The organism is Streptomyces sp. TRM64462, assembly GCF_013362995.1.
In the GTDB taxonomy this organism is placed as follows: Bacteria; Actinomycetota; Actinomycetes; order Streptomycetales; family Streptomycetaceae; genus Streptomyces.
This window is the reverse complement of the sequence record NZ_JABWDV010000419.1, coordinates 1-57,133: the sequence shown is the minus strand read 5'-3', so window position 1 is coordinate 57,133 and position 57,133 is coordinate 1. Positions and strand designations below refer to the sequence as shown.

Annotated in this window: 46 protein-coding genes (1 of these 46 cut by a window edge); 19 read left to right on the top strand and 27 right to left on the bottom strand. The window is 70.0% G+C overall.

The genetic code is table 11. The annotated features are described in order from the left end of the window. The 4 genes from HTZ82_RS26125 to HTZ82_RS32510 all read right to left on the bottom strand — a co-directional run. On the bottom strand, positions 1–1,262 hold the 5' portion of the coding sequence (locus tag HTZ82_RS26125) for a UvrD-helicase domain-containing protein (RefSeq protein ID WP_309235647.1). Its footprint begins 289 nt before the window's first position; only the first 1,262 of its 1,551 coding nucleotides appear in the window; its start codon is at positions 1,260–1,262; the stop codon falls past the left edge of the window. Beyond that, positions 1,259–1,654, bottom strand: a complete 396-nt coding sequence (locus HTZ82_RS26120) for a hypothetical protein (RefSeq protein WP_175411403.1) — start codon at positions 1,652–1,654, stop codon at positions 1,259–1,261. Before HTZ82_RS26120 ends, HTZ82_RS26125 begins: the two co-directional genes overlap by 4 nt. Positions 1,655–1,657: 3 nt before the next feature. After that, the gene (locus tag HTZ82_RS26115) at positions 1,658–2,443 is read right to left on the bottom strand and encodes a DUF6083 domain-containing protein (RefSeq protein WP_309235645.1); all 786 of its coding nucleotides are present in this window, start codon (positions 2,441–2,443) and stop codon (positions 1,658–1,660) included. 247 nt (positions 2,444–2,690) lie between these two features. After that, positions 2,691–2,954, bottom strand: a complete 264-nt coding sequence (locus HTZ82_RS32510; protein ID WP_032769652.1) for a helix-turn-helix transcriptional regulator — start codon at positions 2,952–2,954, stop codon at positions 2,691–2,693. Between the two features lie 440 nt (positions 2,955–3,394). Here HTZ82_RS32510 and HTZ82_RS26105 point away from each other — a divergent pair, with 440 nt between their 5' ends. Continuing rightward, entirely contained in the window at positions 3,395–4,159 is a 765-nt protein-coding gene (locus HTZ82_RS26105) for a hypothetical protein (RefSeq protein WP_244210099.1), read from the top strand. Between the two features lie 165 nt (positions 4,160–4,324). Then, positions 4,325–4,966 carry a hypothetical protein gene (locus tag HTZ82_RS26100; RefSeq protein WP_032769649.1) on the top strand — a complete coding sequence of 214 codons (642 nt, stop codon included), beginning with the start codon at positions 4,325–4,327 and terminating at the stop codon, positions 4,964–4,966. Between the two features lie 19 nt (positions 4,967–4,985). Here HTZ82_RS26100 and HTZ82_RS26095 read toward each other — a convergent pair whose 3' ends face one another. From HTZ82_RS26095 to HTZ82_RS26085, 3 genes are read right to left on the bottom strand one after another with little or no spacing between them, the layout of a single operon-like run. Beyond that, positions 4,986–5,705 carry a helix-turn-helix domain containing protein gene (locus HTZ82_RS26095; protein WP_070201534.1) on the bottom strand — a complete coding sequence of 240 codons (720 nt, stop codon included), beginning with the start codon at positions 5,703–5,705 and terminating at the stop codon, positions 4,986–4,988. Next, entirely contained in the window at positions 5,705–7,807 is a 2,103-nt protein-coding gene (locus HTZ82_RS26090) for a hypothetical protein (RefSeq protein WP_175411401.1), read from the bottom strand. The genes HTZ82_RS26095 and HTZ82_RS26090 overlap by 1 nt, the downstream gene beginning before the upstream one ends. Before the next feature lie 25 nt (positions 7,808–7,832). After that, positions 7,833–8,321: a DNA-binding protein gene (locus HTZ82_RS26085; protein ID WP_239749108.1), complete on the bottom strand. Its 489-nt coding sequence runs from the start codon at positions 8,319–8,321 to the stop codon at positions 7,833–7,835. Between the two features lie 547 nt (positions 8,322–8,868). On the opposite strand from HTZ82_RS26085, the gene HTZ82_RS26080 reads away from it, so the two are divergent. The 3 genes from HTZ82_RS26080 to HTZ82_RS26070 all read left to right on the top strand — a co-directional run bounded on the left by HTZ82_RS26080 (position 8,869) and on the right by HTZ82_RS26070 (position 12,955). After that, on the top strand, positions 8,869–10,716 hold the full coding sequence (locus HTZ82_RS26080) for a hypothetical protein (protein WP_175411400.1): 1,848 nt from the start codon (positions 8,869–8,871) through the stop codon (positions 10,714–10,716). 305 nt (positions 10,717–11,021) lie between these two features. Continuing rightward, entirely contained in the window at positions 11,022–12,536 is a 1,515-nt protein-coding gene (locus HTZ82_RS26075; protein WP_079167320.1) for a restriction endonuclease, read from the top strand. A gap of 68 nt (positions 12,537–12,604) precedes the next feature. Beyond that, entirely contained in the window at positions 12,605–12,955 is a 351-nt protein-coding gene (locus tag HTZ82_RS26070) for a hypothetical protein (protein ID WP_032769644.1), read from the top strand. 37 nt (positions 12,956–12,992) lie between these two features. Here HTZ82_RS26070 and HTZ82_RS26065 read toward each other — a convergent pair whose 3' ends face one another. The 7 genes from HTZ82_RS26065 to HTZ82_RS26035 all read right to left on the bottom strand — a co-directional run bounded on the left by HTZ82_RS26065 (position 12,993) and on the right by HTZ82_RS26035 (position 19,521). After that, complete coding sequence (locus HTZ82_RS26065; protein ID WP_070201530.1) at positions 12,993–13,838, bottom strand: hypothetical protein; 846 nt, start codon at positions 13,836–13,838, stop codon at positions 12,993–12,995. A 132-nt stretch (positions 13,839–13,970) separates the two neighbouring features. Then, positions 13,971–14,390: a DNA-binding transcriptional regulator gene (locus HTZ82_RS26060; RefSeq protein ID WP_175411399.1), complete on the bottom strand. Its 420-nt coding sequence runs from the start codon at positions 14,388–14,390 to the stop codon at positions 13,971–13,973. Beyond that, the gene (locus HTZ82_RS26055) at positions 14,387–15,550 is read right to left on the bottom strand and encodes a hypothetical protein (RefSeq protein WP_050487126.1); all 1,164 of its coding nucleotides are present in this window, start codon (positions 15,548–15,550) and stop codon (positions 14,387–14,389) included. Before HTZ82_RS26055 ends, HTZ82_RS26060 begins: the two co-directional genes overlap by 4 nt. Beyond that, the gene (locus HTZ82_RS26050) at positions 15,547–16,305 is read right to left on the bottom strand and encodes an ATP-binding protein (RefSeq protein WP_050487125.1); all 759 of its coding nucleotides are present in this window, start codon (positions 16,303–16,305) and stop codon (positions 15,547–15,549) included. The genes HTZ82_RS26055 and HTZ82_RS26050 overlap by 4 nt, the downstream gene beginning before the upstream one ends. Then, on the bottom strand, positions 16,302–17,414 hold the full coding sequence (locus HTZ82_RS26045; RefSeq protein ID WP_309235644.1) for an AAA family ATPase: 1,113 nt from the start codon (positions 17,412–17,414) through the stop codon (positions 16,302–16,304). Before HTZ82_RS26045 ends, HTZ82_RS26050 begins: the two co-directional genes overlap by 4 nt. Further along, the gene (locus HTZ82_RS26040) at positions 17,411–18,994 is read right to left on the bottom strand and encodes a transposase family protein (protein WP_254712053.1); all 1,584 of its coding nucleotides are present in this window, start codon (positions 18,992–18,994) and stop codon (positions 17,411–17,413) included. Before HTZ82_RS26040 ends, HTZ82_RS26045 begins: the two co-directional genes overlap by 4 nt. Before the next feature lie 65 nt (positions 18,995–19,059). Then, the gene (locus tag HTZ82_RS26035) at positions 19,060–19,521 is read right to left on the bottom strand and encodes a transcriptional regulator (RefSeq protein WP_217624484.1); all 462 of its coding nucleotides are present in this window, start codon (positions 19,519–19,521) and stop codon (positions 19,060–19,062) included. A 907-nt stretch (positions 19,522–20,428) separates the two neighbouring features. On the opposite strand from HTZ82_RS26035, the gene HTZ82_RS26030 reads away from it, so the two are divergent. Next, positions 20,429–21,448, top strand: a complete 1,020-nt coding sequence (locus HTZ82_RS26030; RefSeq protein WP_175411397.1) for a hypothetical protein — start codon at positions 20,429–20,431, stop codon at positions 21,446–21,448. Positions 21,449–21,675: 227 nt separating this feature from the next. On the opposite strand, the gene HTZ82_RS26025 is transcribed toward HTZ82_RS26030, so the two are convergent. Beyond that, positions 21,676–25,920: a hypothetical protein gene (locus HTZ82_RS26025; RefSeq protein ID WP_175411396.1), complete on the bottom strand. Its 4,245-nt coding sequence runs from the start codon at positions 25,918–25,920 to the stop codon at positions 21,676–21,678. 137 nt (positions 25,921–26,057) lie between these two features. Between HTZ82_RS26025 and HTZ82_RS26020 the strand changes: the two genes are divergently transcribed. After that, complete coding sequence (locus tag HTZ82_RS26020) at positions 26,058–26,630, top strand: hypothetical protein (RefSeq protein WP_175411395.1); 573 nt, start codon at positions 26,058–26,060, stop codon at positions 26,628–26,630. A gap of 39 nt (positions 26,631–26,669) precedes the next feature. On the opposite strand, the gene HTZ82_RS26015 is transcribed toward HTZ82_RS26020, so the two are convergent. Next, complete coding sequence (locus tag HTZ82_RS26015) at positions 26,670–27,770, bottom strand: hypothetical protein (protein WP_175411394.1); 1,101 nt, start codon at positions 27,768–27,770, stop codon at positions 26,670–26,672. 778 nt (positions 27,771–28,548) lie between these two features. Then, positions 28,549–29,901 (bottom strand): hypothetical protein, encoded by a 1,353-nt coding sequence (locus HTZ82_RS26010; RefSeq protein WP_175411393.1) that lies wholly within the window; start codon positions 29,899–29,901, stop codon positions 28,549–28,551. Positions 29,902–30,589: 688 nt separating this feature from the next. Here HTZ82_RS26010 and HTZ82_RS26005 point away from each other — a divergent pair. From HTZ82_RS26005 to HTZ82_RS25985, 5 genes are all read left to right on the top strand, one after another. Beyond that, complete coding sequence (locus HTZ82_RS26005; protein ID WP_070201521.1) at positions 30,590–32,560, top strand: P-loop NTPase fold protein; 1,971 nt, start codon at positions 30,590–30,592, stop codon at positions 32,558–32,560. Position 32,561: 1 nt separating this feature from the next. Then, positions 32,562–33,275: a hypothetical protein gene (locus tag HTZ82_RS26000; RefSeq protein WP_175411392.1), complete on the top strand. Its 714-nt coding sequence runs from the start codon at positions 32,562–32,564 to the stop codon at positions 33,273–33,275. Further along, on the top strand, positions 33,272–34,609 hold the full coding sequence (qatC, locus tag HTZ82_RS25995) for a Qat anti-phage system QueC-like protein QatC (protein WP_175411391.1): 1,338 nt from the start codon (positions 33,272–33,274) through the stop codon (positions 34,607–34,609). Before HTZ82_RS26000 ends, qatC begins: the two co-directional genes overlap by 4 nt. Further along, positions 34,606–35,355 (top strand): TatD family hydrolase, encoded by a 750-nt coding sequence (locus tag HTZ82_RS25990; protein ID WP_175411390.1) that lies wholly within the window; start codon positions 34,606–34,608, stop codon positions 35,353–35,355. Before qatC ends, HTZ82_RS25990 begins: the two co-directional genes overlap by 4 nt. 196 nt (positions 35,356–35,551) lie before the next feature. After that, positions 35,552–36,529, top strand: coding sequence for a hypothetical protein (locus tag HTZ82_RS25985; RefSeq protein WP_254712052.1), 978 nt, complete (start codon positions 35,552–35,554; stop codon positions 36,527–36,529). A 412-nt stretch (positions 36,530–36,941) separates the two neighbouring features. On the opposite strand, the gene eis is transcribed toward HTZ82_RS25985, so the two are convergent. The 8 genes from eis to HTZ82_RS25945 all read right to left on the bottom strand — a co-directional run bounded on the left by eis (position 36,942) and on the right by HTZ82_RS25945 (position 43,498). Then, entirely contained in the window at positions 36,942–38,039 is a 1,098-nt protein-coding gene (gene eis / locus HTZ82_RS25980; RefSeq protein ID WP_175411843.1) for an enhanced intracellular survival protein Eis, read from the bottom strand. 15 nt (positions 38,040–38,054) lie between these two features. Next, entirely contained in the window at positions 38,055–38,585 is a 531-nt protein-coding gene (locus HTZ82_RS25975) for a MaoC family dehydratase (protein ID WP_175411842.1), read from the bottom strand. After that, positions 38,582–39,454 (bottom strand): CoA ester lyase, encoded by an 873-nt coding sequence (locus HTZ82_RS25970; protein ID WP_175411841.1) that lies wholly within the window; start codon positions 39,452–39,454, stop codon positions 38,582–38,584. The genes HTZ82_RS25975 and HTZ82_RS25970 overlap by 4 nt, the downstream gene beginning before the upstream one ends. Before the next feature lie 8 nt (positions 39,455–39,462). Further along, positions 39,463–39,693, bottom strand: coding sequence for an acyl carrier protein (locus tag HTZ82_RS25965; protein ID WP_175411840.1), 231 nt, complete (start codon positions 39,691–39,693; stop codon positions 39,463–39,465). Positions 39,694–39,721: 28 nt separating this feature from the next. Further along, positions 39,722–40,714 (bottom strand): beta-ketoacyl-ACP synthase III, encoded by a 993-nt coding sequence (locus tag HTZ82_RS25960; RefSeq protein WP_175411839.1) that lies wholly within the window; start codon positions 40,712–40,714, stop codon positions 39,722–39,724. Next, positions 40,714–41,736 (bottom strand): 4-hydroxy-2-oxovalerate aldolase, encoded by a 1,023-nt coding sequence (dmpG, locus tag HTZ82_RS25955; protein WP_175411838.1) that lies wholly within the window; start codon positions 41,734–41,736, stop codon positions 40,714–40,716. Before dmpG ends, HTZ82_RS25960 begins: the two co-directional genes overlap by 1 nt. A gap of 14 nt (positions 41,737–41,750) precedes the next feature. After that, on the bottom strand, positions 41,751–42,617 hold the full coding sequence (locus HTZ82_RS25950) for an acetylating acetaldehyde dehydrogenase (RefSeq protein WP_175411837.1): 867 nt from the start codon (positions 42,615–42,617) through the stop codon (positions 41,751–41,753). 83 nt (positions 42,618–42,700) lie between these two features. After that, positions 42,701–43,498, bottom strand: coding sequence for a 2-keto-4-pentenoate hydratase (locus HTZ82_RS25945; protein ID WP_175411836.1), 798 nt, complete (start codon positions 43,496–43,498; stop codon positions 42,701–42,703). A gap of 184 nt (positions 43,499–43,682) precedes the next feature. Here HTZ82_RS25945 and HTZ82_RS25940 point away from each other — a divergent pair, with 184 nt between their 5' ends. Continuing rightward, the gene (locus HTZ82_RS25940) at positions 43,683–45,056 is read left to right on the top strand and encodes a hypothetical protein (protein WP_175411835.1); all 1,374 of its coding nucleotides are present in this window, start codon (positions 43,683–43,685) and stop codon (positions 45,054–45,056) included. Between the two features lie 9 nt (positions 45,057–45,065). Here HTZ82_RS25940 and HTZ82_RS25935 read toward each other — a convergent pair whose 3' ends face one another. After that, entirely contained in the window at positions 45,066–45,815 is a 750-nt protein-coding gene (locus tag HTZ82_RS25935; RefSeq protein ID WP_175411845.1) for an NUDIX hydrolase, read from the bottom strand. Positions 45,816–46,522: 707 nt separating this feature from the next. Between HTZ82_RS25935 and HTZ82_RS25930 the strand changes: the two genes are divergently transcribed. From HTZ82_RS25930 to HTZ82_RS25915, 4 genes are all read left to right on the top strand, one after another. Beyond that, positions 46,523–47,944 carry a hypothetical protein gene (locus HTZ82_RS25930; RefSeq protein WP_217624583.1) on the top strand — a complete coding sequence of 474 codons (1,422 nt, stop codon included), beginning with the start codon at positions 46,523–46,525 and terminating at the stop codon, positions 47,942–47,944. A 299-nt stretch (positions 47,945–48,243) separates the two neighbouring features. Next, positions 48,244–49,572, top strand: a complete 1,329-nt coding sequence (locus HTZ82_RS25925) for an LCP family protein (RefSeq protein ID WP_175411834.1) — start codon at positions 48,244–48,246, stop codon at positions 49,570–49,572. Positions 49,573–50,020: 448 nt separating this feature from the next. Then, entirely contained in the window at positions 50,021–51,526 is a 1,506-nt protein-coding gene (locus HTZ82_RS25920; RefSeq protein ID WP_175411833.1) for a hypothetical protein, read from the top strand. A gap of 416 nt (positions 51,527–51,942) precedes the next feature. Then, positions 51,943–55,023 carry an amidohydrolase family protein gene (locus HTZ82_RS25915; protein WP_254712106.1) on the top strand — a complete coding sequence of 1,027 codons (3,081 nt, stop codon included), beginning with the start codon at positions 51,943–51,945 and terminating at the stop codon, positions 55,021–55,023. Positions 55,024–55,134: 111 nt separating this feature from the next. Here the strand turns inward: HTZ82_RS25915 and HTZ82_RS25910 are convergent, their stop codons facing one another. Then, positions 55,135–55,437 carry a hypothetical protein gene (locus HTZ82_RS25910; protein WP_175411831.1) on the bottom strand — a complete coding sequence of 101 codons (303 nt, stop codon included), beginning with the start codon at positions 55,435–55,437 and terminating at the stop codon, positions 55,135–55,137. 277 nt (positions 55,438–55,714) lie between these two features. On the opposite strand from HTZ82_RS25910, the gene HTZ82_RS25905 reads away from it, so the two are divergent. Next, on the top strand, positions 55,715–56,692 hold the full coding sequence (locus tag HTZ82_RS25905; protein ID WP_175411830.1) for a hypothetical protein: 978 nt from the start codon (positions 55,715–55,717) through the stop codon (positions 56,690–56,692). Between the two features lie 99 nt (positions 56,693–56,791). Next, on the top strand, positions 56,792–57,097 hold the full coding sequence (locus tag HTZ82_RS25900) for a hypothetical protein (RefSeq protein WP_175411829.1): 306 nt from the start codon (positions 56,792–56,794) through the stop codon (positions 57,095–57,097). Positions 57,098–57,133: the final 36 nt, after the last annotated feature.

Here is a 57,133-nt window from a genome sequence, read left to right as displayed (position 1 = left end):
TCGCGTCCCTTCGCCTTGTGGGCGGTGGAGACGGTGACCTGGGCGTGCGGCTCGGGGGCGAGGCGGGCGACGGCGGTGAGGATGGCGTCGGTGCCGTGGGTGTCGACGAGGTTGACCAGGGGCTGCAGGTCGCGGCCGGCCGGGTCGTGGGCGGCGTAGTCCTGCAGATCGCCCCATGAGGGGAAGAGGATGAGCTCGGGGTGGTGGGTGCGGCGGCCTTCCTTCAGGTCGCGGGCCGCGAGGGCCAGGGCCTGCAGGCTGTCTCCTCCCCCGGCCAGGGCGACCCGGTAGCCGGCCGCCATGAGGGTCATGACCTGGGCCATGGCGCCGACGTTGGTGCGGCACAGCACGGCGTCCGGCTGGGTGACGGGGCCGAGTTCCGTGGGTACGGCGGGGGTGCCGGTGAGGCGGATCGGGGCGTCGGCCAGGTGCAGCCAGCGGTTTGCTTCCGCGGCGAGGTCGGGTCCGAAGCGGAAGGACTGGGATAGGGTCAGCTGGGTGCCGTCGAAGCCGGTCATGACGTCTTTGGCGCCGCGCCAGTGGTAGATGGCCTGGGCAGAGTCGCCGACCATGACGAGCTGGGCGTGCTCGCGCTGGTTGAGGAAGGTCTGTTCGACGACAGGGTTGGTGTCCTGGGCCTCGTCCAGCAGCAGGATGTCGACCTGAATGCGCGGCCGGGTCAGGGCCCAGATCTTGAGGTAGTGGTCGTGGTCGAAGCGGACGGCGCCGTCGTCGGGATGCTGCAGGTCGACCCAGGCTTTGCGGGCGAACGGCAGGATGTGGGCGGCGAGTTGGGCATGCAGGTCGCAGCCGTCCAGACCGCGCAGGCGAGGGACATGGTGGCGGGTGATGGCCTCGTCCGCGGTGTGGCAGAAGCGCGCGACGGTACGCAGGGCGGCGTTGGACAGGGCGCGTTGGGAGATCTCGCGGTCGCCGATGCGGACGGCTTTGGTCAGGCCGAGGGCTTGTCCGGTCTGCCAGGCCGGGCGGCGGGGTGCGTTCAGGCGGCGGGTGTAGCGGTGGCCGACGGCGGCGTAGGCGAGGGCGTGGGCGGTCTTGCACTGGACGGTGTCGGGGAAGCGGGTGCGTGCGTCCTGGGCGATGGCCCGGTTGTAGGCCAGGTAGCGGCCTCGGCGGGTGGTGGCGCGGGCGAGGATGGCGAGGGTGGTGGTCTTGCCGGTGCCGGCGCCGGCCTGCAGGGCGAGGTGGTGGCCAGCGTGGAAGGCGTCGGCTGCTGCGGTCTGTTCGTCGGTGGGGTTCACAGGGTGGGCCTCTCGGGGAGTCGGGTGAGTGCGTGCCCGACGGCGGCCAGCAGGTAGGCGGGGGTGGTGTGGGCCAGCAGGTGGCGTACCGCGTGGTCGAGGCGCTCGGTCTCCCGGTCGGCGTGCTCGGCCAGGGCCCGGTGCACGGCCAGTTCCAGGAAGCGCTCGGGGGTCTGCTGGGCGCGGCGGGCGCCGGCGGTCAGGGCGGCGTGCACGGTGGGCGGGAAGGCGATGTTGAGCAGCACGCTGTGGTCGGCGTCCGGGTAGTGGGTGGTGATCACGTCGATGGGCAGCCGGGTGCCGAGGCGGCGGCGCAGCCGGCGGGCGGCGCGCTGCAGGACGGGCGGGGGCAGGGGGCGGGTCAGCGTGATTTCCAGGGCGTGGTGCGGCACCGGTCATCCCCTTCGGTGCGGGCGGGGCGAGGAATGGGGCAGGCGGGTGTGGATGTGTGCCGCGTGCAGGAGGGGGTCGAAGGGTTCCCAGCAGGCCAGGGCGAGGTCGGCGGCGCCGGGTGCGGTGGCGTGTGCCGGGCAGCGCTGGGTGCGCCAGCGCAGCTGTTCGCCATAAGCGAGGTGGCCCAGGTCGTAGACGGCCATCAGGGCATCGGGCAGGGCGAGTTGGCCGGGCCGGGCGGTGGTGGGCAGCAGTTTCCACATCCCAGTTGGGCCGGCGGAGGCGAGGACGGGGTGGGGGCAGCGGTGCCGGTGGCGGGTCTGGGCGACGCAGCGCAGCTCCTCGAGCCGGTGCTGGGCGAGGTAGCGGCACAGCAGCAGTTGGACGACGGGGCGGTCGGGTCCGCCGGGTTGGGGGGCGTCGGGCTGCGGGCTGACTGGTGGGGCGGGGGTGAGAGCCCCGGTGTCGATCAGACGGCGGGCGCGGACGGCGAGTTGACGGCGGATCGCCTCGAGGCGGGTGCCGGCCTGGCAGGTCGGGGTGCGGTGGGGGCAGAGCACGGCATGCGGGATGCGGCACCAGGCGCTGTTGTCGCCGTGCGGGTAGGCGATGCCGCCGCTGAGGTGCCAGCGGCAGGATTTGGGGACGTCAGTGACGGTCAATTCGGCGGGGTGCAGGGCGATGGGCCGTTGGTCGGGACGCGGGTAGAGGTCGATGCGGCTCCCGCAGTGGCGGCAGCGGCCGGTTTGTCCGGCGCGCAGCAGGCGGCTGGGGCTGGTGGTGGTCACTCGGAGCGTTCGGGGGCGGCGGAGAGCGCGAGGGCTGCCGTCCCAGTGGCGGCCGTCGGGGGCGGGCGTGGGGCACATGGCCCGGACCGTGCCAGGCGACACGCGAGGATAGGCAACACCGCGGGGCTCATGTCCCTCGACCAGCCTAGCGGCACCGAACAGACGATCTTGCGAGCGTCCTCACGTTCGACGCTTGCTCTCCGTTCGGGTGATTCGCGGTAGGACCCGAGGCGGGCGCGCCGGGGCGTCAGGGGCCGTGCATGCCGGGTGGGGTGTGGTCGTCGCAGAGGGTGCCCAGGAGGTGCTCGATGGGCACGTCGAAGGTGTGGGCGAGGGTGTGCCAGGTGGTGACGCTGCCGCTGGTGCGGCCGTGTTCCAGGTCGATGAGGGTGCGCCGGGCCAGGCCGCTGCGGTCGGCGAGTTCGTCGTAGGTCCAGCCGCGCTCGCCCCGCAGGCGCACCAGCGTCATGCGCAGCGCGTTGAGGTCGGGATCGGGCGGCAAGATCGTCACTCCACCATCCGACGGTGCAGACCCCTGCCCTGTCAGTGCAGACCTCTGCACTATTTGTCTGGGTGGTGAGTGCGGCATTCAAGGTGCAGAACTCTGCACTACCGTGCGTCTTCCCGGCCCTGTGATGCGCCGGGGCACCCACCACCTCAGGCACGGACGGACGGGAGGACGACCAGCCCATGAGGCTCGCTGGCGCGCACGCAGCAGTGCGGCGCATCTGGACAGTCGAACTGCGTCCGCGAGCGGGCGGCCCCGCTCTCGTCTGCCCCGCCTGCGCCGCTCACACGTCTGCGCTCACGGGGGCCTCCGCACGTTCTGCCGTCCTGGCTCATCTGGCCTGCCATGCCCGCGCCGACGCGCTGCCCACCTATCTGCGCAGTTGCCAGTGCCGGGCCCGGGGCTGCCGGTGGCATCCGCGTCATCGCGGCTGCGCGGGACCGGTGCTGCTGGCCCTCACCCGCGACCGCAGCGGCCGCGCCTGGCGGCTGGCCGACACCTGCGCGGCCTGTGCCGCGGCGACCAGCAACACGGCCGTGGTACCGGACACCCTTTCCGGCTCCCTGCGGCAGCAGGCCTCCCCTGGCCCGCCCCCGCCCGCGCGCCGGTCCCACGCCGGGGTCCAGGAGCGGGAGCGGGTGCGGGAAATGCTGACGTACCTCGGCACCGCGCTGCCCCGCTTCACCTCCCCCGCCGCCCGGCTGCTGGCCCTGCAGTGCGCGCTGCGTGCCGACACCCGCGCCCATGTCCGGCTGCCGGCGGGCCTGTTGCGGGGCATGCGCCTGCGCCAGAACCGCGAAGTATGGCTGGAGCTGGCCCACGCCGGCTGGCTGGAGCTGCCGGACGTGCGTACGCTGCCGTGGCAGGTGCGGCTGCTCGATGCCACAGTGCTGGACCAGGCGCCCGGCCGCCGTACCCGCTGCCGTGCTGCCGACTGGGCGCTGCGGCCGGTGCCGTTGGTCCTGCCGGCCACGGCGCCCGCACTGCGGCTGACCGCTCTCGTGCTGGCCGCGCACACCGGTGCCCGGCCCGAACACAGCACCGACATGGACATCCTCACCCGCCTGTGCGGGCACTCCCCGCAGCAGACCGGAGAACTGCTCGACCGGCTGGTGACCACGCGCACCCTGAGGGCATGGCATCACAACCGGGAGACCGACGCGGTGTCCTGGCAACTGCCCCAGCCGCAGGCACGCACGCCAACATAGCGTGGCGGAACAACTGGCGCTGTTCGTCCGTACCATCTGTACGCCAAGGCATCGTGCGGCACGTGTGGCGTCCCTGCTGAGCGCCAACACCCGCCCGAGAAGGGGTGTCACTTCATCTGGTGCAGCCCCGCAGCACGCTGGTTCACCGAGGAAAGGTCAGTACCCATGCCCGAGACAACCACTCCCGCCACTGAACTGACATCGCAGTACGCCGCTCAGGTGACCGGTGACCTCGAACGCAACGTCAAGGAGCAGGAACGCATCACGGCGGACATCGCCTCCCTGCAACAGCAGTTGGCTGCCCTGCAGCACGACCACACCGTGCTGGTGAACATGCGACAGGCCCTTGGCATCACCGAAGCCCCGGCCGAGCCTGCGGCCACTTCCGAGAGTGCCACGGTGCCCTCACCCAGGAAGAAGGCCAGTGCCGCGCGCAGCGGGAAGCAGAGGGCGGCCAAGTCCGCCGCCGCGCCGCAAAAGGCAGCCGCCAAGAAGTCCGCGGCCAAGGCGGAGGGTGCCACGACGGCGGCCCAGCCCACCCTGGTCGAGCTCATCCGCCGCCACCTCGCCGAGTCGAAGGAACCGCGCTCCGCCGCGGAGATCTCCACAGCCCTGGGCCAGGCCCATCCGGAGCGCCAGATCACGACCAAGGTCGTGCGGGTCACGCTCGAGGGACTCGTGGCCAAGAGCCAGGCCGAGCGCAGCAAGCAGGGCAGGTCCGTCTTCTACACCGCCCCCGCACCGGAGCCGGCGGGTGGGCCGGAGGCCGAGGCACAGTTCGACGAGGCTGCCAGCCAGCAAGACTGAGGGCGCTGTCCGACGCCTGTCAGCGGGGGCGCCAGGTGCGGATTTCGAGGTGGATGATCTGAGCGTCGGGACGGATGCGGCCGGTCTCCACCAGCCACTGGTGCACAGCCGCGGTGACGTCGCCGCCCGCGGCGTCCACGCGGCGGGCGAAGTCGGCGGCGTCGAAGCCGCCGGCCTGGGCGGAGCCGTAGGAGCGTTCCTCACTGTGGTCAGTGCGCTGGATGACGTCGCGGCGGATGCCGGGTGAGTCGGTACGGCTGCCAGAAGGGTGCAGGTAGCCGGTCTTGGCGAGGCGCACGGTGAAGGCCAGGCGCAGGCCCCGGCGGGCGGCTTCGGCGATCAAGGGGCGCAGGCGGGCGGAGCCGGAGGCGATGGCCTGGGCGCCGACGCGGCCGGTGCCGGAGCCGGTGGGGGTGATCAGGACGGCCTTGGTGCGCACCCGAGCCCGGGCGCCGGAGGCGGTGGTACGCCGCTGGGTGAGGCGGGCGGCGATGGCGGCGAGTTCGGACAGGTCGGTGATGCCGCCGGTCTCGACGGCGGCCAGGACCTGCCGGAGGGCGGGGACGAAGGCCGCTCCCTTGTTCTTGGTGTAGAACTGCGAGACCAGGGAGGGGTCGCGGTCGATGATGCGGGCGATGTCGCGTTTGGTGTAGCCGACCGCTCGGAGCCGGTCGGCGAGATGTGCTGCTTCGTTCAACTCGGGCTGGGGTTGAGGCTGGCGGCGGGGGCGGCGCGGCATCAGGCCTCCCGCTCAGCAGTGAGGGCCGCGCGTCCGGCCTCCCGCAGCGTAAGGAGTTCTTCTTCGCTTGTGGGGGCGGTGACGGGGCCGGTGAGGCGGCCACGCAGGAGATAGTCGCCGGGCTGATGGTGATACGGCCAATCGTGGGGCTGAGTGAGGTAGAGGGCGTCGGTGCGGAAGGCGACGACCGTACCGGGCAGGGTGTGCAGGGCACCGGCGTACGTGTCGTCGTCACGGTGACGCTGGGTGAGCAGGGCGGCGCGTGCTGCGGACCAGATGGCGGCGGCCCATTCGGGGTGGGCGTTGGGGTCGCGGGCGAATCCGGTGGGCTTTTGCCAGGTGATCAGTTCGTCGTCGAAGCCGATGATTTCGGCGTCCGGGGGCACGTCGCGCTCCAGGGTGCGGGGGGTGGTGCCGGTGACCATGCGAGGGCGCTGGGCGAAGGAGCCGATGCCGTACAGGAGGATGGAACGCACGGCGCGGGAGGCCAGGTGGGCGGCGCGGGCCTGCTGGGGATCGCCCTGGAAGTGAGCCTGGGCGGAGAGATTGGTCCAGGTCTCTTTCAGCTTCTTGGCCCAGTCGTCCAGCGGTTTGCCGTCCTCCCACAGGATGCCATCGAGGATCTCGACCTTCCACGGCTGGATCGGGTTGGTCAGGGCGGTGTGGATCTCGGGGCCGCCGGCCCAGGTGGTGAAGGTGGTCCCGGGCGTGGCCGGATAGTGCCATGCGCGGTCTCCGGGGGCCGGTGCCGACAGGAGGCCGACATGGTTCCAGGTGTCGGGGACGGTGACGCGGACCTGCCAGTGCCCGCACCCGTACAGGGCCCGCATCTGTTCCTTCTCGCTCCAGGCGGCGAAGGTGGTGGCGGTGATGCGGCGGGGCGTGCCGACGGGGGATTTCCACGTGTGCTTGGCGTAGGCGAAGGTGCGGTCGTACTCGACGAGTTGTGGCAGCTGCTCGGGAACGCGGGGCGGGGTGAGCAGCTCGTTGCGGCCCTGTCCAGCTGTGGCGTGGAGCAGGCCGCGCAGTTCTTCCGACAGGACGGGGAAGCCGTCGGCGTGCTGGCCGCGGGTGGGGATGGTGCGCGTCCACAGGTCGCGGCCGGTCTGGGAGGGGGAGCCCATGATCACCGCGTCGTCCCAGTGGCGGCGCAGCGCCTGCCACAGCAGCACGAAAGCATCACGAACGGTGTGAGGGTCGTCGCCGTCGGTGTCGAACCACTCCCCCACGGAGCGGATCTCCACGTGGTGGTCGCCACTTGCGGACTGGTAGCGGCCGACGGGGTTGCGGGCGTGGACGAAGTGTCCGGCCATGCGGTCGCGGCCGCGGCCGGTGTCGGTGCGCCAGCCGGCGATGGGGGCGTTCAGCCAGGCGGCGACCGCGTCGCGGAGGTAGGGGTAGCGGTCGGCATCCCGGTGCCAGGGGTCGCCTGCGGTGATGTAGATGCGTTCCACGTCCTCGGGGACGGTGTGGAAGACGGCGGTGAGGATGTCGGCGGCCGACCGGCCGGCGAGGTCGAGATGGTGGGTCTGGCTGCGGTGGACCAGGACCCCTGTGGTGGCGTCCAGGAAGACCGTGGAGCGCGCCTGCTGGGTGAAGTTCGGCCTGGTGGAGACCAGACCGGTGGTGTGAGTGAACCAGGCGTCACCGCTGGAACCGGCCGGGATCGACGGCAGCTCCCGCCGCGCCTCCGAGGGTGATGCGGGCGGCTCCGAGGACACGGTGTGCGTCTCGGGGGCAGCAGTGCCTGCGGAAGCGGGGGTTGTTGTGGGACCGGGAGCGGCCTGTGTCTGCGTCGGCAGGGACGCCACGGCCGCGGAAGGAGCCTTCACAGGGGACGGCTTCGGTGCCGGCGACTGCGGGGCCTGCTGCACGGCGAGACTGTCGGGGGCCAGGCTGGGGGCGAGGGCGACGACATCGGCCACACCCAGGCCGGCCGCCGGGGCGATCCGCTCCGCCTTCGCCTTCTCGTAGGAGGCCAGCTGGACGATCTGCTTGTCCCGGTCCGCTTCCAGCTTCGCGAGCGCGGCCCGCGTCTTCTTGATCTGGTCCCGCACGCCGCGTAGATCGGCCAGCGCTGCGTTGTAGCTCTGTGCGTCCATCGAGGCTTCCTTGTCCGAAGCGGCTTCAGCCAGTAGTAGCGGTGTTCGTGGTGACGTAGGCAATGGCCCCGCCCGAGTGGGAGGCAAGCCGCGTGCCCAGCAGCAACTCGGCAAGCCTGCGGTCGCCGTCGAGATCGGAGGTGATCACTGTCGTCGGAGCGGCAAGATCGGTCACGTAGCCCGCGAGGCGGGCTTCGGGAAAGGCGTGTTTGCCGGCGAAGTTCTTCTCCCACCGTTGAAGGCCGGTCAGCACGGCCACGACGTAGCCCGACAGGGTGACCGGCAGCACTCCCCCGGCCGCGACACTCGCCGCGTCGCACCGCCACCAGCCGCGCAGCGCCTTCACGAGGTGGTCGGGGCTGAGCGTGGCGGCGAAGCCGATCCAGTCCCGGTCGTCGTCGTGCGCGGGCTGGGCGGCGTCAACGCGCAGGACAGCGATCTCTGGGGCGTCGAGCTGGTGCACGGGAGCGTGGCGGCGCGCGCTGAGAGCTTGCACGACGCTGAGGGGGGTCATGACCCGGACTCCACGCTGGGAATGCCCGGGGAGCAGGTCGGCATGGATGAGGCGCCGGAATGTCGTGACGGCGAAGCCGAGTTCCTCTGCTGCTTGTCCGGTTGTTAGCAAGATGCCCATCCTCCGCCCCCATCACATGCGAACTCTGTTATCTGATTGCGCATGCACTTTAACGATCGATCCGAAAGGGCGTCAAAGATGGCGGGTCGTGCTGGGTCGACTGCTCTGAGGCAGGGGGACGTCACGCCTGTGCGGGCAGCTTCGTCGCATCGTGATCGCGGAGCCGGGGGTCTGCGGGTGACAGCAGCTGGGGGCTGCCCGGCCGGGGGCTGGCAGCAACTGCACCCTGGCCTGCGGGGCGGCGCCCGCTACCGGCTGCATCGTTGGGGATTTGCCCTACTGGCGGTCCAGGGTCTGCTCTGACGTAGTGCGGCGGGCTGCCGGGCACTGGCTGGTCGCTGGTGGAAAGCAGCAGTGTGCGTGCGTCACCCAGTCGGCAGGCGTTCGTTTCCTCTACCGACGTATTCGTGTGGACAAAGGAGCGCCGGTGGGCCCGTCGTTGGTGATCGAACGGTTTGAGTTCCAGCGCGGCGGGGTCTGGTATGCCCGCTACTTCAAGGGGCTGGTGACCTTCCTGGTCGGGCATTCGAAAGCGGGGAAGTCGACCGCTGTGGAGGCTCTGCTGTATCCGCTGGGGCTGACGACGGCGACGGTCATGCCGGAGGTGCGCAGCTGTCAGTATCTTCGCCTGGTGTTCCGCGTCGCCGGGGTGCGCTGGCAGGCAACGCGCAGCGGATCGGATCCGCGGGCGCGGGTGTCATTGAAAAATCTCGACGATCCCCGCGCGATCGAGCATTCGCTTGCGGTCACGTCGTCGAAAGCCACGGAGATGACGGCGGGCGCGTTCGTGCAGGACCTGCTCGGCTTGTCGGCCGCGGTCCGCGGCACGTCACGTGCTGGGCTGGATGAGTTCTACACCACTGTGATGGCGTTGCGGCAGAACACCATCGCCTCGGAGTTCCTCGGCGGGGGCAAGGACGCATCGCGCGTGCTTGCGCTGGAAGTGGTGCTCGGGCTGTGGAACGAGGAGCTCGCGGGTCTGGAGAAGAACGCGTCCGAGACTGAAAGCCGATTTCGGGCTGCCCAATCTGCGCTGAGGCAGTTCAAGAAGCTCCGTGACACCGGCGCTCTGGCCGATCCGGACAGTGTGCGCGCCGAGTGTGAGCAAAAGCAGCATGAGCACCAGGCTGCCGCCGGTCGCTGGCAGAAGGCAGCCGGTGCGCTGACCGCGGCGGTGGGGGAACACGGGCGCTTGGTTGCCCTGCACAAGGCGGCGGACCAGCAGCGCAGGAAGGCTGCGCGGCAGGCAGAGGTGGTCCAGGGCAAGCTGAGCCGGGTCATGGCGGATCAGGCCCGGACGGAGGGCGAGCTCGCCGCGCTGCTCAACCCGGCGGCGCAGGACTGCTCCCACTGCGGGCAGGTGTTGCCCGAGCGGGCGCCCGGCCTGTGCCCGCAGTGCGGCCTGGTCCACCCCGGCGGCCAGGACCGGCGTGAACGGCAGATCGCCACCGCGCGGGCGCGATCGGAGCGGCTGGCTCGGAAGGTTAAGGCGCTGCAAGGGGATATGACGACCGTGGCGCAGGCAGCGCAGGAGGCGGAAACGGCCGCAGCAGATGCGCTTGCCGCGCGTGATGACTACGACCGGGACCATGTCGCTTCGGCCCGCACGCTTGCTCAATCGGCGGAGAAGGAGGCCCATGGTCTGAGCCGGGACGTGGCTCAGCTCAAGCGGCGTCTTCAGGACGCCGACTACATCAGCGCCCAGGAGACGGCCGTCGCGGCGGCGAAGGAAGCGATGGAGCAGGCGCAGGCCGCCCGCGACGCCGTGAAGAGCGCCCAGGAGGTACGCCGAAAGGAGGTTACCGGTCGCTGGTCGCAGTTCTTCCTGGAGCGGCTGCGTCAGATCAACCCGGCTGTCGAGGCCGCCTCCATCGATCCGTTGGACTTCACCACACGGGTCAAGGAGCACGGCGATGTCGACAAGACGTTCGCCGACAGCTCGGTTGGAGGCAGCCCGAGGGCTGCCACGAACGTCGCGCTGCTACTGGCCCTGCGTGACCTCGGCCGCGTGGATCCCCTGGCCCGGGTCCCTCCGCTGCTGATCATCGACTCGCCTCTGGCTGGCCTGGGCGCGACAGGTCTCGACCAGGACACTAGTCTGCGTCTGATCGACACGCTGATCTCCATCGCCGATGACCCCTCGGCCGACGGTTACGCCTGTCAGGCCATCGCCGCAACCAACGACCCGCTCCCCCGTCCCTACCCTGGTGTGCGGGAGATCCACATCAACGACGAGCACCGGTTCTTCGATCACGCCCCCGTCCACGCTGGCTGAGCGAAGCAGGCCAGGAGTACCGAGGGGCCGGCCGGTCCCCTCGGTCCCGGCGGCCGCTGCGCCAGCTCGAGCGGCAGCATCTGGCCGCCGAGTTGCTGGCGTTGCCCGGCGGGCACCGGTGTTGCAAGCTATGGATAAGCGACGACGCCTGAACACCCCCCGCCACGCTGCCGCGGGCGGTCCAAGCGGTGCGTGTGAAAAGCCGTCGTCCTCCGAGCGAGTCAGGCCATGGGCGGACGCTGGAGATTGCCCTGCCCGCGAACGGGGCAGCTCTTTTACTTTCACCTGTGGTCGGGGGGCGGCGAATGGCGCGTAGAAAGTCGTTGGCGGCGCAGTTGTTGCAGGCGTACCGGGACAGCCAGAAGGCCAAGGCCGCAGCGGCCAGGCGCGCTGAGGCGGAGCAGGCGCGTCAGGCGCGGGCCGCGGAGCGCGAGGCCGCCGAGCGGGTAAAGCAGGAAGCACGTCGAGAACGCGAGCAGGCGCAGGCGTGGATGCGCGCACAGAAGGAGAAGCAGGCACAGCGGACTGCCGAGTCGCGTAAGGCCGAGCAGATCGTGCGGGATCTTGAGAAGCGTCAGGCTGCGCGGGCGAAGGAACTCGAGCAGAAGCGTCGCGCGGAGGCCCGCGAGAAGGCTGCGGCGGAGCGGCGTGCGAAGCAGGAGGGCGTTGAGAATTTACGCCGGGAGGCTGCAGGGCGGACGGCCCAGGTCGAAGAACGGCTCGAGGAGCTGACTGCTGTCCTGATTGACCGCCCCGGTGGGCTGCCCGGGCTGCGGCTGGAGGCGGAGCAGGCGCTCGGTGAAGGAGACTTCGAAGGGTTCGCGGTCGCAGTGGAGAGGACGCTGGGCTCCATCAGGTATCCGGAAGGCCTTGGTGGCGCTCGGCGGGCGGCGTTCGCTCCTGAGTCCCGGGAGCTGATTTTGGAGATCGAGCTCCCCGTCCAGGCGGTGGTTCCCTCGGTCACGCAGTATCGGTTCAAAGCCTCTGCTCCCCCGGCTGTGGTCCCGCAGCCACGCAAGGAGAGTGAGTGCAAGGCGTTGTACAGGGATTTGGTGGCCAGACTCGCGCTGCGGGCGATCGACGAGGCCTTCGCTGTGACGCCGCCGTCGCTCGTGGACGGAGTTGCGTTCAACGGGAAGGTGCACGCCAAGGACCGTGCCACCGGCAAGTCGATCGAGCCGTGTCTGATCAGTGTGCGGGTCAGCCGGGAGACATTCGGTGAACTCGTGCTGGACGAGCCGGAACTCGCCCCGGTGCAGAGCCTTCACCATCTCAACGCGATCGTCTCCCAGCACCCTTACGACCTTGAACCGGTTCCGCCCGTTGTCACGTTCGACCTGACCCGGTACAAGATCGCCCCGGAGCGCGACGTCGTCGCCGGCCTCGACAGCCGGCCCGACCTCGTCGCGATGGACCCGATCGATTTCGAGCATCTCATCCGGCGCCTGTTCGAGAAGATCGGGCTCAAGTCGTGGGTGACCCAGGCGTCTAGAGACGACGGCATCGACGCTGTCGCGGTCAATGAGGAACCCCTCATCGGCGGGCTGTGCATCATCCAGGCCAAACGCTCGAAGAACGTGGTCTCCGCCGAGACGGTGCGGTCGGTCGCGGGCATCGTGAACGACAAGAACGCTTCGAAGGGCATCGTGGTCACCACCGCGTGGTTCGGCAAGGCGAGCTGGGACTTCGCTCCCCGTAACCGCGTCGAACTCATCGACGGCCGGCATCTCAAAGCCCTGCTGCTGGAGCATCTCGGCATCGACGCTCTGATCGGCCTGCCCAAGCTCCCGCCGGGCTGGCAGACACGCGACCTGAACTGACGCCACCCTCGTGTCCTTTCGTGCCGGTGTGCGGTTGGAGACAGCGGTTCGACACGAGAGGAACAAGCATGTCGTACGGATATGGCGGCGGGCCGGACTGGCCGATGATCCAGGCTAGGCGCCGAGCCGAGGAAGCGGCGCGCTCGGCTGCCGGCCAGGCTGTGGCCCACCAGGCGTCGGCTGACCGGTGGAAGGCTGCGTTCGAGGCTTTGGCCGGCCAGGTTCAGGCAGCGGTGGGCCGCAGTGGCGCCGAGCACCGTGACGGCGGCAGGTGTGGCTGCCCGTCATGCTGGGAGGCGCTCATCACCCGGCTGGCCACTGAGGCGCAGGGACACCGAAGCTCAGCCGCAAGCGCCGGTTCCTTCGCGTTCTCGATCGATGATCTGTTCGGCGGGACCGGCACGCAGCGGCATCCCTGAACTCACCGGGCCCGTCAGCGCTCGGGATGCCGAGTTTTCAGGCGCGAGGAACGGGTGTGATGTGCAGGGCGTGAAGAGGCTGCCGGGCAGTTGCGGGCAGGACCTCGAACCACGCCTGACCGTCGTCCAGATAGCACTGCGCCTTGCTCCAGTAGCGCCAGCCCAGGTCGACGAAGCAGTCGATCATGTGATCGCTCGCGCCCGGCGTCATGTACCGGCCGTGCACCTCGGCGCGGCCCAGTTCGAGGCCGGTGTTCTCCAGGTGAGCCAGCGCTGCGGCGGCTGCGCGGCGCAGAGGGCTGTTCGAGGTCCACCGGTCGTCCATGTGCTCCAGCGCTGCGGCAGAGCGGGGCTGGGCGTCGCTCAGAGCAAACGCGGCGACGGTGGCCGTGCCTTCGGTGCTCCAGCGGTGCAGGTCGATACGGACCGGACGCGGGAGCTGGTCGGCGATCGCCTCGTAGGTCGGCAGGACATGATCGCGCGGCGCACGGCCGGCGGCCGCATCGGGGGTGATCGCGGCCAGCCGCTGCCGGGCGATAGTGATCGGCTCGCCCTGCCGCCACAGCAGGAGCAGTTCGATCCCTTCCTTCTCCAGGGCTTGGCGTTCCTGGAACTGGAAGCTGACGCCGCGGCGGTTGCCGCGCAGAGCCTGTCGCATCGGTGCGTAGCCGTCGCGGCCGCTGAAGAGCGCGCTGAGAGAGTGCTGGGTCCAGCGCTCGTCGGTGGTGTGCTGGATCACGACGTCGATGTCGCCAACTTCCAGGGCGCCGCGGATGTAGGAGCCGAAGAGGTGTACTTCGGTGATGAGGTCCAGTGGCCAGATGTTCTGCTCAAGACGGTCGAGCATCTCGTGGAGGGTTGCGGTCGCCCGCTCACGCTTCATGGGCAGCTCCTGATCTTCACAAAGCAGTCCGCGCCGGACAAGCGGGAACTCTAGCGGCCGGCACTGACAACGCCCCGTTTTCTCCAGTGAGTACGCGAAAGGTCCGTGGTGCCTCCTGGCCGGGGGCTCGTTTCAGCGGGGCGCGGGACTGCGCGGGTTCAGGAAGGGCTGGGCTGCAGGCTCTTGCCGGCGTTGGGGTTCACCCGGGCTGCAGGGGGGGTGGCACGGGCTCAGGAGGGCCAGGGTTCCTTGCGCGGTGTCGGTTGCTTCAGCAGGTGCGGTGGGGTGGGGCTCTGCGATGGCTTGGGCGTAGTAGGTGCCGAGGGTGTGGGCCCGGGCGAGGAAGTAGGCGTAGGCGGCACGCAGGGGAGCTTCTGGTTCGGTGAGACCTTCTTCCCATGCGTGGAGTGTGGTGGTGTCAACGCCGATGGCCCGGGCGAGTCGGGTCGGTGTGAGGCCGAGGCTGTTGCGCAGGCGGCTGCGTTCGGCGGGTGGGGGCAGCGGGGTTTGCTCGGCCAGGAGCACCTCGATGGCTCGGTAGCTGCTCGTCATGGGTTTTTTCTGCGTGTGCTGGGACGTTCGGGGGCGGGGTTTGCGGCGAGGAGGCGGCAGGTCTCCGTGGCGTGGGCGATCTCTTCTTCTTCCCCGCACGTGAGCCGGAAGGGCTTGTTGGCGTCCGTGAGATGGGCGGGCAGTCCTGGGCGGGTGTAGTTCTCGAGCTCGCTGTGGACGTGGGCGGCTTCGAGAAGGAGTTCGGCCCATCTGGGGAGATCGGCGGGAAGGTCGGCCTGTGGGCGTTGCGGTGTGGGGCGTGTGAGGTGGGCCAGCTGGTCGATGCCGTAGCCGGTCAGTGCGCGGACGGCGACGGCTGCAGCGTGGACGGGGTGGGCGATGCGGGTGTGGATGCGCTGAGCCACGGCCTCGTGGTGAGGGCTGGGGGCAGCAAGGTCGGTGAGCGCCGGTAGCACGACGGGGGGCGGCACCGTGGCGCGGCCGGGCAGCAGGTTGACAGTGCCGCGGGAGGTGGGGGTGGTGGTGGCGGGTCTCCTGCCGGGGCGCCGGGAGCGTGGGGGCAGCGCGTACCAGGGTTCGTCGTCTGGGGCGGGGAAGGGGGCGGCGTGGTGCCAGCCAGGGTAGTTGGAGGCGTGTGAGCGTGACTGCGCGCCGGTGTTGAGGTGCTGGCGGGCGGCTTCGAGGGAGTCGATCTCATGGTGGCGGACGGCGCTGAGGACGGTGGCCAGTGCGGCCGGTGGTGGGCCACTGATGACAAGGGTCAAGCGGGTGCGGGTGCGTTCGCGCAGGGCCATGAGGTACTCGAGGTGGCGTTCGGTGATGCGGTGGGCACGGCAGATGACGTAGTGGTCGATGTGGAGGGCCTGGGTCCATGCGAGCGTCACGCGCCAGGAGGATTCGGCGTTGAGGGTCCACCAGGGCGCTTCACGGTGCGGGGGTGGAAGGTGTTTGCCCAGGGCTCTGATGAGGTCGTGGGCGAGGTAGGCGGGTGCGGTGGCCAGGGGTGTGGGGTGGACGGCGACGCGTCCGGTCGCGGGGTGGTGGGAGGCGAGTGCGGTGATGGTGTAGTCGGGCAGGTCGTGGGGGTCGTTGATCACGGTGATGGGCGGCAGGCTGGAGTCGGTGTGGTCCGGCGACCAACTGGGGGTCCACCTGGTGACGGTGGCGGCCGTTGCGGCGGACGTGGGCGTTGAGGTCATGCGGAGGGGGCCAGAGTCGGGTGCAGGCGGCGCAGGAGGGCGGTCGGGTCGGGCGACTGGTCGGGGCGGCGGCGCAGGTGCGCCTGGAGCTGGTGGGTCAGGGCGGCCCAGCGGCGGAGGTTGCCGTGGGCCCACATGTCGTCCAGGCGGGCGAGGGTGTTGTGGTGGGTGTTCTGCCACAGCGGGTGGAAGCGGGGCAGCACGGTGAAGACTTCGTCCGCGGCGAGGGGTTCCATGTGGTGCCAGGTAGTGACCCTGCTGAGCAGGGCGGGCTGTGAGCGCAGGGCTTTGAGACGGGGCCTGCTGGCGAGCAGCAGGATGGTGACCTGTGGGACGGGGTCGTCGTGGAGATAGCGCAGGTATTCGATGCAGGAGGCGGAGAGCTGGTGGGCTTCGTCGACGGCGAGGAGTCGGGGCGGCTGTTCCAGTGCGTGGCGTAGGTAGTCGTCGCAGATGCCGGCGTCCTGGGGTGGGTCGCCGGGCAGGTCGAGGGCATGGTGCAGGCTGTGGCGCAGGTCGTCGGGGCGTGCTTGGGGGCGCGGGAGCAGCCGTAGTGCGGACAGGGTGGGGCGCTGCTGGCACAGGGTGTGCAGGGTGAAGGTCTTGCCGACGCCGGGGTCCGCGGTCAGGCACATCATGGTCTGCTCGCGCAGTGCGTTGTCGAGGGCGTGGCCTGCGGCCCGCACGGCCTGGGTAGTGACGGTGCGGGCGTCGGGCAGGCTGAGGTAGTGGGGCGCGTGCTCGGTGGGGGTCATCCGGCGTCCTGCTGGGGGCGGCGGGAGCGGCGTCGGTGGGGCAGGGCGCGGCGGATGGCCCAGCGGGCGATGGATTCGTCGACCTGTTCCAGGCCGCGGCGCTTCATGCCTTCCAGGACGTGGTAGGTGATCTTGGACCAGACGCGGAAGGTGCCACCGGCGCCTTCTTCGTAGACGTAGTCGATGAGTTCGGGTGAGGCGCTGGCCCAGACGGGATGGAACAGGGGGATGTTGCGCTGGACTTCGTCGGCTTCCATGGGGGCGAATTCCTGCCAGATGTAGATGCGGGAGGCGAGGGCGGGTTCGCTGTAGAGGGTTTTGTAGGCTTCTTCGCCGCCGACGAAGAGGACGGCGGGACGGTTCTTGCCCTTGCCGGTGTCCCACAGGTGACGGACGAACTCGAAGCATTCGCGGCTGAACTGCTGGGCTTCGTCGCAGACCAGGACGTAGGGCTTGCGGGCCAGGGTCCGCTTCAGCAGCCGGTCGAACTCGCTGGGATGGGACGGCGGTTCGCCTTCGAGGCGCAGTTCGGTAAACAGTTCCTGGCGGATGTCGCGGGGGGTGGGGCGGGAGCGGAACTGCAGGAGCAGGACGCGTTCGGCGGAGATTTCTTTCAGGGCGGCCAGGACGGAGAAAGTTTTGCCGAGGCCGGCGTCGCCGTAGATGCAGGACATGGCCCGGGCTTCGATGGTGTCGGCGATGTTCTCGCTGGCCTCGAGGAGGGCTTCGGTGGCGACGATGCGGGCGTCGGCGAGGTTGAGGTAGAAGTCGGGTTCGCCGACGACCTCGTCCTGGTCGGGGCGGGGCGTCGTCTGGGTGGTGTCGGTGTCGGTCACGTCGGTGTCCTTCGAGCTCGTCCGGGCGGTGTGGGCCTGGTCGGGTGCAAGGTGGGGCAGCCGGGCGTGGGCGGTGCCCAGGGGCTGGCCGGTGGCGGCGTCGTAGACGTCGACGCTGTCCGGGTCGCGAGGGTGGATGCGGACGGTGCGCTGGGCGTAGCCGGTCATCCAGGCGGCCGTGTAGGGGCGGCCTCGCCAGCGCACCTCCTGGCCGCGGATGATGCGGGTGGAGCGGCCGGGTGGCGGGTCGGGGGCGGTGAGCGCGGTGGTCACGTGTCTTCCTCGGAGGGGGCGGATGGGCCGGGGACGGCCCAGCGGCCGGGTGGGGTGATCCGGCGGGGCATGTAGTCGGTGGGCAGGTCGTCGTCGGCCCGGCTGGAACGCCAGGTGCGCAGTTCCTCGGCGGCCTCTTTGCGGGTCATCGCGGTGTCCGCCTGGGCCGGTCCGGCGCTGGTGTGGGCTTTGAAGCGCCGGCGGCGCAGCGTCTCGGCGCGGCGCAGGTCGCGGCGCACGCGGCGGACACGCTCGGTGCGGGCCTGATAGACCTGCTCGATCTGCTCGTCGCTGGCCTGGTCGGCCAGGTAGGCGGTGCCCAGGTGTCGGCGGTTGTCGGCATCGAAGATTTCGATCTGGTCGAGGTGGTGGGGCTGGAAGCGGACGTGGACGCGGGTGCCGGAGCGGCCGGTCATCCAGCCGGCCATGTAGTCGCGTCCCCTGAAGCGGATGCCGTGGCCGTTGATGACGCGGGTGGAGCGGTCGCCTTCCAGGAGGAAGGCGTGCAGGTCTTCGGCGCTGACCTCGCGCAGCGGGCTGGGGTCGCTGTTCCACCATTGCAACGGGGTGAGGTCGCCGTAGCCGGCCATCGGGTGTTCGGCGTTGCGGGTCTTAACCCACTGCGCGAGGAGCTCGACGAAGCCTTCGAAGGTCAGGGCTGGGTCCTTCTCCCCCGAGCGGCGGCGCGAATCGAGTTTCTGGGCGTGGGTGTAGCGGGGCAGGGTGGAGAAGAACATGCTGGTGGCAGCGCGGTTGAGGTTTTCGATGCTGCCTTTGAGGTGGGGGGTGTATGGGGGCAGGACGTCGACCTGGACGGCGAAGGCGCCGAGTGCGTCCTGGACGGCGCAGGAGAGGAAGTCCTTGCCGCGGTCGATGCGGATCCGGGTGGGCAGGCCGCCTGCCGGGCCGTAGCCGTCGCCATGGAGGATGCAGGATCTGAGGGCGGCCAGGATGGACCCGCGGTGCGGGAAGTGCGGGGTGACGGCCCAGCCCATGATCATGCCGGTGTGGCAGTCGCAGAACCAGGTCACCCATGGTTTGACCAGCCGTCCGTCGGCCCAGACCCAGACGGGGGCCTGCTTGTGGTCGCCTTCCCATTCCTCGTTGCGGGCGGTGGGCGGGCGGCGCAGGTGCGGGTCGTGGCCGCGGGAGGCAGGGATGCCGCTCTTGAAGCCGGCCCGGTCACCGGGTGTCAGGTCGCGTTTGACGGCGCGGTGCAGTGTGGACAGGCTCACCGGGGTGGCGCCGGCCTTCTCGGCGTCCTGGACGAGTTCTCTGTGGACGGCCTTGACGTTGCCTCGGTGGTAGGCGAGCAGCGTGCGGATGTCGTCGGTGATCTCGAAGCGGCCCCGGCCGCGTCGCAGGGGTTCACCGAGCCGGGCGCGGGCCAGGTTGCGCCACACGGTCCGGACGTGGACGCCGAGAGTGTGGGCGGACAGTTCGACGTGGGCGGTGGTCAGCTCCCCGCGCTGCGACAACTCCAGCAGGGCACGTACGGCCGGGCCCATGAGTTCGTGGCGTGCTCGCTGCCGTCGGGCCAGGTCATCGTCGGTGAGGACCTCGAGGTCCGGGCACTCCATGGAGGCGTTCCTTCGGTGCAGGTCGATCAACGGTTCGGGGTCCCGTGCCGTGGTGGGCGACGGGGTCAGGCCCAGAAGCCGAGGTGGGTGACGTGCTCATACATGCGCCAGTCGGAATCGAAGTCGGTGATCACGTCGCGCCACCGATACGTCAGCGCGTGCAGGTCGCTGCGCGACCAGGCCTTAACGATGGGGTCCCAGCGGTAGATGTTCTTGTGCCGCCAGCGGGCGGTGCGCCGGTGCTTGTCGTCGACGTCGCTCTGGTCGACGGGGTAGATCTCCACGCGGGTCCCACCCCCGGCGTTGAGCCGGCGGGTCATGCTGGGTGCCATGTTGCGGCGGCGCAGCAGGCGGAAGGCGTTTTCCAGGCGCTGCTGCTGCTCGGGCCGTGGGTGGCGTTCCTCGGCGAGCCAGGCAGTGATCATCCGCCGGTCCATGCGGATGCCGCAGTCCTGCATGTAGGTGTAACCGGTGCGGGAGCGGGTGAGGTAGAGCAGGTTACGTCTCAGCCGTTCTGACGGCGTCATGTAGGGGTCGGTGACCTGCGCGATCTCATCAAGAGTGGTGCTGAGGGCTACAGCCCCGGGCACGCCCTGGGCGCCTAATCGTCCGAATCCCATACGAGTCTTCTCCGAGGGCTCACGTGATCATGGGGTGGTGCGCTGCAGGCTTTGAAGGGGCGCCCTCTCGGTCGGAGAGGGCGCCAAATCGCTGCGCCCTGCACGCTGCTGGGCCTCCAACGTCACGGTGGTTTTGGTGAGTTGGCCGGCTGGGAGCCGTGGGCTCCGATGCACGGCACCCTAGGAGAGCGGGTGTGCGACGGAACGAGTTCAGGTCGACATCGAGGTGCGACACATTTGGGGCATTTCGCGGCTCCAGAAACCGCCGTCGGCGGCCGGTTTGCCAGGTGCCGAACCGGACGGGGTAAGGCATCGATTGGCGATCGAACAGCCAGCGCGGGCCGAGAGGCGACGCATGCGTTCAGCCAGCGCAAATCTCGCTGTCGACGCCGAATAAGCGAATACGCAGGCCACCCCTCACGGCGCAGGATCCACTTTTAGCCACGAAGGAGTAAGCGAGGTCTCAACTCCGCCCTCAGCTACCTGCGAGTAACGACTCGCGGGTAGCTGACTTCGGCATGCGCACGCCATACCTAGCAAGTGCGTCGACGCAGGACAACAGGAACACTAGCGTTCGGGTCTGACAGTCAATTGCCGGATTCCCCGCCCCAACTCACCCTGACCCCCGTGGAATTGACTCAATCCCTGCGCTTTGGCATGCCGTTGAACGCTCAGTCCGTCCAGTTATTGCTGGTCAGGCAGACTCGGCTTGTCGACGACGGAAAGAGGGCATGGCTTGATGACCCTTCAGACGGACTCTGCAGGAAGGTTTCGGCGCATAGGCCTTGTCAGCGCCGTCCTCCAAGATGCCCCCATGAGTCTCACCTCCCATCTCAAGGACCCCCGCTCTCCCATCTCTCGCTTTCTGGCGGAACACCTCCCCGACACGAAGGCCGTCCTCGACGATTACCGCACACGCTTAGCCCGTTTCCCTGCCCCGCTGCGGCCGCAAGTGGAAGCCGGGCTGAAGCCCGAGTACCGGATGCTCGGCCACACCATTGATCACCGCCTGCGGATCTCCCTGGGAGCGCCGACCGGCGCCCCCATCAAGGAGGGCATCGTCCGGGCCGTCATCGACGACGACGGCTGGCCCAGCCAAGAGGTGATCCGCGCCGTCCAGAAGGCCGGCGACACCATGCTGGAAGAACTGGCCGGCTACCACAACGATGCAGGGCAACCTCTGTGCCTTGCATCAGCGGACGAGGACCGGCTCATCCGGCTGTGCCATGTCGCCTCCAGCTTCGAGGCGATCTTCCGTCACTGCGGCTGGCTGCGCGGGAACACGCTCGGTCTCTGTGCTGCCGATGCCACCCTGGACGACCTGGTCGATGCTGTGCCGCACTACGTCGTCGGTGACATCCGCCAGCAGATGCAACTCGCCGCAGACCCCGGCCCGTTCGAGAACATGCGGCTCCTGCCTGCCAGCGCCCGGGTCTGCGGCCCCGTCTTCGACGGCAGCCTGCAGGTCGGTGGTGCGGACGCCGACTTCATCCTCGATGGCGCACTCATCGACTGCAAGGCCACCATCCGCCCGGAACGCATCAGCCGCGCAGAGATCTACCAGCTGGCCGGATACCTGCTGCTCGACTACAGCGACACGCATTCCATCTCCACCGTCGCGCTCTACCTCTCCCGCCAGGGTGCGCTCATCGACTGGAGCGTCGAGGAGTTTTTGGGCCTGCTCGGCGCGCGGCATGAGCTGCCAGCCCTGCGGGATGCGTGCCGTCACACGCTGACCGACGGCAGGCACGGCAACCCGCTGCCTCCCGTGGATCCTTCCCGTCCACTTCCCCGGCCCCGCTCGGCGCCCGCCGCCCAGCAGTCGCTGTTCTGACGAGCTGGGCCGAGCCGGACCGAAGGCGGCTGCAGGATGCCTGCAGCCGCATGCCGATCGCATCGAGTGCTCCGGCTGGCGCAGCGATCAGGTTGATTCTCATTCGGGCACCCTCAGGTAGCAGTGTGGAGCGATGACTTCGACCGCGTATGTGCTGCTCAGCGTGGCAACCTGGGCAGCGAAGCGCCTCGTCTGCCTTGGTTCTGTGCGGTCGGCGGCAGGGCGCTTCAGGGCGATGAGGGCGGCAGTGTGGGGCTCTTGCGACGTGACCAGGAACTGGGGCTCGGAAGGTTGCCGTTGACGACGATGACTGCGACGAGTGAAGGCGCCTCGGGGTTGGTCAGTCCGTGAAGCGCTGGCTGGAGGGTGAAGAGGTAGTTCTCCGGAACACCGACAGGTGAGGCCTTACGGCTCATGTCCAGGATGCAGAGAATCGAGAGGCGTGCGCCGTCGGCGGCTGCGTACTGCGTTGGCTGCCCCATGTACTTGGGGGCTCTGTCTCGGGTGACCGGGGTGTTGCGCTCGACTTTGAGCTCGGCGGTGACGCCATCGTGCCGGACATCCAGGTAGCCCAGGGCGAGTGGGGTGCCTCGCTGCAAGCGCCCGCCGAGTTCCGGCTCTGCCTGGAGTTCCTTGTACAGGTCGTCATGAAATTTGCGCTCTGTTACGTGGCTTCCGCGCTTGTATTGCTTGTTCCACGTCATGGTGAGGCCGGTGCGGCAGATGGCGGTGAAGAGGCGGCAGAAGGCTTGGAGCTGGTCCTCGTCGTAACCGGCCCGGTGCAGATTTTCGTAGAGGGCGAGCAGCCGCTCGTCGAAGACGGGGAAGTTGGTCAGGAAGTCGCGTGAGGCGTCGAAGGGCCGGAATCGGATTTCGCGGTGTCCGGCGGTGTCGAGGCTCTCGGTAACGGGTTTGCCGTCCCGGGTTCCGCGCCAGCGCAGCTTGACCGAGAACGGCGGGGCGGGACTGCCTGCGGGCAGAGCGAAGCGGAGGATGAGTGTGCCGGTGGCGCTCAGTGTGTCGGGGCCGTCCGCGCTCGGCGGGCGTGTCCAGAGGTAGGTGGGCGTTTCCGCTTCGTTGGGGGTGAAGTGGCTGAGGAGTTCGGCTTCGAGGGTCTCGGCCCACTCGGGCCAGGGGCCGGTGCGTACGTCCAGGCGGAGTTCGTAGACGGTCGAGTGACGCAGGACCTGCGGGCCGGTGACAAGGCGTCCGTCCACGCTGGCCAGTACGACCGCAACGGCCGGCTGGTCCTCGACCAGCTGGGTGTCCGCCTCGTTGCCCAAGACGGTGTGGGAAGTGAGTGGCGTGCGGCGTGGGCCGCACGCGATGACAAGTGGCAGGGGCAGGACGGCCCACTCCGCCAGGAGGTCAGCCACGCCGCTGGCGTCTGCGACGGCTTGGACGTGCCGCAGAGCGGCTATCAGCGGTCCGGCCAGCGGGTCAGTGTCGTGGAATCGCTTCTCCAGTTCGGTTGCGGTCACTGCTGCGCGGCGGCGCGCTGCAGTGGCCAGGGCGTTCATCTCGATGGTGTCAGCGTTCAGTTCCGCTGCGTCAAGTCGGATCAGGAAGGCGGCCACCTCGCACAGGGCGGCGAAGCACCGGCCGTAGGCGGCGGTCGCCGTTGCCTGCTGACACTGCTCTCTTAGCGTGGCGGCGGTGCTCTGCAAGTGGGCTGCGCGGGCGCGGAGCGCGACGGCCGGATCGCTGTCGGAATGGCCCTGGCCTGCCCCGGCAGCCGGTACCAGCTCGTGGCCCATGAGAAGGCTTCGGACTGTGACACGAGTGCGGACTTGGTCCGCCAAGGCGCTCACATCGTTGTCTGCTCCGACGGCTTGAGCAGCATGCGTCAGCGCAAGGGCGGTCGCACGCATATCTTCTCCGGCCACCGCGGCTGCATCAAAGGCGGCCGCGGCGGCGATCAGGGTGAGCAGGGCTCGGTGGAGGGTAAATGCAGGCTCGTCCGGGGTTGCCTTGAGGACACTGTTCATGATGGTGGCGGCATCTCCGGGGCGGGCTGCCCGCCAGGCGACTTCGGCGTATTCGGCCGCACCGACCACCTGGTGTGGCCCGAGTTCAAGAGCGGCCGCCTGAAGATCCTCCACCGTCAGGCTGGCCAGGCCCGAGCCGCAGTTAAGCAGCGCGCACAGTTCCAGGTTGTCGTGGGCGTTAAGCCGGTCGTTGACGCGCGGGTCGCGCACTTGGCGCAGCCGCAGCTGGGCCATGGCCGGGGTGGTGGCGGTCTGCGGCAGCCAGTCACCGTTCAGGGCGTCGCGTAGGTCGTAGCCGTCGAGGTCGGCGGCGCGTCGGAGGATTTCCTGCTCCGTGTGGATCCTGAGGGCTTCATTGCCTCGGGAGAGATTGGAGGCAGCCGCCATGGCCTTCTTGACGGTGTCCGGAAACCGGGCGATGTCTACGTGTTCGCAGACCGACAGGGCGTAGGCCAGCAGAGAGGCGCTGTCCTCGGTGCTCCAGTCCAGACGCAGGGCGGTGTCGAGGACACCGTCGATGACGCCTAGGTAAGGGTCGGTGAGCAGCGCTGGCAGGAGGTCGGAGATGCTCGAGGGCAGCTGATGCGCGCGGCCGATGTCCGCCCAGGCGGTTAGCGCTGCCGACCGCGAGGCTACATCGGAGTCGACAATGTAGGTGTGCAGGAGCGGGATGATCATCCGCAGCAGGCCGGGGTGGTCGCCGTGGCGTCGTCCGAGCGTCCCCAGGAGCGGCAGCAAGCGCGGCACGATAACGTGTTTGCGCTGGCTGTCGCGTTCGTCGGTGATGGTGTCGATGACCGCGCCGCATACTGCCGTTGCATCGATGGTGGCGATGTGCTCCAAAGCGTCCAGGAGCCTGCCGATGCTGGACGCCAACAACTGCCGGTAGGCCATTCGCTCCAGGAACTGCAGCTCCGGCGGGGCCGGTTCTGGGGCGGCCAGGAGCGGGGTGGGGGTGGTATTCGCCGACTCCAGTGTGTCGATGGCTGTCAGGGCCGCACCCAGGAGGGCAGCCAGCTGCGGCTGCGTCCAGGCCGGATGGGTCTGGGCCAGCTGCTCGATCAAAGTCGCGGCCGGGAAGCGCACGTGGCCGCCCCAGTCACCCCCGACGCGGGTCAGGCACCTGGAAAGCAGATACTCGAAGACTCTTCTCTGCTGGCTCGCATCGAGCTGAGGATCACCCGCGGTGCGAAATCTGTACCCAGGGTCGATGAGGCGGCCGGCCTGCTCCAGCACACCGAACAGACGCTCGCGCACGAAGTCTCCGGCTGTACGGCCGGTGTGCTCGAGCTGGGCAGGCACGTCACCCACCTCCAGGACGAGCAGGGTGGCGAGGGACCTTTGAACCGTGGCGATCGGTGCGGGATCGTTGTGGTGGTCGCCGTCCACCCCCAGGTTCAGGAGCATTTGCGGCACGAGTGCAATTGCCACATCCGGGTGGGTGAACGCCAGGGCCTGTACGGCGGCTGCGGCAGCACGCCGATCCATCTCCAGCTCTCGTTCTGATTGAGGAGCGGGCCGCACACCTGGCGGGACCATTAGCGACTCGGATGGTCGCGGGGCTGGCAGCATGCTGGTGAGCACACGGGCCACGGCCTGAGGGGCCGCTCCGGCTGCCACACGAAGAGCACTGGCGTCTCCGGTTCCGCCTTCGTAGACCCCGAAGCGTCGGCTTTGAGGCTCAGCGAGGTACACAAGGGACCGGACCACTGGCTCGTCCACCTGGTCCCCATCGTGGGGACGCAGCAGGTCGGTCACGCAGCGGCCGGCCTCGACAACAGGACTGTGCCGCAGCGTGGCCAAAGCGGCTCGCAGGACATTCGCTGCGTGCTCGCTGCGGACGCGGGCCACGTGCCGCAGCGGCGTCAGCAACTCCGGGACGTGGACGTCGGTCACCAGGTCCAGGGCCAACGCGATCACCGCGGTGCTGAAGGTCTCCGGCGCCCGCTCGGCCAGTGCAGTCAATCGCCGCAGCGCGCCATCGCAGGCCTCCCGGTCCCGTTCCGTTCCCGGCTCCTGATCCAGGAGGGCGATGTCGTCCAGAGCACTGGCCATTGCTGGATCCGACGACGCCTGCGTGCCCCGACGGTCTTCCGCACGCTGCTGCCAGGCGCGGTGCCGCTTCGCCGTTTCCGCTCGTTCTACCGCTTCGGCTCTGGCTGCGGCCTCCTTGCGCTCATCCATGACCGTGGCAAGGTTCGGCACGTCGCCCGTCGGACGGCGGTGGGAACAGCCCACGCAATGCTGTTCGTAGAACTCCCCAGCGATCCAGTCCAAGTTCGCGCTGGCACCGCCATGCGCCACGAGGCAGCTCACCTGCCGCGTGTTGATCGGCAGGCCGGTGGCCGCCTCGGCCATACCCTGGCCGCCGAACTCGGTGAACGTCATGTTCAGACAGTGGCGGCGGGCCATCTCCAAAATGGCCGCGTTCGCACGACCGGTCCGCACTGCATCATCGAAGGCTCGCTCTGCATGGCTGTGCACCCCACCACTGTCTCAGGCACCACTGACAACGCCGCCCGACCATCGCTCATTGCAGACTTCACGTTTCACAGCGTCGCCCGAGGTCCTGACTGGCTTCGAAGGCGGTGTCGCTGTCGCCCTGCGGGATTTGGGCCAGGGTGAGGCCCGCCTGGCGCAGGGACAGTTGGCTGGCCCAGGAGCAGAAGGACGACGAGGCACATGTGCAGCGCTCCTCCCGCTACTTCGACGAGTTCCGCGCCCGCAAGGAGAAGACCCCCGCCCTGTTCTCCAGCAACGGGGTGTCCCTCAAAGCCGCGGAGCAGCTGCTCCATCTGCCTGACAGCGTGGTCGAAGGGCCACAAGCCATAGCGAAGGGGCGCAAGCCCTTGCCGCCGATCGACGAGCTGCTCCTGGCCATGGGCGAGCCCTCCCCCGAGCCGGGCTGGCTACCGGTGGCGTACTCACTGCTGAGTCAGGTCACCCACAGCACTCCCACCGGGCTCGCGCACATGGCCCGCTACGTCGACGGCACACTGAGGGCCCACGACATCTCCCCCGAGATGCTGGCCCTGGCCCTCGACGTCGCCTGCCTGGGCAGCGCCCGGCTCATCGGCCTGTCGTCCCTGCTCTTGACCCGCAGTGACGACACGGCAAAACAGTACGCGCTCGGTCTTGAGGAACGAGCCCTTGCCGTGCACAACACGGCGCGCCTGGTCCACTGGTTCGGCTGACTCCCACCGCCCAGGACGGCGCACCGTAGGTCCTGCCGATCAGTTGTCGCACCAGGCGCTCATGCGGTCGGCGACGTGAGCGGTGTGGAGCACAAGGGTGTCGCCGAGCGATCGTGCTTCATCTGCTGGGAAGTAGGCGTCCAAGAGGCCGTAGAGCGGTGCGTCAAGAGACAGTCGTTCCTGCACGTCCCGCGTGGGGCGGTAGTGGACCAGAGTGTTCCTGAAGCCTCTGTGAGCCTGAAGGTTCAGGTTGCTCATCGGGGCGTCGAGGATGTCCTTCAGCAGCGCTCGGTCCGGCGTGCGGAGTTCGGCTCCGTACTGGTCATCGAGCTTGCCGAGGCTGGAGAGGACGTGATGAAGGGTGATGTAGCGCAGCTTGAACAGTGTTGTCGCCGAGGAGGGGTTGGTGTCGTCGGCGAGGAGGACGGCAGCGGTGTTCAGTGCACAGGTCATGGCTGTCAGGGAGGCCTTGATCTCCTCTCGGAGGGCGGGATCGAAGCTTCGCCGGTAGTGCTTCTCGGCACGCACCTTGTTCTCCGTGCGGTCCGTTGTCTTCATCACGTCGAGGACGGGCTGCCCCTGCCAGGGCAGGCCTTCTGCCGCCGCGCCAATGTACCTGCCCTGTTCCACGGCGACGGCATGCAGCCTGGGACCGAGATCGTCCTTGTTCTTGAAAGCCTGCGGGGGGAATGCGAGGAAGAAGCTGGCTGTGTGAGAGGTCGAGACAAGCCTGCCGCGAAAGCGCCACAGGACGAGATCCCTCTCCAGCGGCCGAGCCAGTGGCAGCCACGTGTTGCCGAGGAATTCCTGACGGTGTTCCTCAATGATGCGCCGGAAGTCGGCGCCGACATCATCCAGTTCCTTGTACTTGTCGTCGTAGAGCTTGACCGAGTGCCGAGCGCGCTCGATGGCAGGCGCGCAGTCGTAGGCGAGGGCGTCCGCGAGGTCGGGAGCGACCTGGCGAAGTGCCCGGTGGGACTCGTGAATGATCAGGCACATGTAGTTGTGCATGCAGAAGACCGGGACGACAGCCTCGTCCAAGGCCCCGACCGTGACGCTCTGGGCGAAGCGTCGCAGGAACATGATGTCCTGCGCAATTAGGGCCAAGGCGATGTCGTCGCCAGGGGCTGTTGTCGTCACGGCTGTGCTCTCTCCGGGTGCTCGGGGCAGTGTCGCCTCCCGTCGTAAGCCACCGCTCCAAATTTGGTGTCGGCGAGGGGCCGGGCAGGTGCTGACGGCATGGTGTCAGCAGTCGATGCCGGGCACATCAGGTTTTTGGCTCCGCAGACCAGCGCGGTGCCGGAAGACACGTACAGCCGGACAGCGAACGACCGCAGAGCTGGGATCGGCGACGGCCGCTGGGCGCGGACCTGTCGGACAGCCGCCGGCACACCCTGCGGGGGCCCCTGGAGTCGCCTTTCATTGGTGTCCCGTCGTTGCCTGCGGTGGTGGCGCACTGCGCCGTTGACGATCAGGATGGAGTGACGGACCACGCGGTCTGGCAGGGATCGCACACAGCCGTGGTCCAGCCATACGGGGCATCGGCGCGGCGCCGACGGCGTCCGACTGCCCCGCAGAACTCGCAGACGGTCGCGGGCTGTTCCTCCCCGGACAGGACAAGGAGGCTGCGCATCTCGGAATCCGATGCCCCCGAGTCAGTGACGATGTGCACGCGGGCTGCGCCGAACTTCTCCTTGAGAACCTCGACTCGGTACTCGGCGTCCCACGCGAGGAGGTGGGTGTGCAGTCGCAGCAGCAGGGGTACCAGCCCGGGCCGACGGCACGCAGCCGGTCGGGCAGCTGCCCTGCACGGCCGCGTCCGGTCTGGTGATCTTGCATGCGTTCCCGTTTCCCTGCGGCCCGGCCGGGCCGGGAGCATCGCGGTGAGCACCCGTGGCCGGTTACGTGATCGCCGCGGTCAGCGCTGGTGGCCAGCGAGGACAGTGAGGTAGTGGGTGTGCTGGTCGGGGGTCAGGCGTTGGCCGGACCATCCGTGGCAGAAGGAGCAGCTGGGGCCGTTCCATTCCCAGAAACTGGTCAGGTCGAGGAGGTCGGCCAGGGTCATGCGTTCGGTGTCCGGGGTGAGGGGGCGGGCGTGCTGGCAGTCCCCGCCCACGGCGTGGGAGCGGCCCCGGTAACGGCCGTTGAGATTGGAGCCGTAGACCCACAGTCCGGCCAGTGGCCCGAGGGCGGCGGGGTTTTCCCGGAAGGGATGCACGTTAAAGAGGCGGCCGGGAAAGGTGATCGCGTCGGTCCAGGCGTCGCGCAGGCCGAAGTGCACGTGCTTGACCTGGGCGGCCAGTTGGCGCAGGTCGGTGTCGTGGGTGGCCTGTGCAGCGACGGCCAGGGCGGCGGCGCGGTCGCCGGGGCTCCAGCCAGAGAATTTGCACTTCCGCTGGAGGTCGGACAGGCTCGCGGCGGCCGCCAGTCCGTCGCCGGGCTCCGCCTCTACCTCCGGGGCGGGCGCGGGTGGCTGACGGGTAGCGGCCGGCACGGGAGTCGCTGGCGAGGCGGGCGGGGTCACGGCCAGCTCAGGGAGAGCGGGCCGGCCCTCGAGGTGGGCCCGGTAGGCGGCGGAGAGGTCCTCCAGGTCCTTGCGGCGCGCACGGTGCAGGTCGATGGACTCCTGCAGGCTGGTATCGAGCAGCTGCACCCCGCCGTGGAAGGCGTGGAAGCCGATCGACTCCCACAGGGCGGCGATCTTGGCCTTGGCCGTGGCGCGGTCGGCGTCATTCACCTCGTCCCGGTTTTCGGGCCATTCGGCCATGCCGGGCTCGGCCGCGACCGCACAGCAGCCGCCGGACAGGCGGCGGATGGCCTCGGCGGCGAACACCGGACCCAGGCCGAAGCCGCGCCAGGGACGGGCCAGGAACACCCGGTCCAGGATGAGCAGATCCCCCACCGGGCAGTCGATGATCTCCTGGAAGGCATCGGAATACTCGCCGTCGTCGAGGACGGTGGCCGCGATGCTCTCCAGGTCTCCCGATTGGGCGTCCGCGACCATCCAGCGATCCGCACCGGTGTTGTCACGCAGCCGCCACAGACGCAGCCAGCCGGCCTCGCTGCCGTTGTCGATGAGCTGCTGGCACGCATCGGTGCAGCCGTCGGCGCATTCCTCCTCCTCGTCGTGGTAGGCGCGGATGGAGACACGCCAGTGCTCAAGGGTGTCCTCGTCCTCGTAGGGCACGGCGGGGTGCCCGTGGCTGTAGACCAACCGCAACTGGGCGGGGTCGCCGGGAAGTTCGCTAGCCGGTCGGCGCGCAAGACTCATGAAGGTTGAGGCTAGCCGTCGCTACTGACAATTGGTCCGGCGTCGAGCCTCGGCCGACGGTCGCTGAGGATGTTCATTGCACTCCGGACATCGGGCGCGGGCCGACATGTCGGAGCGGGAGGGGCAGTTGCCACTGCTTCCGCTGGGCGGTTCGGTAGGCGAGGGGCCTCAGTTATCCGCTGAACCCTTCTCCGAAACAGCGCTCGAGCGGCAGCGTCACACAGCAGTGCGGCGAGGGCATCCCAGCCAGGCCTGGTGGGACGCAATGTGTAGTCTCTCGCGCAAGCGCGCTGCCGGTTCCGGACCTGCATCATGGCAGCGTCTCCGCGTCTGCAAGCAGCAGAAATACCAACGCCGGAAGCTTGGGCTGCATGTCGGCAACGGTGGCCCGTTCCAGGGGGGCGACTGAGTTACCGGCGAAGACACGGGATTCTGCAAGGGGGCCACGAGCGTGTGCTGCGGGTCCTCCTCCGGTGATGGGGGCTCGCCACGAAGGCGGCCGTGGCCCGTGTCACATACGTCGCTGGAGGCCGTGAGTGACGGATGCGGCCTTGGTAGCGGTCTGTAGGTGCCGGGCAGTTGCATCGTGACACCAATTCCGTCGAACCGGGCGCTTTTTCGGCCTTTCGGCATAAGATCATGGACGTGTTGGGCGGGAGCCAACGCAGATCAGGGCGTGGGAGGTAGCGTGTGGTCGGATAACGAGACGGATCTGGACCTTCTCGGGTTTGACTTCCTCGTTGACGAGATGGTCGTTGCTCTGACACAGCAGCGGCTCCTGCCTCTGACGCTGGGTGTGCTCGGTGGTTGGGGTTCAGGCAAGAGCAGCCTGCTGAGGATCGTCTCGAAGGAACTGTCGACCATTTCATCCGACGAGGCCGGACATTTCGTCGTGGTCCCGTTCAGCCCGTGGCAGTACGAAGGCTATGAGGACATCAAGGGCGCGCTCATGGAGGCAGTGCTGACGCGCCTGCAGCAAGAAGCCGATGAGGGCAGCGCCGAGGCTGTGGAGGCGGGCCGACTCAGACGAGTGGCCCGGAGCCTGCGGCGGCCGGTACAGATGCTGGTCGGAGCGGCACTGCCCGCCGGCGCGGCCATGGCTGCCGGCGCGCTCGATCCCGGTTTGGCTGACGTGGCCTCCACCATCGCCCAGAGCGCTGTCGGGGGGACGTACCCGGACCAGGAGCCTGTCGGGGAGAGCGCGGAAGAGAACCGCACTCCCGCGGACCCGGGGGCGTTCCGGCAGGAGTTCGCCAGCTTGGTGGGTTCGTTGGAGCAGGTTCGGGCGGTGATCGTGTTGATCGATGACCTGGACCGGTGCCTGCCACATACGGTCGTTGACACCTTTGAGGCGATCCGTCTCTTCCTCAACGTGGAGAAAAGCGCGTTCGTGATCGCTGCCCACCCCGAGGTCGTGCAGGCCGCCATCGACCGACGCTACCCGGGCCTCGGCCGCCCCGGAACGTCTGGTCTGGGCGCGGAGTATCTGGAGAAGATGCTCCAGGTCAAGATCAGCATTCCGGTGTTGTCCGCGCCCGAAGCCGAGACATACATGCATTTGCTGCTGGCGCAACTGCACCTTGAGCGGGAGCAGTTCGAGAGGGTGTGCGAAGCAGTTGACCTGCGCAGGCGCGAAAGCGCCCTTGGGGTTGCTCTGAATGCGGGCATCGCATCTGCCACGCTCGGCGCTGGCATGCCGACGCGGTTGTACGAGGACATGACGTGGGCGGCGGCGATCTCCCCGGTGCTCGGCAGTACGTTGCGTGGCAATCCTCGGCAGATCAAGCGGTTTCTGAACACGCTGACCCTGCGCCTGGCGAGCGCCGAACGCCGGGGTACGAGGCTGGACGCGGCGGTCCTGGCCAAGCTCATGGTGCTGGAAGAGCAGTACTTGACCGACTTCCAGAATCTGTTCGACTGGCAGGTCCAGGCACTGGGATCGGGCGGGAACGGACATCTCCAAGCCGCCGAACGGCACGCACGCGGTGCGGCGACGGCCGCTCAGAGAGGATCGGGCGACAGCCAGACTCCCGAGGAGCCACGCGCCTCCTCGGACGGACGTCCCCCAAGGCGAGGGCGGGCTCGCGGGGAGAGCACCGCCACGGGCGAGCTGAACGAGGAGGTTCGCGCCTGGGCGGAGATGCCGCATATCGACGCCTGGCTTCGGATGGATCCCGCCCTGGCCGCAGTAGATCTCGGCCCGTACTTCACGTTCGCGCGGGCCAAATTGAGGCTAGCGGCCACCACGGCGCTTCTGCCCGCGCATGTCCAGGAACTGCTCGGCCTGCTCCAGTCCGACGTCGTCGGCCGGCGCCGGGCCGCGGTGCGACAGGTGCAGCAGACCGTGGCGGCTGAGGATCTGCCGACACTCGTGGAGCACCTTATGCAGGTGGTTCAGCGTGATCCGGCGGGACCGGCCACGGACAGCGCGGCGGAGCTGTGTCACGAGATCCCCGCGATCGCTCGGGACGTCTGCGAGCGGCTCAGACTCGTCCCTTTGGAGCTCCTGCGCCCGAAGCTCTCGACCCTGGTGCGACGGCTGCCCCCCACCGACCCCTCCGTGACGGCTCTGCTGGACGGCTGGGAGTCCACAGGTACCCCGGCAGGCGCGTTCGTGCGCCAGGCTCGCGACGTGCGCCGGCGGCAAGGGCGTAGCTGAAGTGGGTACTTCCACCGACCGCACCAGTGGCTCCGGCGGGGCGTGGACGCCTCTCAAGCACGCGGCGACCGCATACGCCCGCGACGTCAGCCATGGTTCCGCTCCCCGCAGCCGGGCTGCCGCCGTCCTTGCCCGCCACGTTCCGGTCCTGGGTGGCGCTGCGGCCGCCGCCGCGGGCGCGGCGGCCGGGCGCAGCACGGCCCAGCGGCTGGGCGGCCTGCTGTCCGGGGTGGCCGCCGACGGGCTGGGCGAGGCGCTGCGTCAGGCGTCGCTGGGCGACCTGGTCGGGCGGGACCGGTACGAGATCGTCGATGAGCTGGTGACGCAACTGGCTGGTGCTGGGGGCGACCTGGACGGGCAGGCGGCCCGGGACGCGGTCTGCGACGTTCTGGAGGAATTGTTTGGCGAGGCGGACACCTGGGAGGAGCTCGAAAGCGAGGCAGCCGACCGCAACGATGTGGAGCGGCTGCTCGAACTGTTCCTGACGCACTACATCTACAACCGGGTGCCGGTGGTGGCCGAACGGCTCGGCACTATCGCCGACCCCGAGGCTGCACGCCGCGCTGACGGGCAGATGCGCCAGATCATCGAGGACTGCGTGGCCATCCAGATGCCTGCGCAGCCGTTGAGTTTGGACTGGTCGGGCCCAGACGGCCGTGCTCTTGTTGAGAATGCCGTGGAACTGGCCTACCAGGCGTTGGAGGGGCTGGCATGACACAGTTCACGGTGCGTACCGAGGAGTTCGACGATCCCGCGCCGCCCGAAGGGATCCTGCTGGACTTCGCCCCGGGCTCGCCTAAGGGCACAGTGCAGGCCGGCCTCGGGCTGTTCCGTTCCTTCCGGCCCACTCGTCAGGCGGCTGACCTGATGATCATGGCGGTCGGCGCCTACATCAGCGACAGAGTGAGCGAACGCAGCCGCACCAACGATGCCTGGACACGTGATCTGTCTCTGGTCTTCCCGGCAGAAGACGCCGGTAGGTGGCCGGTGGAGGCCTCGCAGACAACTCTGCGCTTCCTGACCGGCGACCGGTGGACTCTGCATCCCCGCTCTCAGCGATCCGCACCTCTGCCGCACGGTTCGGACAGTGGCCAGGGGCGGGTCGTTGCGGACGGTGTGTGCCTGTTCTCGGGAGGCCTGGACTCCCTGTGTGGGGTCATCGACTTGCTGGAGGAGGACCCTGACCGGCGCCTATGTCTCCTGTCGCACTACGAGGGCGGCCAGACTCCACGCGCTCAGGCCCGTCTGTTGCGGCATCTACGCGGTCACTACGGCTCACGGGTGGTCTCGCTGCGCCTGTTCTTGCGGCCGGCGCCCGCGCATCCGTCCCAGGCCAGACCACTGCCCGACGGCCGTGAGACCACCACCCGTTCACGCTCACTGATGTTCTTGTCGACCGCCCTGGCGATCGCCTCCTCCATCGGCCCGAACGTCCCGGTCTATCTCCCGGAGAACGGCTACATCGGCATCAACGTGCCCCTCACCCGTGCTCGGGCCGGGAGCTTCAGCACCCGCACTACCCATCCGCACTACTTGGCGCTGCTGGAACAGGTGAAGGAGGCGGTCGGCGTTCACAACCGGCTGGTCAACCCCTACCGGTTGCAGACCAAGGGCGAGATGCTCGTCGGCAGCCGCAATCAGCCGCTTCTGCGGGAACTCGCACCGCAGAGCATCTCCTGCTCCCATCCCGAGGCCGCCCGCTACGCCGAGCGGCCGCAGGGCAACTGCGGCTACTGCTTCCCGTGCCTGATCCGCCGGGCGTCGATGTCCCGGGCGGGCTGGGACGACGCCAGGCACTACGCCTGGGATGCGCTGAACGATCCCGAACTACTGGATCCGGACTCCGGCCGCAGCGCTGACTTGCGTGCTGTTGTGGCTGGCACCCGCCTTGGCCGGCCCACCAGTGACGTCCTGCGCAACGGCCCGCTGCCCCGTGGCGAGCGCACCGCTTACATCGACGTATGGCGGCGCGGCATCGCCGAGATCCGCGCCTGGCTGACCTCGGGCGCGCAGGGGCAGCTCGCACGACTGTTGGAACACGCCTCGTGAACCATCTGCTCGACAGCCATTGCCACGTGAGCGGTTACGACGACCCGGTAGCCGTCCTGCGCCAGGCCGCCGAGGCTCGCGTCGACGTCGTGGCCGTCACCGAGGATCCTGGAGAGTACCGGCTGTTGCGAGCCCGGCTGGGTAGACGCCGTGGCGTCCACCCGGCACTGGGCATGCATCCTCTACGTGCCCACAGCTTTACTCCCGCCGACATCGCCCGGTTTCTGCGCATGCTGCCCGAAACCACATGGGTCGGTGAGATTGGGCTCGACTACTCCCCCGCCGGACGCACCACACGACGCGCACAGCTGCGAGTCCTCGAGGCCGTCCTCGCTGATCCCCGAACCCGTAACCTGCCCATGACCGTACACAGCCGCGGCGCCGAGAAGGACACCTTCTCCCGACTCGCCCAGGCCGGAGTCACCGCCGCGATCCTGCACTGGTACACAGGCCCTCTGGCCCTGGTCGACGAGGCCCTGGCCGCAGGACTGTGGTTCTCCGTCAACCCGGCAATGACCACCTCGCAAAAAGGGCGCGCCCTCCTCGAAATTTTGCCGCCTGACCGTGTCCTCCTCGAGACCGATGGCCCGTTCGCCCGTCACAACAGGCACCCCGCTCGACCGGCAGACCTCTCCGACGTCGTCGCCCGCCTCGCCACCCGCTGGGCGCTGACACCCGAACAAGCCACCCGGCACATCCACGGCAACCAGCAGCGTTTCCTCGACACCACCGGACTTCCCCAGTGACCGCAGCGTCAAGCGCCTCCCACGCCCCGTTCCTCACGGTCGCGGCTGGGCCCTGAGCAACCACAGCGTGGGAAATCCCGCACGGACCAGTAAGCGCGAAGGCCGCACCGTCCGCCCTTGGGCGGTGGGTCGCCTCGCCTCAAGGCTGTCTATCTCACCTGATGGTCGCCCGGAGGAGGGATGAAAGGGTGGAGTCATGCCTCTCATGCAGCCTTTCGCTTCCGATTGGGACCGCCCGGCCTCACAGAACTCCGAACAATGGAACTGGCTCGCGGTCGAAATAGCCGAAATCCGGCGATGTGCCGAGGCAGGCGACCAAGCACACGATCGCCTTGCCCTCATCCTCCTGGACCATCTAGTCGAGGTGATCATCGGCCGTGAGGTCAACGCCCAACTGGCCTTCCAGATCCCCGACAGCACCATCGAAGAGATGCAAAGGTTCCGTGACAGCGGCGGGCAGCTCGATGGACAGCTGAGTCAGCTGATCGATCAGCATGTAGGCCCGGACCGGCGGGCAAAGATGGACAACCACCTGGACCAGAAGACCAAGTTCCTGAGGCAGCGGGGCGTGCTGACGGACCACGAACGCGACGTACTCGACCGGCTGCACGAATACCGCAACGCGGCCTACCACCGTGACACCCTGGAACCCGACCTGATCGCAGACCTTGTACTGGCCTACCGGGTGTTGGCAGACGAACTCCTCGCCCGACACAAACCGATCGCCTGGGTCATGGCTTCGTCGGACCCCGCCCCCATCGTGACGCCACACCAGCTTCAGGGCCGCCTGACCGAAGGCGTCGACATCGATCTCACATCGATGGCCCGCCGGTTCCACGACCACGCTACGAAGCGAGTCCAGGCTGTCTCCACAGCCGTAGCTATCGCCCAACAACTCCTCGGCTCCAAAAGCTCCGGTGAAACGGCCGCGGCCCCGCCAGATGACGACATGGCCCGCATGCTGACCGGCCTCAGCGACACAGCCAAACACCTGGCCCCCTGGACGAGGCAGGCAGAGGGGTTGAAGTCCAAGACGTCGTCACTCACCGGCCTGATGGTGCCGTTCCTCAACCTGGACCGAGCCCTGAGCCGTATCGAACCGTCCGTCAAACGCCTCGATATGATCCAAGACTGGTGGGAACAGCGTCGGATCGATGATCTCAGGGGCAAGTAGCGCCATACCCAAATGCACGCACGGGCCGGCCTGCGGCTGACTCGCCACGATGGTGCTGCCCGCCGTGCCGATGGATGGGAACGGGCGTCCAATGTCCCGGCCGACCACGCCGTGAACCCCCGTACAGCACACCGCCCGCAGCCAGGCCTCCCCCAACATGGCCTCTGCCCCTACACACACCGCATAGCTCGACAAACACGCCCAGCCCTCACCACCAAGCGGACCCTCACCGTGATCGTCAGTTAATGGAAGTGCCGCAAATCTGTCCTGGGCTGGTGCCACTATCTGCCAGCAACTGGTGCCACTAGACGCCAGTAGGCCGAACTGGGATCTCACCAGGTCAGAGCACATGGTCAAGGAATCCGATGGTGGCAGAGAAGCGACCTGAGGCCCCTGGCATCAAAGAGACACTTCACACCCGTACGCCGGCCATGTGTGCGGAGGTGGTGCTTCGATAGCCGCCTGCGTACCACACGGCGAGCTGCTGGCGGGTGAGGGTCACCTGTCCGGTGGTGTTTGTCCGGGTGATGTCGGCGGACCCGGCGGTGATCCGGAGGATGTACCGGTCCCGAGTGCCGTCGTCGTTCTCGATCTCGATGGGCACGGTGGCGTCGAGGTCGGCGGGCCATCCGCGGAGGCGGATGGCTTCGGGGATGTCGAGGATGCGCAGCATCCAGGGGTGCCATGCTTCGGCGGTGAGCCGGTGGTGGCGGAGGTTGTTGAGCAGGCAGGGGTAGGGCGGGAGCGCGCCGCGCCGGAATTCGATGGTCTCGGCGCGGGTGTTGTGGCGGCCGAGGAAGGTGAGCATGGCCGCGGCCGTGGTCTGGTCGGTGGCCCAGAAGTCGTGGACGACGAGGTTCATGCCGTGGCGTTCGCGGCGTTTGGTGGCGAGGGTGAGCATCCCGGCCGTGGGCTGTCCGGGCCTGTGGAACCGGTACGTGGTCAGGCCGCTCTTGGTGTGCTTCCAGGGGAACCACCAGTCGGGGCGTTCGACGGGGCCGTTCCACTGCCGGGCGAGGTCGCGCTGGAGTCCCTGGGTGTCCGGCGTCAGGCCGTGTTCGGTGACGAAGTCGTCGTTGGTGAACGCCTGCTTCAGGTCGTCGGCTGCGACAGCCCAGGCGAATACGGGTACGGGGGCTTCCCAGCTGAGTCTGCGGGCGTAGCCGTTGGAGGATGTGGAGATCGTGGAGATCACCGCACCCTGTTCCTGGAGGGGGCGCAGCCGTTCGGCGGTCATGTGGGTGGCCAGGTGCTCGCCGCGTTCTTCGGGGGCAACGCAGCCGGCGCCGAGGTAGGCGCTGGGCACCGGAGAGCCGCCGAAGAACTGGTTGACGAGCAGGCCGAGGCCCCCGGCGACGACGCGGCCGCCTCGGATGGCCACCTGGAGGTGGGCGTGTTCGCGTAGGGCGGTGATGTCGCTGACCTCGTGGCCGTAGGCGCGGGTGGCCAGTTCGTCGTACTGCTGCCACAGGTCCTCGTCCGCCGTGGTGAAGGACAGCTGGTCGCTCATGGGACGGTTCGCCTTCTAGTAGTGGGTGGCGGCGCGGACGGTGTCGGGGTCGGTGGGGATGAGGAAGGTGCGTGTGAAGGTCAGTACGCGCGTGCCCGTCTGGTTATGGCCGGAGGTCCGGCCGGTGACGATCCCGTCTTCCGGTCGGCTCGCGGAGGGCCTGCGGTCGGTGATCTCCGTTTCGGCGTAGAGGGTGTCGCCGACGAAGACGGGGGCCTCGAAGCGGACGTCGGTGAGTGCGAGGTTGGCGATGGTCAGGCCGCTGGTGCTGCGTACGGTCATGGCGGCGACCAGGTTCAGCGTGACGCCGCCGCACACGAGTACGCGGCCCCACTCGGTGCTGCGGGCGAAGTGGGCGTCGGTGTGGATGGGCGCGGTGTTGCCAGCCAGCGCGGTGCCCATCAGGTTGTCGGTCTCGGTGACCGTACGGCCCGGCCGGTGCTCGATAACGAGTCCGATGGGGAGTTCGTCGTATCCGAGGCCGACGTTCTCACGGATGCGCCCGGCGGCGATGTGCCGGTATCCCTGGGGGAGCCTGCTGCTCACGAGGACTCTCCTGTGGGTCCGGGGCGGTCGGATGAGCTGTCCACGTCGCGGACCAGGGCCTGGGCCGCGGTGAAGAAGGGGGTGCCGACCATGTGGCCGTCCACCGACGTGATGCCGCTGCCGCTCTTCTGTCCGGCGGCGACGATCGCCCGGGCGCGGGCGATCTCCTTCTCGGAGGGGGCGAAGGTGTCGTTGATGACGGCCGCCTGCCGGGGGTGGACCGCGCCCTTGCCGTAGAACCCCATTTCCTTGGCCTTTTCGGCTTCGCGGCGCAAGGCGTCGAGGTCGTTCAGGTCGAAGGCCGGGGCGTCGATGGCGGGGATGCCCGCGGCTGCGGCGCTGTTGACCAGGGCGGAGCGGGCGTAGAGCAGGGCCTGCCAGGTCAGGCCGCAGCGGACGGTGGCGGCGTAGTCGGCGGAGCCGAAGACGACGCCGCCGAGCCGGGGTGCCTTCGTGATCGAGGCGAGCTTGTCGAAGGCGCGGGGGGTTTCGATCAGGGCCCAGATGTCGGGGGTGTAGCCCTCGGCGTCCAGGACTCCGGCGACCAGCTCGATGTCCCGGGCGGATTCGGTTTTCGGGACGAGGACGAGGTCGGGCCTGACCGGGTAGGCGGCCATGGCGATCAGGTCCCGTGCGCCTTCCAGGGTGGTCGGCGCGTTCATGCGGATGCCCAGGGTGCACGGCGTCGACGGCCGGTCGAAGAACTGCTGGGCCGCGTGACGGGCAGCCTGCTTGTCCGCCGGGGCCACGGAGTCTTCGAGGTCGACGAGGGCCACGCCCGCACCGGAGGTCTGCGCGGTCTCGAACTGGCGGGGGCGCAGGGCCGGTGTGATGATCCAGGCCCGGCCGGGGCGGGTGCGCTGCTGCATGACGGGATTCACCTTTCTGCGCGTTTGCGCTGGACGAGGCGGTCGAGGTGGTCGAGGGTGGCGGCGCCCTTGATGTCGGCGTCGCTGACGTCGACGCCGAAGCGGTCGCCGAGCAGGACGGACAGCTCGACGATCGCGAGCGAGTCGAACCCGGCGGCGTCGAGGCCGGCGTCGGGGGCCAGACGGTCCGGGGACAGCTTGAGGTCGTCGGTCAGGAGCTTTTCGAGGTCACCGTTCACGGTGTGCCTTCCTTGGTCGCGCACGGAGTCAGGGGTTGAGGTCGGGCCAGGTGACGGTGGTGGCGCCCCAGGTCAGTCCGGCGCCGAACGCGGTCAGCACCGCGCGGTGTCCGGCCTTGAGGCAGCCGTCGTCGGTGGCCTGGGCCAGGAGGAGGGGGATGGAGGCGGCCCCGGTGTTGCCTACGGAGCGGACGTTGTGCAGCTGCCGGTCGTCGGGAACGGCGAGCTGACGGGCGACGAAGGAGGTGATCCGCGCGTTCGCCTGGTGCGGCACCAGGCGGTCGACGTCTTGAAGGCGCCAGCCCGCCGCCGCAACGGCCTGCTTCGAGGCGGAGGACATGCGGTCGACCGCGTGACGGAAGACCTCGGCTCCCCGCATCCGCAAGGCCCCCGGCCGCGCCGCGTTGATCAGGTCCGCGTGCGCGCCGTCACTGCCCAGCACGACCGGGCCGAGCGCCCCCTTTTCGCCCGGCCGCCCGCGGCGCAGCACCACGGCGCCGGCGCCGTCGCCGAAGAGCGGCACGGTCGTACGGTCACCCGGGGCCGGGAGGGAGGACAGCCGCTCCGCGCCGACGACGACAACGGCCTGCGCCGTGCGGGAGGTGATCAAGCCGACCGCGGTGGCGAGGGCGTAGAGGAACCCGGTGCAGCCCGCCGCGAGGTCGAACGCCGGGATGTCGGACAAACCGAGCCGCGAGGCCACCGTGGTCGCGGTGGCGGGGCAGCACCGATCCGGGGTCGTCGTGGCCAGCACGAGCGCCTGGACCGGCACGGGGCCGCAGCGCTTCAGGGCACTGGTGGCTGCCCGGACCGCCAGGTCCTCGGTGGTGATGCCTGCACCGGCGACGTGCCGCTGGGCGATGCCCGTACGCGAGCGGATCCACTCGTCGGTGGTGTCCAGCCCGGCGCACAGCTCCGCGTTCGCCACGACCGTCGGGGGGAGCGCGGCACCGACGCCGCAGACGACCGCGGCGCTCTCCCCCGAAGCGGCGGGCGCGGTAAGGGCGGTGGGAGTGGGCATCACGCCTCCTTCAGCTTCCGGGCGACGTCGTCGATCAGGTCCTCCTGGCCTGCGACGACCTGTCGCTCACCGAGCGCGAAGAACAGGTCGACGGGGTCGACGCCCTCACGGTCGGCGGTGGCGAGCACGGGCTTCTTGAAGCCGGAGAACACCCCCGCCAGACCGCTGACGAGGCTGACCGAGTCGATCACCGGCGGTACCTTCATCAGCCGCTCCCCGGCGACGTCCGCCGCGGCCAGCAGCCGGCGCAGATCAATCCCGGTGGAGTGCCCCATGCGCTCCAGTACAGCGACGAGGACTTCCAGCTGGGTGTTGCCTGCCCCGGCGCCGAAGCCGCGCGCGGTGGCGTCGATGATGCGGGCCCCGGCGTGGATCGCGGCGAGGGAGTTCGCGATTGCCAGGCCGAGGTTGTTGTGCCCGTGGAAGATCACGGGGACGTCGACCGCCGCGGTGATGGCCGTGATCCGTGTCGTGACGTCGGTGGGGAGGTAGTGGCCGGCGGAGTCGAAGATGCCGACGGCCTGCGCGCCGAACCCGGCGAGCAGCGCGCACTGTTCAGCGAGCTGGTCGGGGCTGGCCATGTGGCTCATGAGCAGGGCGCCGTGGGCTTCGGCACCGAGGTCCCGTACGACGCCGAGGTGGCGTTCGGTCACGTCGGCCTCGGTGCAGTGCGCGGCGATCCGTACGACGTCCGCGCCGAGCGCGACGGCGTGGCGCAGGTCGTCGGCGGTGCCCCAGCCCGGGGCCATGAAGACGCCCATCCGGGAGCGGGTGAGGGCGTCGCGTACGACCTTGAGCATGTCGGTGTCGCTCAGGCGGGCCCGGCCGATCTGGAGGGAGGAGGCACCCAGGCCGTTGCCGTGGCCGACCTCCACGACCGGTACCCCGGCGGCGTCGGCGGCCACGGCGTAGGCGCGCAGCTGGTCGGTGTCGAGCTGGTGGCGCACCGCGTGGTGGCCGTCGCGCAAGGTGGGGTCGTGAATGAGCAGCCGGGCCGCCCGGCCCTTCGTGGCTTTGTCCATGACGACTGGTTCCTTCAAGGCCGGGCGGCCGCGTACTGCTCGGCCAGCAGCACCGCGGCGCCGTTGATGATGTCGAGGTTGCCCGCGTGGCGGGGGATGCGGCCGCCGCTGGCGGTCACCTCCACCGCGATGCGAATGCGGCCGTCGTCCGCCTCCATGGAGGTCACGCTGAAGCCGGGGGCGTAGGCGCGTACGCGGTCGGCGGCGGCCGTGACGGTCGAGCGGAGGATCGGACCGGATGGGAGGTCGGCGGCCAGGAGGGTCATGGTCACCCGGAACGGCGGTGCGGGACGGGCGGGGCTGAGGTTGACCATGACCTTTACCCACTCCGCGCCGGTGAAGGCACGGATGGCGGCCTGGGTGGTGGCGATGTACTGGTCGAGGTTGAGGCGGGTGGCTCGGCCTGCGCTGGCGCTCGCGCCGGTGGACACCACCTCGATGTACGTCGGGGTGCAGTGCTGGGCGAGGGCGTGCAGCACCGGGATCGCCGCCTGGCCGCCGCAGCTGACGAGGTTGACGTGACGGTGGGCCGGCGCCGTGTCGCCGTTGATGGTCGGCACGACCAGCTCGCCCAACTGCGTGGGGGTGAGGTCGATGAGCGTCGCACCCGTCGAGCGCAGGCGGGACCAGTGCCCGGCGTGGGCGTCGGCGTTCGAGGCGTCGAAGACGACATCGAAGGGGCTGGCCTCTAGTAGGCCGTCGATCCCGTCCGGGGACGTCGCACACCCCATCTCGGCCGCCCGCCTCAGTCCCAGGCTCTCGCGGTCACGGCCGACCACGAGGCAGCAATCCAGCACGGGTGAGCGCTGGAGCTTCACCACGAGGTCGGTGCCGATCAGACCGGCACCGAGCACCGCAACACGCGTCCTTCCATGGGCCATGGAGCCGTCTCCTTCGTCATGGGTGGGATGGGCGACGGCCGCAGGCGGGCGCCGCCGTGTCGCGCAGAGAGGGAAGAGCGGGGTCAGGCGACGTGGAGGTGGACGGGCGGCAGGTGCGGCGCGGTGGCCCGCACGGTCGTTCCGCCCTCCAGGGGGAGGCTGGCGTGTACGGCTCCGGCCAGGACGAGGTCACCGGCTCGCAGCCTCTGTGAGGGGGCGACGTCGCTGAGCCGATCCGCCAGCCAGACCAGCGGGCGCAACGGGTCGCCCAGGACCGCCCGGCCCTCCCCCGTGGCCACGGCCCGGCCGTCGACGCTGACGACCACAGGCTCCGCGGCCAGGTCCCAGGCCGGGTCGAGCCGGACCATGGCCCCGGTGACCACCCGCGCGCACGACGCGTTGTCCGCGATGCTGTCCGCCAGGGCGATCCGCCAGCCGGCGAACCGGGTGTCGATCACCTCGAGGGCGAGGAAGACCTCCGACACCGCGCCCCTGGCGTCCTCCACGGTGAGGTCCGGCCCCTTGAGGTCACGGCCGAGACGGAACGCGATCTCCGCCTCGATGCGGGGCGACAGAAAGTCGCGTCGCGCGAGCTCACTGCCGTCAGGCAGCACCATGTCGTCCAGCAGGACCCCCGAGTCCGGCTCATCGACCCGCATCTGCTCCTGCATGGCCGGCGAGGTCACCCCGACCTTGTGGCCGACGACGCGGGCGCCGCCGGCAACCCGGCACGCAATGGTCGCGGCCTGGATCCGGTACGCGTCCGTCAGGGTCAGCCCGGGCGGCTGCGTGCTGAATAGCGCTACCGGGACACGGGAACGCTCCGAGCCCAACAGGCGTACCGCCGCTTCGCTGATCCGCTGATGTCCCCGCTCGCCCATGAAATCCCTCCCGAAGACACGTCCCGGCTGTCGCCGGCCCAGTCGCTGTCGCACAGGCCATACCGGCCGAGAACCCGGATCGCCCGGGGCCTCCTGGCCTGATGAAGAGTCAACCGGGAGCGGCACTACGGCGGTACGGTGGCGGGCAGGCCAAGCGGTATATCGCGTATACGGGCAGGTGGTCATGACCACGCGCACGCCGAACGACAAGATCCGCGACCTGGTCGCCGAATCAGGTCTCACCTACGAGGCACTGGCAAACACCGTTCGCGCGGTCGCCGCCGAATGCGGCGTCCTGTTACGGACCAATAAGTCCGCCGTCGAGCACTGGATCGCCGGTGCCATACCCCGAGGCGACACCGGCCGCTTTCTCGCCGTCGCCCTCTCCCGCCGCCTCGGCCGCCTCCTCACCCCCGCCGACCTCGGCCTGCCGGACCCGGGCGACGCGGCCCATGACACGATCGGTCTCACCCTCGCGGGCGACCCCCTGGACGCCCTGCTGCCGATGTGGAGGTACGAGTTGGACCGGCGACGCTTCCTATCGACCTCCGCCTACTCCGTGGCCGCAGCCGCCCTCCCGCTCTCCCACATCCAGGACATCGCCGCCCGTACGGCCGCCGCCCGCACCGGCCACACCATCGGCATGGCCGAAGTCGCCGCCGTACGCGACATGATCACCGCCTTCAGCGAGATGGATGAACGCCACGGCGGCCAGCACGGCCGCACCGCCTTGGTCACCTACCTGCGTGACGACATCGCCCCGCTGTGCCGCGCCCGCTTCCACACCGACGACGTACGCCGCCAGATGCTCTCCGCCGCCAGCCGCGGAGTGCACCTGCTGGGTTGGAAGAGCTACGACGCCGGACAGCAGGGACTCGCCCAGCGCTACTACCTCCAGTCCTACGCCCTGGCCGCCGAATCCGGCATCACCGGACACGACGGCTTCGTGATGCGGACCATGGCCATGCAGGGCCTCAGACTCCACCGCCCCGAGCACTGCCTGAGCCTCGCCGAAACCGGTCTGAGCCGCGCCAAAGGACGCGTCGACGCCCAGACCGAAGCCCTGTTCCGCGTCGTCCACGCCCACACCCTGGCCAAGGCCGGCAAACGCCGCGCAGCACTCACCGAAGCCGAACACGCCCGCGCGCTACTGGCCACCGCGCCCGGCGACGACGTGCCGTTCTGGGCCCTGACGTGGGGCCCACCGGCCGCGTCGGTGTACTCCCGCACCGCCAAGGTCCACGAAATCCTCGGCGACCATCGAGCCGCCGGCGAGCACTACGCCCTGGCCGCCGCATCCCGCCCCGCCGGAACCTACGCTCGGATCGTCGCCCTCGACCTGATCGCCGGCGCCGAGATGCACCTCAAGCGGGGCAGCATCGAGCAGGCGTGCGCCACCTGGCACCGGGCCATCGACCACATGGACGGCGTACGCTCCACCCGCACCCGCAAGGCCATCACCCGCATGCGCGCCGACCTCGCCCGCTTCCGCGCCCGCGGCCTGCGATGCGCCGCCGAGCTCGACGAGCGCGCCCGCGACCTCCTCGCTCACAGATGACCGTTGGCGTCAGCCGTCACGCCGCAGCGGGGTCCGCGTGTAACGGCCCACGATCGGCTCCAGGTAGTCCGCGTGCGGACCCTCCAGGTTCGCGAGCTCAGCGGTGGAACCCACCAACGCGATCCGTTCCAGCTCGGGGTCGCGCCCCCGAGCCCGTTCGGTGACCGTCACCGCCTCGAACCGCTCATGCAGTACCGACGCCAGCCGGGGCGGGGCGAGGAAGGCCAAGCCGATACTTCGGTTCTCGCCGCAGGTGACCACCCACAGGCGCAGCTCCTCGGCCGGAAGGACAACGCCGGTCTCCTCGGCCAGCTCACGCGCGGCATGGCCACGAAGAGCCGCCTCATCCAGACCACCACTCTGAGCCTCTGGTGGTTCGACCGACCCGCCGGGCAACTGCCAGCGCCCCGGGGCGGCCGTGGACGACGACATCCTCACCGCCAACACCCGTCCATCGGTCGTCGGCTGCACAACGTTGACGAACAACGAAGGGAGCCACGACGTGTTCCCAGGGACGCGGCGCAGGGCGTAGTGCCGGTATGTGACCCGCGCCCAGGACAGAACCAGACGGCCCGGCTCTTCCCAGTCCACCCCCGCGCACGCCACCACCGGACCGTCGAAGAGGTCGGGGTTTGCCTGGACCGCCTTCTCCCATGCGCGATCCCTCGCCGCTTCCTCCTCAGGCGACAACTGCGGCGCTGCGACCTCTGTCAGGCGGAGCTGCTGGACCTCGAAGAGGTTGACACCCGCTGGGGGCATGGTCCCGGTCTCAGTCACCGGCCCATCGTAGGGCAGTTCGCACTGCCGTCCGCGTTGCGTCGGCCGCCGCTCGAAGCCCCGTCACGACTGGCGCCAAGACGACCGGCTGCGCTGCAAGGAGATCTGGGTGGTCGGCGCCGACCGCTGGCGCAACCGCGGCGAGGACGTGCCCGACGAGTTCGAGGACCGCTGCGCCGAGTACACGACAAACTCAACGAACCGCGCAACGCGGAAGTGCTCACCGCCCAGAGGTGACCTCCGCGACGGCTCCCCAAGATCTTTACCAGAACCGAGTTTTGGAGGAACCGAGGGGCTTGCCAGGACAGCATCGGGGTGTTCCCGGGTTAATTGTTCTGATTGTGCCGCAGACGTCGAAGAAGGGAGCTATACGCGGCGATCCGGCGCGACGGCATGGCGGTCCGGGCGCTTGAGCGCAAGTACGAGGTGACGTGGCGGACGGTCCGGCAGGCCCTGGACCCGGCCTGGCCGGAGCCGCGGAAGAAGCTGCCGCCCAAACCGAAGAACATCGATCCGTACAGGTCGGTGATCGACGGGATCCTGCTGGCCGACCTTGACGCGCCGCGCAAGCAGCGGCACACGGGCAGCCCCGCCCGTCCGCTCTCCGACCCTCGGAAATCCGTGCGACACGTGACTGATCCGCTTCGTACGATCACCGCGTACGAGACGTGGCGGAAGCGGGGGCGGAGATGCGCGAGGGGATCGGGGGCGGGGCGGAAGCGGCGGTGCTGCTCTCGGACGGCGAGCCGCTCGCGAGTGTGCTGGGCGCCGCTGCCCCCGGTGACTGGCTCGCGTTGGACGCCGGGGTCCGCGAGGCTCCCTGGCAGCGGTCGGTGTACTTCCCCGAGCAGCGTCACGTTGTCCCGCTGCCAGCCGATCTCGCACAGGCCGACGAGTCGCGGCTCGCGCTCGCCCTGTGTCACCGCGACGGGCGGATCCGTGAGGCCGCGGTCACCCTCGCGGAGCGGTATCCCGGTCTGCTGCCGCTGGTCGTCATCCGCTGCGCCGACTGGGCGGAACCGGTACGTCGACGCGCCCGCCACCTGCTGCGCCAGGCCCTGGACGCGGACGCGGTGGTCGGCCTCGCGGCGCTGATGCTGCGCGTCGGGCGACGTGACAGGGGCGCCTTCGGTGTCGAGTTGCTCTCCCAGGTCGTGAGCAGCGCACCCCGAGGACGGCTTGACGTCCTCTTCACCGACCCTGACCGCGCCGTACGGCGCTTCGCGTACCGGCTGGCCGTCGAGCACGGCCGCCTCGGCCCCGGCGAGCTCGCCCTCGTGGCCGGCCGTGATCCGGACATCGTGGTCCAGGAAGTGTGTTCCACGGCGGCGCTCACGGCGCTGCGGGACGCCGGGCCGCTCGATGAGGTGATCGGTCCTCTGTTGGCCGCGCGCGGGTCGCTGGCCCGTTCGGCCGGCGTCACGGGGTTGCGGCGCGCCGGGCAGCCCCAGCGGGCCGAGCCGTTCCTCGCCGACCGGTCCGCCCTGGTGCGCGCATGCGCCCGGTACGTCGTACGGCAGCACGGTGGTGATCCGGCGAGCTGGTACCGGGAGCGGTGCAGGAGCGCGGACGGCCCCGCTGCGGCACCGGGCGTGGTGATCGGGCTGGCCGAGTGCGGGCACCGCGGCGACGCGGAGCTGTTGCGGCCGTTGCTCGCACACCCTGCCGGACGGGTGCGAGCACGCGCCGTGGCCGGGTTGCGGGCACTGGACGCCACGGACACGCGGCTGCTGCTGCCACTTCTCGACGATCCGGCGGCCCGCGTCGTACGGGAGACAGCTCTCGCCCTGCTGCCGTATGCCACAGCACTTCCTTCCGACCACTTGATGCGGCGTACCGGGCAGCAGTGGGCGCGGCACGTGCGGGTCGCCGCGTTCCGGCTGCTCACGGCGCGCCGCGGGGTGGTGGCGCTCCGCGCGGCGGTCGCTCTGCTGGACGATCCCGACGTGAAGCTGCGTATCTGGGCGGGGCAGTGCGTGCAGCGCTGGCAGCCCGCCGCCGACGAGCCGCTCGGTGACGCGGAAGTCGGTGAGCTCCTCGACCGGAGTCGGCACCTGTTCAGCGACTACGTCCTGCGGCGGCGCAAGCGGCAGGCGGGGCTGCCCGCCTGAGGCTCCATCCAGCCGCAACCTCATCGCTCCCGTTGCCCGGCAGGTTGGGCTTCGGGCACCCATCAGCCCGAAAACCCCCGACCGGCCCACGCCGGCCTCGGTAGGGCCGGGCCTGGGGCGGCTTACCGTACGGGCAGGCTCGTCGTCGGAGGTGTCCGGTGTTCCACGCTGCCCGCAGCGGTCATCGCGTCCGCTTTGTGTCGTGCCGTGTGCGTCGGGTGTTCCTGCTCGTCCTGTGCGGGGCTTTGTGCGGTCTGTTGGCGCTTGCTCCGGGTACGGGGTGGGCGGATCAGGTCGATGTGTTCGGCGGCATCCCGGAGGAGGAGCGGCCCGCGGCCGGGCCGGGGCTGAACATTCTGCTGGTCGGCAGTGATACGCGCGAGGGGTTGTCGAAGGCCGAGAAGGACAGGCTGCATGTGGGCGGTGCGGGTTGTGACTGTGCCGATGTGATGATGCTGGTGCATCTGTCGGCACAGCGGGACCGGGTCAGCGTGGTCAGCGTTCCCCGGGACTCCTATCTGCCGTTCGCCCCGCACCGGGAGCCGGATGGGACGGGGGACTCCGAGGTTCGGCACTCGGGAAAGGTCAACGCCGCGCTCAAGCACGGTGGTCCGCCCTTGCTCGTGCGCTCGGTGGAACGGGCCACGGGGGTACGGATCGATCACTACGCCGAGTGGGACTTCGGCTCGTTCGTGCGTGCCGTCGGCGGTTTCGGCGGCGCCCCGGTGTGTACGGTCCGGCCCATGCGGGACCGTGGCTCCGGTCTCTCGCTGTCCGCCGGGGCGCACATGCTGGACGGCCTTCGGGGTCTGCGTTACGTGCGGTCACGGAAGATCGGGTGGGGTGTGCCGGGCGACATGGGGAGGATGCGCCGCCAGCAGCACTTCATGGCCGGTCTGGTGAGCGGGCTGGCCGGAAGTGTGGCGTTCTCCGATCCGGGGCGGCTGGCGGATCTGGCGCAGGCTGTGCGGGCCTCGGCGCGGGTCGACGAGGGGCTGGACCTGCCGCGGCTGGTGGAGCTCGGCGAGCGGCTGTACGGCATCGGGCGGGGGGACATGGAGTTCGCCACGGTGCCGATCGCCGACTTCGACCATCACGTGCCGGGCTGGGGCTCCACGCTGCTGTGGGATGACGTGGCGGCGGGGCGGTTGTTCGACCGGATCCGCGCCGACCTGCCGCTGGTCCGGGAGCCGGACGACCGGGAGCCGGACGGTCAGGAGCCGGACGGTCAGGAGCCGGTGCCGGTCCTGGTGGATCCGCGGAGCATCCCCGTCCAGGTGCACGACGGCAGCGGGCGGGACGGCACCGGCGCGGAGGCTGACCGGGCGCTGCGGGCCACGGGGTTCGCCACCACCGGTACGCCGCTGCCCGCCGAGCCGTCGGAGGGCACCGTGATCGAGCACGGCCCCGCCGCCGAGCGCGCCGCCCGGGCGCTGGCCACGGCGCTGCCTTCGGCCCGGCTGAGGCTCATCGAGACGGGCGACCCGGACAGGGACTTTCCGGTGGTGGGGGAGCCGACGCTGCATGTGTACGTGGGCGCGGACTACCAGGGGGTGCGGCCGGTGCGGTATGACCGCAACACGGCTGAGGGCGGAGCGGTGACCGGCGACGAGCTGGCCTGCCTCTGAGCCGGCTCACGCCATGTTCGTATCGGACGGTGTGAGGATGCGTCGAAGCCAGCGGGTGCGGGGTCGAAGGGGGGCGCCTTCTCCGCCGTCGGGGCGACGTGGGTGGGCTCCGACGGGGTGCCGGCGGCGTTCATGACAGGCCGTGCTGCCGGGCGGGGACGCGGCTCGTCGGTGCGTCCGCGGGTGCGGGGAACGCGTGTGCGAGGTCCATGCGGCGCAGTCAACCACCTGTCGGGCGGCGGAAGCCACAGCTCCTGAGCGGTGGTCGCCGGGCCGTGCCCCACGTCCGTATGGGCGATTCCGTGTGCGGCGGATGCTGCGGGGATGTCACACCATCGGGCGCAGGTGCGGCGTCCGTCGTCGCGCCGGTGGGGCGTGCCGCGGCGGCTCGCTCAGCGTGGAACGCGCAGGCCGGGACCGCCCCGGCCCCCGTAGCGACGAGGTCCCCATGCAGGAACCACACCTGCTGCCGGGTTCCCGCGGCGAGCGCACCGCCGGTGGCCCGGCCCCGGGCGGCGGGAGCGGCCGCGTGGCGCTGTGGCCCGCGGTCGTCGCCGTGGCGTTCGCGGCGGCTCAGTTGGTCCTGGTCGTGCCCGGTCTGGGTCTGGGCTGGGACGAGACGGTGTACGTCAGTCAGGTCGGCCGGCAGGGACCCGCGGCGTTCGTGAGCGCGCCGCGCGCCCGGGGGGTCTCCTTCCTCGCTGCTCCTGTGGCGGCTTTCACGACCTCCGTCGTGGCGCTGCGGATCTGGCTGGCCGTGCTGTCCGGTCTCGGTCTGTTCCTCGCCCTGCGGGTCTGGCGGCCCCTGCTTCCGGCACCGGTGCTCGCGTTGGCGGGTGCGCTGTTCGCGAGCCTGTGGATCACGCTGTACTACGGACCACAGGTGATGCCGAATCTCTGGGTGGCGTACGGCGCTCTGGCGGCGGTGGGTTTCTTCCTGCGCGCGGCGCGTGACCGCGCCGGCTCCCGCTCGCTGCTCGGGCTGGCGGTGTCGGTGGCGTTCGTGGCGCTGATGCGGCCGTCGGACGCGGTGCCGCTCGTGCTGCTCCTGGCGGCGGCTTCGCTGCTCGTGCGTGCGTGGCGGCGGCCGGTGCTGTGGGGTGTGCTCGCCGCCGGGGCGCTCGCCGGGAGCGCCGAGTGGGTGGTCGAGGCGTACGTCCGCTACGGCGGTCTGGTGGCGCGGCTGGACCGGGCCAGTGAGATCCAGGGTGAGGTGGGCTGGTACGTCGCGGTCGACGACCATGTCCGGGCTCTGGGGGGCCGTACGCTGTGCCGCCCGTGCGACGTGCCCTGGCGGAATCCGCTCACTGCGCTGTGGTTCCTCGTCCTGCCGCTGTGTGTCGCCGGCGGTCTGCGGGCAGCCGTGGGGACGCGCCACCGTACGGCGACGGTGATGGCCGCCGTCACCGGGTGCGGGCTCGCGCTGCCGTACCTGTTCACCATCGACTACGCCGCGCCGCGTTTCCTGTTCCCCGCGTACGCGCTTCTCGCGCTGCCGGTGGCGGTCCTCCTGGTGCGGCTCGCGGGTGTCCGGGCCTCTTGGCGGCGTGCCGTGCTCGGGCTGTGCGCGCTGGCGCTGTTCGGGCATCTGGCCGTCCAGTACAAGGTCCTCGAGTCGGTGACGCGGCGGGTGCGCGCCGACACCGTCACCTTGGCGCGGATCACCGCGGAGCTGCGGGCCCGTGGAGTTCGTCCGCCGTGCATCGTGGCGGGTGAGGACGCGATCCGGATCGCCTATCGGGCGGGCTGTGCCTCCCGCCAGCCCGGCGGGCACGACGGCAGCATCACCCCGGCCGGTCTGGCTGACGCCGCGCAGCGGCAGCCGGTCGCGGTCCTGCTGTCGCGGGGCAGGGCTGTTCCTTCGTACGCGCGGGGCTGGGACTCGTATCCGTTGCCCGAACTGCCTCAGCGGCCCGGGTTCCACGTCCTGGTGTCCCCGTCGGCACAGCCCTGATCGTGTCTCAAGTGAGGGCGGGAGGGGGTGTGTCGGTCCGAGGGTGTACGTCGTTCGTGCCTGTCCGGTTGAGGCCGTGGGTGTGGCGTGGAATCGCCGGGTTGCGGGGCGGGTGGGTGGAGCATGGGTTACGGGTGATGCCGCTGAGCGTTGTCGTCTGCCCGGGAGGAACCTTGGAGCCCATCAGTCGTACGACCGTGCCGTTCGGTGAGGAGGGCGGCGGCCCGGTCCCGCCGTTCTCGCGGCGGCTGTTCCTCGCGGGGGCGGCCGGGTCCGCCGCGGGTGTCGCGTTACCCGTCCAGGGCGCGACGGCCGCGGGGAGGGCGGCGCGGCGGCGGGTCGTCTCGCTGAGTTTCGGTTCGGCCACCAACGCGGCGGCCCATCTGGCGCCGTCCGGGGAGTGGCTGCTGGCCGAGATGCAGCACGTGCTGTGGAGGGTGCCGCGCGGGGGCGGGCCCGCCGTCGCGCTCACGTCGGCTTCGCTGGAGCCGTACCGGCCCGTGTTCTCGCCCGACGGTTCGCTGGTCGCCTTCTGCTCGTACCAGGACGGCGGCTTCCATGTGTGGACGATGCGTCCCGACGGGTCGGACGTCCGCCGGCGTACCGACGGGCCGTGGGACGACCGGGGTCCGGCCTGGTCGCCGGACGGTACGCGGCTGGCTTTCGCGTCGGAGCGCGGTGGTGACCCGGTGGCGGGTGCTCCGTACCGTATCTGGGTGCTCGATCTGCGGACGGGTGCGCTGACGCGGGTGAGCGGGGTGCCGGGTCAGGAGGGGCCTTCGCAGGGCGGGGCCTGGGAGGACTTCGACCCGGTGTGGTCGCCGGACGGCTCGCGGATCCTGTTCGTACGCGGGGTGGTGGCGGCCGGGCCGTCCGGTCCGGTGCTGGACGCGCGGCTCGTGGCGGCGGTGCGGGCGGACGGCTCGGGTCCGGTGGAGGCCGTGCGGACGGAGACGGCGGCGGGCGCGCAGGTGCTGGCGCCGGCGGTGTCGCCGGGTGGTGAGCGGCTGGCGTATCAGCGGACCACGGCCGCGCCCGGCGGCTCGTGCACGCTCGTCGTGGACGGTGAGCCGGTGCCGGTCGCCGGGGATGTCGCTCCGGTCCCGCCGCGCTGGACGCGGGACGGGGAGCTGCTGCTGACTGTGGACGGGCGGTTCACGCTGGTACGGCCGGAGGAGCCGCACGCCGTGGAGACGGTTCCGTTCCGGGCGACGCTGCCCGTCGAGCGGCCGCGCTACCGGGGCAAGGTGCGGGACCTCGACCCGGCCGGGGTGCGTCCGGTGCGGGGGGTGCATTTGCCGGCGCTGTCGCCGGACGGGCGGCGGGTGGCGTTCGTGGCGCTCAACTCGCTGTGGCTGGCCGACACGACGGGGCGGCGGCCGCCGCGCAGGCTGGCCCGGGCCGCCGCGACCCACTACGTTGTCGCTCCCGCGTGGGCGAGCGACGGGCGGTCGCTGGTGTACAGCGACGATCACGACGGCCTGCTCGGTGTGCGCCGCTACGACCTGGCGTCGGGGGCGCGGACGACGCTGGCGGGCGGCGGGCGGGTGCATCCGGCGCTGTCGCCCGACGGTACGCGGCTGGCCTGTCTCGACATGGCGGGGAATCTCGTCGTACGCGACGTGTCCGGCACGGACGGTGGCGGCGCGGGCGACGCGGGCGACGGGGCCGACGGAGGCGGCGGCGGTGGTGCGGAGCGGGTGGTCGCCGCGCCGCTCGGCGGGGGTGGCCTGCCGGGGCGGCCGAGCTGGTCTCCCGACGGGCGGTTCGTCGCGCTGTGCGACCGGAACCGGGTGAACCAGCGGTTCCGCGAGGGCTACAACGTGATCCGGGTCGTGGAGGTCGCGACGGGGGCCGCCCGGATCCACGCCGTGGCGCCGCACGTCTCGGTCTCGGACCGGTACGGGTCCGGTCCTGTGTGGTCGCCGGACGGGCGGTGGATGGCGCTGGTCGTCGAGTCCGCCCTGTGCGTGCTGCCGGTGACGGCGGACGGCAGTCCCGCCGGGGCGCCGCGCCGGCTCACCACCGAACCCGCCGACCATCCCTCCTGGTCGGGCGACTCCAGGACGCTGCTGTACGTGTCGGGGGCGCGGCTGCGGCTGATCGGCGTCGACGGCGGCGCGGCGCGCACCGTACGCGTACCGCTGGACTACCGCAGGCCGGCCCCGGCCGACACCGTGGTGCACGCGGGCAGGTTCTGGGACGGCACGGGTGACGAGGCGTCGGTGCGTGAGGACGTCGACGTGGTCGTGCGGGGCGGGCGGGTCGCCGCGGTGGAGCCGCATCGCGCGGGCCGGTCCCGGCGGGCGCTGCGGCATGTGGACGCGTCGCGGCGCACGGTGCTGCCGGGGCTGTGGGACGCGCACACGCATCCGTGGCAGAGCACGTACGGCGGGCGGCAGACGGTGTGCCAGCTGGCGTACGGGATCACGACGGCCGTGTCGCTGGGAGGATTCGCGTACGAGCAGGCGCGGATACGGGAGGCGGTAGAGGCGGGCGAGCTGGCGGGGCCTAGGCTGCTGAGCTGCGGCGAGCTGCTGGACGGCGCCCGCGTGGCGTACAGCATGGGCCGGGCGCACACCACGCGGGAGGGGCTGCGGCGGTCGCTGGAGCGGGGCGCGGCGCTCGACTGGGACGTCGTCAAGACGTATGTGCGGGCGCCCGGCTGGGTGATGGAGGAGGCGGCGCGGTTCGCGCACGAGCGGCTGGGGGTGCGGGCGGGCAGCCACTTCTGCTCCCCCGGTGTGCAGACGGGCCAGGACCTGACGACGCATCTGCAGGCGACCCAGCGGTGGGAGTTCGGTCATGCGACGACCGCGTCGGGGCGGGCGTACGAGGACGTCGAGGCGATCTACGGGGGCGGTGGTGCCGATTTCACGCTGATCGCGACGCCGTTCACGGCGACGTGGCTGCTCGGTGCCGACCCGGCGCTGGCGTCCGATCCCCGGGTGACGGCCGTGATGCCGCCGTGGGACGTCGCGCTCGTACGGGAGGCGGCCGCGCGTCCGCCGACGGCCGCGCAGCTGGTGACGCTGCGGACGGAGATCGACGTGTACCGGCGGGTGCTGGCCGGGGGCGGTGTGGTGGCGCTGGGCACGGACGCGCCGATCGTGCCGGTGGGGCTGTCGTTGCACCTGGGGCTGCGGGCGCTCCACTGGGGTGGTCTGTCGCCCTCGGAGGCGCTGCGGACGGCGACGGTGCTGCCGGCGCGTGCCTTCGGCGCCGGGCGGGACCTGGGCAGTCTGGAGACCGGCAAGGTGGCGGACATGACGGTGGTGGACGGTGATCCGTTCACGGACTTCGACACGCTGACGCGGACGGTGTCGGTGATGCGGGGCGGGGTGGTGTACGAGCGGGACGCACTCGTCGGCGCGTTCCGGGGGCCGGGCGGTGGCCGCGAGCCGTACGGTGTGGCGGCTCGGGAGTGGGAGGCCGTCGGCCGGGCGATGCGCCGGGACGGCTGCTGTGCGCCGGGGGCTCCGGGGCACGGCCTCTGACGGGGCGGCGTGGCGGCCCGTCGCCGGACGGGCGGGCCGCCCGCTGCCTCGGTTCGGTTCGGTTCGGGTTTCGTCTTCGTACGATCCGGAGCAGCGGGCGGTGTCAGTGGTTCATCGGGTCGTGTGCGTCACACGGGGATCGCCGTCCACTGGACGGGGATCCTGAGACGAGTTGAGCGAGGTGCAGTAGGCGTACGAGGTGGTGCCGGAGGCCGCGACCGCGCCCTGGGCGGTGCGGCCGTTCTTGCACTTGGCCGCCCCGATGAAGGGGCCGCCGGTGCATTTGATGCCCGCCGTGTTGGCGTCGTGCCACGCCAGCTTGCACGACAGTCCCTGGGGTGACGCCGGGGCCGCGGACGCGCCTCCTGCCGTCGCGAGGACGCCGGACCCGGTGAGGGCCACGATCGTGAGCATGCTGACCATCGTTCACTTCACGGAGAGGTTCCCCCTTCGGTGGTGCATGGTGGTGCTTGGTCGGTCCCCGACCGTAGGAGGGCGGGGCGGCCGTCGGCAAGGCGGGTCTCGGTCACTCCCGGTGGACGATGACGTCGAGGGCGGCGGCTCGTTCAAGTCGCCTTCGCACCGGCGGACTTCTCTCAGATTGCTCCCTGACAGGGGCGGTCTTCCGCGCCGTCCGGGCCGGGCTCTAGCGTCTCGGCCTGGCTTCTCCCGACTGCGGAAGGGCACTGCCATGACCAAGGTTGCGCAGCAGATCCCCTCGTCGGCTCCCTCTCTCACAGCGCGTGCTCCGTCGTTCTTCTTCAACGGCCATCCCCCGCGCCGCCGCGCCCTGGTGGTGCTGCTCGCGGTGCTGGCCGGGTTCGCGCTGACCGTGGTGTGGTCGGCGAAGTTCGTCGACCGGACCATCGGCGGTACGGTCGCGGACTCCCTGCTCGGGCATCCGGCGGACGGCGCGCCGATCGCCGGCGTCACGGCGGGCATCGCGTTCGCGCTGGCGACCGGTGTGGCGGGCACGTTCACGGCGTGCAACGTGGCCGTGTTCAGCGCGCTCGCCCCGCTGACGGGCAAGGCGGCGTCGCGGCGCGGGCGGGTGGCGGCTGCGCTGCGGCCGCTGGGGTGGCTCGCCGTCGGGGCGCTGACGGTGTCGGCCGCGTACGGGGTCGTGGTGGCGCTCGTCGGGACGTCCATGCCGCAGTTCGCCCAGACGCAGGGCGGTCAGGGGTTCTCGCCGCGGCTGGTCCAGGCGATGGTCGTGTACGGGCTGATCGGCCTCGTCATGGCGTATCTGGGCTTCGCCGCGCTCGGCGTGGTGCGCGATCCGCTGGCGCGGGTCTCGGCGCGGTTCCCGCAGGCTCCGATGGTGGCCATGGGGGCGCTGATCGGGGCGTTCCTGATCGGGCGGCCGTTCTCGCTGTTCCGGCAGCTGTTCCGGGACGCGGCGGAGAGCCACAACGTGCTGTACGGGGCGGGGGCGTTCGCGCTGCAGACGCTCGGCAACCTGGTCGTGATGAGTGTGCTGCTGGTGGCGGTGAGCGTGGTGTTCGGGGAGCGGCTGCACCGGTGGATGACGGCGAACCCGCGGCGTGTGTCGGCGCTGACGGCGGCCGCGTTCATCGCGGCGGGTGTGTTCCTGGTCCTGTACTGGGACGTGCGGATCCTCGCGCGCCGGGATCTCATCTGGTACCCGATGGCGCCCTGGGCCGGCTGAGTGACGCGGCGGGAGGCGCGTGTCGTCGCCCATCCGGACTCGTTGCACAGGCCACCGGCCGGGAAGCGGCCGTTTCCCTTGTGATGTCTGGAGTTCGTGATGATTTCGCGTAACCGAGCCCGTCTTGCCACCGTCTGCGCCGGGATCGCCGGTGTGGGGATGGCGGCGGCCGCTCCGGCCGCCGCCGACGCCCCGGCGCCCGCCTCGGTGGGGGCGCCCGTGGTGAGCAACCTCAACACCGGGGGGCTGCTCGGCACCGACCTGCAGGGCGGTCAGCAGGGCGGTCAGCACAGCGGCCGGCAGGGAGAGGACGGCGGCTCCAAGGCGGCCGGGCTGCCGGTCGGCGGCGGCCTGCTGGGCGGGCTCCCGGCCGGGCTCCCGGGCGGTCTGCCCGTCGGGGGCTGAGTCCGAGGAGGGCCGTCCGTGACGCCGGGCGGGGGT

What these genes read in the sequence shown, in the direction of transcription:
- HTZ82_RS25960 (WP_175411839.1), bottom strand. Translation starts at nt 40,714, where the DNA reads ATGCCCACTCCCACCGCCCTTACCGCGCCCGCCGCTTCGGGGGAGAGC.
- HTZ82_RS25945 (WP_175411836.1), bottom strand. Translation starts at nt 43,498, where the DNA reads ATGGGCGAGCGGGGACATCAGCGGATCAGCGAAGCGGCGGTACGCCTG.
- HTZ82_RS25920 (WP_175411833.1), top strand. Translation starts at nt 50,021, where the DNA reads ATGCAGGAACCACACCTGCTGCCGGGTTCCCGCGGCGAGCGCACCGCC.
- HTZ82_RS25910 (WP_175411831.1), bottom strand. Translation starts at nt 55,437, where the DNA reads ATGCTCACGATCGTGGCCCTCACCGGGTCCGGCGTCCTCGCGACGGCA.
- HTZ82_RS26090 (WP_175411401.1), bottom strand. Translation starts at nt 7,807, where the DNA reads ATGGACGCACAGAGCTACAACGCAGCGCTGGCCGATCTACGCGGCGTG.
- HTZ82_RS26070 (WP_032769644.1), top strand. Translation starts at nt 12,605, where the DNA reads ATGTCGTACGGATATGGCGGCGGGCCGGACTGGCCGATGATCCAGGCT.
- HTZ82_RS26085 (WP_239749108.1), bottom strand. Translation starts at nt 8,321, where the DNA reads ATGACCCCCCTCAGCGTCGTGCAAGCTCTCAGCGCGCGCCGCCACGCT.
- HTZ82_RS26040 (WP_254712053.1), bottom strand. Translation starts at nt 18,994, where the DNA reads ATGGAGTGCCCGGACCTCGAGGTCCTCACCGACGATGACCTGGCCCGA.
- qatC (WP_175411391.1), top strand. Translation starts at nt 33,272, where the DNA reads ATGACACAGTTCACGGTGCGTACCGAGGAGTTCGACGATCCCGCGCCG.
- HTZ82_RS25985 (WP_254712052.1), top strand. Translation starts at nt 35,552, where the DNA reads ATGCCTCTCATGCAGCCTTTCGCTTCCGATTGGGACCGCCCGGCCTCA.
- HTZ82_RS26075 (WP_079167320.1), top strand. Translation starts at nt 11,022, where the DNA reads ATGGCGCGTAGAAAGTCGTTGGCGGCGCAGTTGTTGCAGGCGTACCGG.
- HTZ82_RS25970 (WP_175411841.1), bottom strand. Translation starts at nt 39,454, where the DNA reads ATGCAGCAGCGCACCCGCCCCGGCCGGGCCTGGATCATCACACCGGCC.
- HTZ82_RS25935 (WP_175411845.1), bottom strand. Translation starts at nt 45,815, where the DNA reads ATGCCCCCAGCGGGTGTCAACCTCTTCGAGGTCCAGCAGCTCCGCCTG.
- HTZ82_RS26100 (WP_032769649.1), top strand. Translation starts at nt 4,325, where the DNA reads ATGCCCGAGACAACCACTCCCGCCACTGAACTGACATCGCAGTACGCC.
- HTZ82_RS25930 (WP_217624583.1), top strand. Translation starts at nt 46,523, where the DNA reads ATGCGCGAGGGGATCGGGGGCGGGGCGGAAGCGGCGGTGCTGCTCTCG.
- HTZ82_RS25900 (WP_175411829.1), top strand. Translation starts at nt 56,792, where the DNA reads ATGATTTCGCGTAACCGAGCCCGTCTTGCCACCGTCTGCGCCGGGATC.
- HTZ82_RS26010 (WP_175411393.1), bottom strand. Translation starts at nt 29,901, where the DNA reads ATGAGTCTTGCGCGCCGACCGGCTAGCGAACTTCCCGGCGACCCCGCC.
- HTZ82_RS25950 (WP_175411837.1), bottom strand. Translation starts at nt 42,617, where the DNA reads ATGGCCCATGGAAGGACGCGTGTTGCGGTGCTCGGTGCCGGTCTGATC.
- HTZ82_RS26095 (WP_070201534.1), bottom strand. Translation starts at nt 5,705, where the DNA reads ATGCCGCGCCGCCCCCGCCGCCAGCCTCAACCCCAGCCCGAGTTGAAC.
- HTZ82_RS26035 (WP_217624484.1), bottom strand. Translation starts at nt 19,521, where the DNA reads ATGACGCCGTCAGAACGGCTGAGACGTAACCTGCTCTACCTCACCCGC.
- dmpG (WP_175411838.1), bottom strand. Translation starts at nt 41,736, where the DNA reads ATGGACAAAGCCACGAAGGGCCGGGCGGCCCGGCTGCTCATTCACGAC.
- HTZ82_RS26060 (WP_175411399.1), bottom strand. Translation starts at nt 14,390, where the DNA reads ATGACGAGCAGCTACCGAGCCATCGAGGTGCTCCTGGCCGAGCAAACC.
- eis (WP_175411843.1), bottom strand. Translation starts at nt 38,039, where the DNA reads ATGAGCGACCAGCTGTCCTTCACCACGGCGGACGAGGACCTGTGGCAG.
- HTZ82_RS25905 (WP_175411830.1), top strand. Translation starts at nt 55,715, where the DNA reads ATGACCAAGGTTGCGCAGCAGATCCCCTCGTCGGCTCCCTCTCTCACA.
- HTZ82_RS26055 (WP_050487126.1), bottom strand. Translation starts at nt 15,550, where the DNA reads ATGACCTCAACGCCCACGTCCGCCGCAACGGCCGCCACCGTCACCAGG.
- HTZ82_RS26065 (WP_070201530.1), bottom strand. Translation starts at nt 13,838, where the DNA reads ATGAAGCGTGAGCGGGCGACCGCAACCCTCCACGAGATGCTCGACCGT.
- HTZ82_RS25915 (WP_254712106.1), top strand. Translation starts at nt 51,943, where the DNA reads ATGCAGCACGTGCTGTGGAGGGTGCCGCGCGGGGGCGGGCCCGCCGTC.
- HTZ82_RS26050 (WP_050487125.1), bottom strand. Translation starts at nt 16,305, where the DNA reads ATGACCCCCACCGAGCACGCGCCCCACTACCTCAGCCTGCCCGACGCC.
- HTZ82_RS26030 (WP_175411397.1), top strand. Translation starts at nt 20,429, where the DNA reads ATGAGTCTCACCTCCCATCTCAAGGACCCCCGCTCTCCCATCTCTCGC.
- HTZ82_RS25940 (WP_175411835.1), top strand. Translation starts at nt 43,683, where the DNA reads ATGACCACGCGCACGCCGAACGACAAGATCCGCGACCTGGTCGCCGAA.